This is a genomic window from Polaribacter irgensii 23-P, assembly GCF_000153225.1.
GTDB lineage: Bacteria > Bacteroidota > Bacteroidia > Flavobacteriales > Flavobacteriaceae > Polaribacter > Polaribacter irgensii.
In genome coordinates this window covers 1,299,538-1,357,208 of the sequence record NZ_CH724148.1, presented here as the reverse complement: position 1 = coordinate 1,357,208, position 57,671 = coordinate 1,299,538, and the positions used below count along the sequence as shown (strand labels likewise).

General features: G+C 33.9%; 54 protein-coding genes, 1 tRNA gene and 2 pseudogenes (1 of these 57 running past the window's edge). 32 read left to right on the top strand and 25 right to left on the bottom strand.

Annotated features, from left to right (window positions below; genetic code table 11):
- A protein-coding gene (locus PI23P_RS06075) for an Lrp/AsnC family transcriptional regulator (RefSeq protein ID WP_004569884.1) crosses the window boundary here: on the top strand, positions 1-302 show its 3' portion. Its footprint begins 127 nt before the window's first position; 302 of the gene's 429 nt are visible here — the last part of the coding sequence; the start codon falls outside the window, past its left edge; it ends in the stop codon at positions 300-302.
- 57 nt (positions 303-359) lie between these two features.
- Here the strand turns inward: PI23P_RS06075 and PI23P_RS06070 are convergent, their stop codons facing one another.
- Both PI23P_RS06070 and PI23P_RS06065 read right to left on the bottom strand, forming a co-directional pair.
- Positions 360-1,553, bottom strand: coding sequence for an AIR synthase related protein (locus tag PI23P_RS06070; RefSeq protein ID WP_004569883.1), 1,194 nt, complete (start codon positions 1,551-1,553; stop codon positions 360-362).
- Between the two features lie 73 nt (positions 1,554-1,626).
- Positions 1,627-3,810, bottom strand: coding sequence for a glutamine synthetase III family protein (locus tag PI23P_RS06065; RefSeq protein ID WP_004569882.1), 2,184 nt, complete (start codon positions 3,808-3,810; stop codon positions 1,627-1,629).
- Positions 3,811-3,979: 169 nt separating this feature from the next.
- Here PI23P_RS06065 and PI23P_RS06060 point away from each other — a divergent pair, with 169 nt between their 5' ends.
- Complete coding sequence (locus tag PI23P_RS06060) at positions 3,980-4,999, top strand: glutamine synthetase beta-grasp domain-containing protein (protein WP_018945256.1); 1,020 nt, start codon at positions 3,980-3,982, stop codon at positions 4,997-4,999.
- 50 nt (positions 5,000-5,049) lie between these two features.
- Here PI23P_RS06060 and PI23P_RS06055 read toward each other — a convergent pair whose 3' ends face one another.
- Positions 5,050-6,000 carry a calcium/sodium antiporter gene (locus PI23P_RS06055; protein ID WP_018945255.1) on the bottom strand — a complete coding sequence of 317 codons (951 nt, stop codon included), beginning with the start codon at positions 5,998-6,000 and terminating at the stop codon, positions 5,050-5,052.
- Positions 6,001-6,266: 266 nt separating this feature from the next.
- On the opposite strand from PI23P_RS06055, the gene PI23P_RS06050 reads away from it, so the two are divergent.
- From PI23P_RS06050 to PI23P_RS06030, 5 genes are all read left to right on the top strand, one after another.
- On the top strand, positions 6,267-6,428 hold the full coding sequence (locus tag PI23P_RS06050; RefSeq protein WP_004569879.1) for a hypothetical protein: 162 nt from the start codon (positions 6,267-6,269) through the stop codon (positions 6,426-6,428).
- A 13-nt stretch (positions 6,429-6,441) separates the two neighbouring features.
- A complete protein-coding gene (locus PI23P_RS06045) occupies positions 6,442-6,672 on the top strand; it encodes a putative signal transducing protein (RefSeq protein WP_004569878.1) in 231 nt (76 codons plus the stop codon).
- A gap of 60 nt (positions 6,673-6,732) precedes the next feature.
- Positions 6,733-6,806 (top strand) — tRNA-Arg (locus PI23P_RS06040).
- A 188-nt stretch (positions 6,807-6,994) separates the two neighbouring features.
- Positions 6,995-8,194 (top strand): serine hydrolase domain-containing protein, encoded by a 1,200-nt coding sequence (locus PI23P_RS06035; protein ID WP_238299987.1) that lies wholly within the window; start codon positions 6,995-6,997, stop codon positions 8,192-8,194.
- 978 nt (positions 8,195-9,172) lie between these two features.
- Positions 9,173-9,538, top strand: coding sequence for a DUF2237 family protein (locus PI23P_RS06030; RefSeq protein ID WP_004569875.1), 366 nt, complete (start codon positions 9,173-9,175; stop codon positions 9,536-9,538).
- Positions 9,539-9,594: 56 nt separating this feature from the next.
- Here PI23P_RS06030 and PI23P_RS06025 read toward each other — a convergent pair whose 3' ends face one another.
- The 5 genes from PI23P_RS06025 to PI23P_RS06005 all read right to left on the bottom strand — a co-directional run bounded on the left by PI23P_RS06025 (position 9,595) and on the right by PI23P_RS06005 (position 12,429).
- Positions 9,595-9,867, bottom strand: a complete 273-nt coding sequence (locus PI23P_RS06025; protein ID WP_004569874.1) for a hypothetical protein — start codon at positions 9,865-9,867, stop codon at positions 9,595-9,597.
- Between the two features lie 2 nt (positions 9,868-9,869).
- The gene (locus PI23P_RS06020) at positions 9,870-10,145 is read right to left on the bottom strand and encodes an ATP-dependent Clp protease adaptor ClpS (RefSeq protein WP_004569873.1); all 276 of its coding nucleotides are present in this window, start codon (positions 10,143-10,145) and stop codon (positions 9,870-9,872) included.
- Between the two features lie 22 nt (positions 10,146-10,167).
- Positions 10,168-11,001 (bottom strand): 50S ribosomal protein L11 methyltransferase, encoded by an 834-nt coding sequence (gene prmA, locus PI23P_RS06015; protein ID WP_004569872.1) that lies wholly within the window; start codon positions 10,999-11,001, stop codon positions 10,168-10,170.
- 79 nt (positions 11,002-11,080) lie between these two features.
- A complete protein-coding gene (gene tpiA / locus PI23P_RS06010) occupies positions 11,081-11,839 on the bottom strand; it encodes a triose-phosphate isomerase (protein WP_004569871.1) in 759 nt (252 codons plus the stop codon).
- A gap of 119 nt (positions 11,840-11,958) precedes the next feature.
- Positions 11,959-12,429 (bottom strand): TlpA family protein disulfide reductase, encoded by a 471-nt coding sequence (locus tag PI23P_RS06005; protein WP_238299986.1) that lies wholly within the window; start codon positions 12,427-12,429, stop codon positions 11,959-11,961.
- A 113-nt stretch (positions 12,430-12,542) separates the two neighbouring features.
- Here PI23P_RS06005 and pyrF point away from each other — a divergent pair, with 113 nt between their 5' ends.
- Positions 12,543-13,352 carry an orotidine-5'-phosphate decarboxylase gene (pyrF, locus tag PI23P_RS06000; protein WP_004569869.1) on the top strand — a complete coding sequence of 270 codons (810 nt, stop codon included), beginning with the start codon at positions 12,543-12,545 and terminating at the stop codon, positions 13,350-13,352.
- A 72-nt stretch (positions 13,353-13,424) separates the two neighbouring features.
- Here the strand turns inward: pyrF and PI23P_RS05995 are convergent, their stop codons facing one another.
- From PI23P_RS05995 to PI23P_RS05980, 5 genes are all read right to left on the bottom strand, one after another.
- Positions 13,425-15,041 (bottom strand): RagB/SusD family nutrient uptake outer membrane protein, encoded by a 1,617-nt coding sequence (locus PI23P_RS05995; RefSeq protein WP_004569868.1) that lies wholly within the window; start codon positions 15,039-15,041, stop codon positions 13,425-13,427.
- Positions 15,042-15,066: 25 nt separating this feature from the next.
- Positions 15,067-18,189, bottom strand: a complete 3,123-nt coding sequence (locus PI23P_RS05990) for a SusC/RagA family TonB-linked outer membrane protein (RefSeq protein WP_004569867.1) — start codon at positions 18,187-18,189, stop codon at positions 15,067-15,069.
- Between the two features lie 1,075 nt (positions 18,190-19,264).
- On the bottom strand, positions 19,265-20,575 hold the full coding sequence (locus PI23P_RS05985) for a glycoside hydrolase family 16 protein (RefSeq protein WP_238299985.1): 1,311 nt from the start codon (positions 20,573-20,575) through the stop codon (positions 19,265-19,267).
- A 330-nt stretch (positions 20,576-20,905) separates the two neighbouring features.
- Positions 20,906-21,070, bottom strand: coding sequence for a C1orf53 family protein (locus PI23P_RS12610; RefSeq protein WP_018945253.1), 165 nt, complete (start codon positions 21,068-21,070; stop codon positions 20,906-20,908).
- Positions 21,071-21,130: 60 nt separating this feature from the next.
- Complete coding sequence (locus tag PI23P_RS05980; RefSeq protein ID WP_004569865.1) at positions 21,131-21,679, bottom strand: DUF4136 domain-containing protein; 549 nt, start codon at positions 21,677-21,679, stop codon at positions 21,131-21,133.
- 167 nt (positions 21,680-21,846) lie between these two features.
- On the opposite strand from PI23P_RS05980, the gene PI23P_RS05975 reads away from it, so the two are divergent.
- A complete protein-coding gene (locus PI23P_RS05975) occupies positions 21,847-25,347 on the top strand; it encodes a methylmalonyl-CoA mutase family protein (RefSeq protein ID WP_004569864.1) in 3,501 nt (1,166 codons plus the stop codon).
- Between the two features lie 106 nt (positions 25,348-25,453).
- Here PI23P_RS05975 and PI23P_RS05970 read toward each other — a convergent pair whose 3' ends face one another.
- Together PI23P_RS05970 and PI23P_RS05965 are read right to left on the bottom strand one after the other, a co-directional pair.
- The gene (locus PI23P_RS05970; protein WP_004569863.1) at positions 25,454-26,602 is read right to left on the bottom strand and encodes a cystathionine gamma-synthase; all 1,149 of its coding nucleotides are present in this window, start codon (positions 26,600-26,602) and stop codon (positions 25,454-25,456) included.
- 85 nt (positions 26,603-26,687) lie between these two features.
- Positions 26,688-27,143, bottom strand: coding sequence for a DinB family protein (locus tag PI23P_RS05965; protein ID WP_004569862.1), 456 nt, complete (start codon positions 27,141-27,143; stop codon positions 26,688-26,690).
- Between the two features lie 41 nt (positions 27,144-27,184).
- Here PI23P_RS05965 and PI23P_RS05960 point away from each other — a divergent pair, with 41 nt between their 5' ends.
- The 3 genes from PI23P_RS05960 to PI23P_RS05950 all read left to right on the top strand — a co-directional run bounded on the left by PI23P_RS05960 (position 27,185) and on the right by PI23P_RS05950 (position 29,422).
- Positions 27,185-27,532: an arsenate reductase family protein gene (locus tag PI23P_RS05960; RefSeq protein WP_004569861.1), complete on the top strand. Its 348-nt coding sequence runs from the start codon at positions 27,185-27,187 to the stop codon at positions 27,530-27,532.
- 259 nt (positions 27,533-27,791) lie between these two features.
- Complete coding sequence (locus PI23P_RS05955) at positions 27,792-28,403, top strand: DUF4254 domain-containing protein (RefSeq protein ID WP_004569860.1); 612 nt, start codon at positions 27,792-27,794, stop codon at positions 28,401-28,403.
- Positions 28,404-28,450: 47 nt separating this feature from the next.
- On the top strand, positions 28,451-29,422 hold the full coding sequence (locus PI23P_RS05950; RefSeq protein WP_004569859.1) for a glycosyltransferase family 9 protein: 972 nt from the start codon (positions 28,451-28,453) through the stop codon (positions 29,420-29,422).
- Here the strand turns inward: PI23P_RS05950 and PI23P_RS05945 are convergent.
- Both PI23P_RS05945 and PI23P_RS05940 read right to left on the bottom strand, forming a co-directional pair.
- The gene (locus PI23P_RS05945; RefSeq protein ID WP_004569858.1) at positions 29,419-29,604 is read right to left on the bottom strand and encodes a DUF8457 domain-containing protein; all 186 of its coding nucleotides are present in this window, start codon (positions 29,602-29,604) and stop codon (positions 29,419-29,421) included. The genes PI23P_RS05950 and PI23P_RS05945 overlap by 4 nt on opposite strands.
- A gap of 94 nt (positions 29,605-29,698) precedes the next feature.
- A pseudogene (locus PI23P_RS05940) lies at positions 29,699-29,851 on the bottom strand (PLP-dependent transferase); the annotation flags it as partial.
- Positions 29,852-30,424: 573 nt separating this feature from the next.
- On the opposite strand from PI23P_RS05940, the gene PI23P_RS05935 reads away from it, so the two are divergent.
- Positions 30,425-30,772, top strand: a complete 348-nt coding sequence (locus tag PI23P_RS05935) for an arsenate reductase family protein (RefSeq protein ID WP_004569854.1) — start codon at positions 30,425-30,427, stop codon at positions 30,770-30,772.
- On the opposite strand, the gene PI23P_RS05930 is transcribed toward PI23P_RS05935, so the two are convergent.
- The 3 genes from PI23P_RS05930 to PI23P_RS05920 are packed head-to-tail and all read right to left on the bottom strand — an operon-like array spanning position 30,769 to position 33,595.
- Positions 30,769-31,770: a DUF3089 domain-containing protein gene (locus PI23P_RS05930; protein ID WP_004569853.1), complete on the bottom strand. Its 1,002-nt coding sequence runs from the start codon at positions 31,768-31,770 to the stop codon at positions 30,769-30,771. The two genes, PI23P_RS05935 and PI23P_RS05930, sit on opposite strands and share 4 nt — an antisense overlap.
- Positions 31,767-32,747: a glycosyltransferase family 4 protein gene (locus tag PI23P_RS05925; protein WP_004569852.1), complete on the bottom strand. Its 981-nt coding sequence runs from the start codon at positions 32,745-32,747 to the stop codon at positions 31,767-31,769. The genes PI23P_RS05930 and PI23P_RS05925 overlap by 4 nt, the downstream gene beginning before the upstream one ends.
- An 11-nt stretch (positions 32,748-32,758) precedes the next feature.
- Positions 32,759-33,595, bottom strand: a complete 837-nt coding sequence (locus PI23P_RS05920) for a DUF8457 domain-containing protein (protein ID WP_018945250.1) — start codon at positions 33,593-33,595, stop codon at positions 32,759-32,761.
- 100 nt (positions 33,596-33,695) lie between these two features.
- Between PI23P_RS05920 and PI23P_RS05915 the strand changes: the two genes are divergently transcribed.
- The gene (locus PI23P_RS05915; RefSeq protein WP_004569850.1) at positions 33,696-34,331 is read left to right on the top strand and encodes a thymidine kinase; all 636 of its coding nucleotides are present in this window, start codon (positions 33,696-33,698) and stop codon (positions 34,329-34,331) included.
- 13 nt (positions 34,332-34,344) lie between these two features.
- Positions 34,345-35,445, top strand: coding sequence for an alanine racemase (gene alr / locus PI23P_RS05910; RefSeq protein ID WP_004569849.1), 1,101 nt, complete (start codon positions 34,345-34,347; stop codon positions 35,443-35,445).
- Positions 35,446-35,509: 64 nt separating this feature from the next.
- On the opposite strand, the gene PI23P_RS05905 is transcribed toward alr, so the two are convergent.
- The 3 genes from PI23P_RS05905 to PI23P_RS05895 form a co-directional block, all read right to left on the bottom strand.
- Positions 35,510-35,875: a DUF952 domain-containing protein gene (locus PI23P_RS05905; protein ID WP_004569848.1), complete on the bottom strand. Its 366-nt coding sequence runs from the start codon at positions 35,873-35,875 to the stop codon at positions 35,510-35,512.
- 493 nt (positions 35,876-36,368) lie between these two features.
- Entirely contained in the window at positions 36,369-36,839 is a 471-nt protein-coding gene (locus tag PI23P_RS05900; protein WP_004569847.1) for a winged helix-turn-helix transcriptional regulator, read from the bottom strand.
- 606 nt (positions 36,840-37,445) lie between these two features.
- Complete coding sequence (locus PI23P_RS05895) at positions 37,446-38,219, bottom strand: XRE family transcriptional regulator (protein ID WP_004569846.1); 774 nt, start codon at positions 38,217-38,219, stop codon at positions 37,446-37,448.
- Between the two features lie 52 nt (positions 38,220-38,271).
- On the opposite strand from PI23P_RS05895, the gene dinB reads away from it, so the two are divergent.
- The 12 genes from dinB to PI23P_RS05830 all read left to right on the top strand — a co-directional run bounded on the left by dinB (position 38,272) and on the right by PI23P_RS05830 (position 53,302).
- Positions 38,272-39,486, top strand: coding sequence for a DNA polymerase IV (gene dinB / locus PI23P_RS05890; RefSeq protein WP_004569845.1), 1,215 nt, complete (start codon positions 38,272-38,274; stop codon positions 39,484-39,486).
- A 4-nt stretch (positions 39,487-39,490) separates the two neighbouring features.
- Positions 39,491-42,448, top strand: coding sequence for a DNA polymerase III subunit alpha (locus PI23P_RS05885; RefSeq protein ID WP_004569844.1), 2,958 nt, complete (start codon positions 39,491-39,493; stop codon positions 42,446-42,448).
- A gap of 38 nt (positions 42,449-42,486) precedes the next feature.
- On the top strand, positions 42,487-43,611 hold the full coding sequence (locus PI23P_RS05880) for a tyrosine-type recombinase/integrase (protein WP_004569843.1): 1,125 nt from the start codon (positions 42,487-42,489) through the stop codon (positions 43,609-43,611).
- 696 nt (positions 43,612-44,307) lie between these two features.
- Positions 44,308-45,072, top strand: a complete 765-nt coding sequence (locus PI23P_RS05875) for a hypothetical protein (RefSeq protein WP_004569842.1) — start codon at positions 44,308-44,310, stop codon at positions 45,070-45,072.
- 160 nt (positions 45,073-45,232) lie between these two features.
- Positions 45,233-45,466 carry a hypothetical protein gene (locus PI23P_RS05870; protein ID WP_004569841.1) on the top strand — a complete coding sequence of 78 codons (234 nt, stop codon included), beginning with the start codon at positions 45,233-45,235 and terminating at the stop codon, positions 45,464-45,466.
- 162 nt (positions 45,467-45,628) lie between these two features.
- Positions 45,629-45,895, top strand: coding sequence for a hypothetical protein (locus PI23P_RS05865; protein WP_018945249.1), 267 nt, complete (start codon positions 45,629-45,631; stop codon positions 45,893-45,895).
- A gap of 166 nt (positions 45,896-46,061) precedes the next feature.
- Complete coding sequence (locus PI23P_RS05860; protein WP_004569839.1) at positions 46,062-46,991, top strand: DUF5677 domain-containing protein; 930 nt, start codon at positions 46,062-46,064, stop codon at positions 46,989-46,991.
- A gap of 214 nt (positions 46,992-47,205) precedes the next feature.
- Positions 47,206-48,036: a helix-turn-helix transcriptional regulator gene (locus PI23P_RS05855; protein WP_004569838.1), complete on the top strand. Its 831-nt coding sequence runs from the start codon at positions 47,206-47,208 to the stop codon at positions 48,034-48,036.
- A 290-nt stretch (positions 48,037-48,326) separates the two neighbouring features.
- On the top strand, positions 48,327-48,683 hold the full coding sequence (locus PI23P_RS05850) for a carboxymuconolactone decarboxylase family protein (protein WP_004569836.1): 357 nt from the start codon (positions 48,327-48,329) through the stop codon (positions 48,681-48,683).
- A gap of 67 nt (positions 48,684-48,750) precedes the next feature.
- Positions 48,751-49,485, top strand: coding sequence for a cysteine hydrolase family protein (locus tag PI23P_RS05845; protein ID WP_004569835.1), 735 nt, complete (start codon positions 48,751-48,753; stop codon positions 49,483-49,485).
- A 1,821-nt stretch (positions 49,486-51,306) separates the two neighbouring features.
- Entirely contained in the window at positions 51,307-51,996 is a 690-nt protein-coding gene (locus tag PI23P_RS05835) for a DUF6090 family protein (protein WP_004569832.1), read from the top strand.
- A gap of 151 nt (positions 51,997-52,147) precedes the next feature.
- On the top strand, positions 52,148-53,302 hold the full coding sequence (locus PI23P_RS05830; RefSeq protein ID WP_004569831.1) for a peptidase associated/transthyretin-like domain-containing protein: 1,155 nt from the start codon (positions 52,148-52,150) through the stop codon (positions 53,300-53,302).
- Positions 53,303-53,462: 160 nt separating this feature from the next.
- Here the strand turns inward: PI23P_RS05830 and PI23P_RS05825 are convergent, their stop codons facing one another.
- Positions 53,463-53,666 carry a helix-turn-helix domain-containing protein gene (locus tag PI23P_RS05825; RefSeq protein WP_004569830.1) on the bottom strand — a complete coding sequence of 68 codons (204 nt, stop codon included), beginning with the start codon at positions 53,664-53,666 and terminating at the stop codon, positions 53,463-53,465.
- Positions 53,667-53,678: 12 nt separating this feature from the next.
- The gene (locus tag PI23P_RS05820; protein ID WP_004569829.1) at positions 53,679-54,185 is read right to left on the bottom strand and encodes a hypothetical protein; all 507 of its coding nucleotides are present in this window, start codon (positions 54,183-54,185) and stop codon (positions 53,679-53,681) included.
- 315 nt (positions 54,186-54,500) lie between these two features.
- On the opposite strand from PI23P_RS05820, the gene PI23P_RS05815 reads away from it, so the two are divergent.
- The 5 genes and pseudogenes from PI23P_RS05815 to PI23P_RS12600 form a co-directional block, all read left to right on the top strand.
- A complete protein-coding gene (locus tag PI23P_RS05815; protein WP_004569828.1) occupies positions 54,501-54,917 on the top strand; it encodes a hypothetical protein in 417 nt (138 codons plus the stop codon).
- Between the two features lie 207 nt (positions 54,918-55,124).
- Positions 55,125-55,304, top strand: coding sequence for a GldL-related protein (locus PI23P_RS05810; RefSeq protein ID WP_004569827.1), 180 nt, complete (start codon positions 55,125-55,127; stop codon positions 55,302-55,304).
- Positions 55,305-55,740: 436 nt separating this feature from the next.
- Complete coding sequence (locus PI23P_RS05805; RefSeq protein ID WP_004569826.1) at positions 55,741-56,493, top strand: CPBP family intramembrane glutamic endopeptidase; 753 nt, start codon at positions 55,741-55,743, stop codon at positions 56,491-56,493.
- Between the two features lie 122 nt (positions 56,494-56,615).
- Positions 56,616-57,131, top strand: a complete 516-nt coding sequence (locus tag PI23P_RS05800; protein WP_004569825.1) for a hypothetical protein — start codon at positions 56,616-56,618, stop codon at positions 57,129-57,131.
- A 159-nt stretch (positions 57,132-57,290) separates the two neighbouring features.
- Positions 57,291-57,671 (top strand): annotated as a pseudogene (locus PI23P_RS12600) (amidohydrolase family protein); the annotation flags it as partial.

Sequence of the window (57,671 nt, the reverse complement as noted above, 5' to 3'; positions counted from 1 at the left end):
AAGACGCTGAAATTATCAAAGCCTATTCCTTGCACGTAGATTACTCGAAACTCGGTTTTGGATTAGAAGTTATTATTATCCTAAAGTTGTTTAGTGGAAAAATTAAGTTATTTATCAACGATGTCAATCAGTTTTCAGAAATAAAAGAAGCGTATCGCATTACGGGCTCGCAAAATATACATATTCGCGCTGTTTTAAGAGATCAACTTCATTTACAACAGTTTATAGACGCCTTGATCAATTATGGAGATACCATGACCCATCTTATTTTGTCTGAAATAAAAAAAGACAAGAGCTTGTAAATCTATTTTTGAAGTAACGCATATTTGTATAGCAAGTAAGATGCTCGTATTCGCAGCTTAATACTCAAAAACCCCAAACGCACTCTTAATTGTCAATCTCTTTTCCTGTTGCCCATTGCCATCGAGCGCTTCTACCCTTCCTACAATTTTAGCGGCTACATTAAAAGACGCTGAGATTGCAATAATGTCATCTGCAATTTCTGGAGAAACGTATATTTCCATGCGATGCCCACAATTAAAAACTTGATACATCTCTTTCCAATCTGTATTTGATTGCTCTTGTATCAATTTAAATAAAGGAGGAATTGGAAACATATTGTCTTTCACAATATGGAGATTCTCTATAAAGTGTAATATTTTTGTTTGCGCACCGCCAGAGCAATGAATCATTCCATGCACTGTATCTGAATTGAACTTTGATAAAATTTCCTTAATAATAGGGGCATATGTTCTCGTTGGAGACAGTACTAATTTACCCGCATCAATTGGCACATTTTGAACTGTATCCGTCAGTTTTATATTTCCAGAATACACCAAGTCTTCTGGCACCGCAGCATCGAAGCTTTCTGGATATTTTTCTGCCAAGTACTTGTGAAAAACATCATGTCTTGCAGACGTTAATCCGTTCGATCCCATACCGCCATTGTACTCGGTTTCATAACTTGCCTGTCCAAAAGATTCCAATCCAACAATTACATCTCCCGCTTTTATATTTGCGTTGTCAATAACGTCTGTTCTTTTCATGCGGGCGGTTACGGTAGAATCTACAATAATAGTGCGCACCAAATCACCTACATCTGCCGTTTCACCTCCTGTTGAATGGATGGTTACTCCAAAACCTTTTAAATCCTCAATTAATTCCTCTGTTCCATTTATAATTGCTGATAAAACTTCCCCTGGTATCTTGCTCTTATTTCGACCTATTGTTGAAGACAACATGATATTATCCGTAGCTCCCACACATAATAAATCGTCAATATTCATAATTAACGCATCTTGTGCAATGCCTTTCCATACCGAAATATCACCCGTTTCTTTCCAATACATATACGCTAAAGAAGACTTTGTTCCCGCACCATCCGCGTGCATTATCAAGCAATAATCCGCATCATTTGTTAAATAATCTGGAACAATTTTACAAAATGCCTTTGGAAACAAACCTTTGTCTATATTCTTAATAGCATTGTGCACATCTTCTTTGGATGCAGAAACACCTCTTTGTGCGTATCTTTTAGAAACTTCTTGACTCATATGGTTGCGTTGTATGGTGCGAATTTAGTCTTTTAGATAAAAAATTCTATCCAAAAACAGAATGTTTTTATGATTACTTTGTGAACAATAATTCTCTGTATTTTGTGAGCGGCCACAAATTGTCATCTACCATCGTTTCTAATTTGTCGCAATGGTATCTAATTTGCTCAAAAAACGGTTTCACGCTGCCGCAATATTGTTCTGCAGATTTTAAGCCAATCTGCTTATTTGCTTCTGAGCGTGCAGCTTCCATTTGAATGACCTTGGCATTAATTTCTGTTATGTGTTTCGAAATTGTCATGATCAATTCTATTTGTTCTTTGGCAATATTTTTATACTCCCCACCAAATATTTCTTTCAAGTTCTTTGTATTTTCCAACAAGGTATTCTGATAAATAATTGCTGTTGGTACCACATGATTTCTAGAAATATCTCCTAGTACTCTACTTTCAATTTGCAGACGCTTGGTATATTCTGCTAACTTAATTTCGTAGCGTGCTTCAATTTCTATCTTGCTCATCACGTTCATCTCCTCATACAAATCAATGACATTTTTAGAAATCATTACTTTCAATGCGGCGGGCGTTGTCCCATTATTACTCAATCCTCGCTTTTTAGCTTCTTTTTCCCAAGCTTGCCCATATCCATCACCATCGAATCGAATCTTCTTAGATGCTTTAATATATTCTCTCAACACATTAAAAATAGCTTCGTCTTTTTTTAGATTCTTTGACTCTATCAATTGATCTACATCCTGCTTAAATTCTTTCAATTGCTTTGCAATAATGGTATTTAAAACGGTCATTGGACCCGCACAATTTGCAGAAGAACCCACCGCTCTAAACTCAAATTTATTTCCAGTAAATGCAAAAGGAGAGGTTCTGTTAATGTCTGTATTGTCTAATAATATCTCTGGTATTTTTCCAATAATATTTAGTTTTAGATCTGTTTTTTCTTTTGGAGATAATTTTCCTTTAGTTACATTTTCTAACTCGTCTAAAACTGCAGAAAGCTGTGCACCAATAAAAACAGATATGATTGCTGGAGGCGCTTCATTTGCTCCCAACCGGTGGTCATTACTCGCCGATACTACCGATGCTCTTAAAAGTTCTTCATTTTCAAACACTGCCTTTATCGTGTTTACAAAAAATGTTAAAAATTGCAAATTCTTCATGGGTGTTTTCCCTGGACTCAATAGGTTAGTGCCATTTTCTAGCGCCAAAGACCAATTGTTGTGTTTTGCAGAGCCATTGATACCTGCAAATGGTTTTTCGTGAAATAAGACTTTAAATTGGTGCCTGTCTGCTACCTTCTGCATTACATCCATGAGCAGACAATTGTGATCTACTGCCAGATTTACTTCTTCGAAAATAGGTGCCACTTCAAATTGATTTGGTGCTACTTCGTTGTGCCTCGTTTTTACAGGAATTCCTAAAAGCATACACTCCTCTTCTAAGTCTTGCATAAAACTCATAGCCCGTGCGGGAATTATTCCAAAATAATGATCGTCTAATTGTTGTCCTTTTGCGGATGAATGTCCTATTAAAGTTCTGCCTGTCAATTGAATGTCTGGCCGAGAGACTGCCAAGGCCGTATCGATTAAAAAAAACTCTTGTTCCCAACCAAGGGTTGCATTTACTTTATTAATATTTTTATCGAAATAGCGACAAACAGCAGTTGCATGGGTGTCTATTGCTTGCAAAGACTTTAATAAGGGCGTTTTATTATCTAGAGCTTCTCCGGTATATGCTACAAATATTGTTGGAATGCAAAGTGTTCTTTCATAAATAAATGCGGGTGATGTTGGATCCCAAGCAGTAAATCCACGTGCCTCAAAAGTATTTCTGATTCCTCCACTAGGAAAACTTGAGGCATCTGGTTCTTGCTGTACCAGTTGTTCTCCGTCAAATTTCTCCATTGCCAAGCTGCCATTTATGGACTCGAAAAAAGCATCGTGCTTTTCTGCTGTAGCTCCTGTCAGAGGCTGAAACCAATGCGTGTAATGTGTTGCTCCTTTAGACATTGCCCAATCTTTCATGCTAACCGCAACCTGATCTGCAATTTTACGATCGATGCGCGTACCATGCTCAATTGCATTCATAACACTTTCATAAGCGGCTCGCGTCAAGTATTGTTGCATGGCATATTTATTAAATACATTTTGCCCAAAAAGTGTCGATCTTTTTTCACTCTGATTCACCTGTACAGGCTTTCTATGCAATGTTTCTTTTAAAGCATTGAATCTGATAATTGACATATTACTATTTTTTTAAGATATTTTTATACTTATAAATAAACCACCCCTACTTATATTAGGGATAAAATTATTTTTATACAAATTTAAACATTTTACCCCTATATTTTTTGATATGTACGGAAAATATTTCATTTTTGTGGAATTAACAATATGCACTCAATTATTTATTATGGCAAGAATTAAATTAGAATATATTTGGTTAGATGGTTACACACCAACTCAAAACTTAAGAAGTAAAACCAAGGTTGAAGAGCACGAAAACTTTCAAGGGACCATAGAAGAGTTGAGCCTTTGGTCTTTTGATGGTTCTTCTACAAAACAAGCTTCAGGAGGAGCATCTGACTGTATTTTAAAGCCTGTTGCTATTTATCCAGATCCTAAAAGAATCAATGGTTATTTAGTAATGAATGAAGTAATGAATGCTGATGGCACTCCACATATTTCTAATGCACGCGCTACAATTGAAGATGATGACGAAGATTTTTGGTTTGGATTTGAGCAGGAGTATTTCATTATGAACACTGAAACTGACTTGCCGTTAGGATTTCCAAGAGGTGGTTACCCCGCTCCACAAGGCATGTATTATTGTTCTGTTGGTGGTAAAAACACCCACGGACGTTCTTTTGTTGAAGAGCATGCTGATTTGTGTATTGATGCTGGATTGAATTTTGAAGGAATCAATCAAGAAGTTGCCTCTGGACAATGGGAATATCAATTATTTGCAAAAGGAGCTAAAAAAGCAGGAGACGAAATTTGGGTGTCTCGATACTTATTAGATCGTTTAACAGAAGGCAAAGGAATGTATATTGAGTACCATCCAAAACCTTTAGGAAAAGATATGGATTGGAATGGATCTGGAATGCACGCAAACTTTTCTAATAGCATTCTAAGAACCTGTGGTTCAAAAGAGAAATATATTGAGATATGTGAAGCTTTCCGCCCAGTGGTAAAAGAGCACATTGCGGTGTATGGAGAACACAACGATCAACGTTTAACTGGTGATCACGAAACTGCATCTATCCACGATTTTTCATGGGGAGTTTCAGACAGAGGAGCATCCATTCGCATTCCAATTATCGTTGTAGAAAAAGGATATAAAGGTTGGCTAGAAGACCGTCGTCCATCTTCAAATGGAGATCCTTACAAAATTGCTTCAAGAATTATTAAAACAGTAAAGCCGGTTAAATAAGGGCGATATTTAAATACAAAAGCGCTTACCTTTTTTGGTAAGCGCTTTTATTATGCAGTCGTTTGAAAAACTAAATAGATAAAAAAAGCGTAGCCTAAGAATAAAAAAGCGCCTTTAAACCTTCCGATCATCAACTTTCTAGGAAAAAAAACTAAGGGTAATAATACTAGTGAGAAACCTAACATCCAAAAAATATCTCGTGATAAAATCTGAGCTTCTGTTACAGGAATCTCTTTAATCAGTGCCGTAAGCCCTAAAACGGAGGCAATGTTAAAGATATTGGATCCAATCAAGTTCCCCAAAGAAATTGCCTTCTCACCTTTTAGCGCTGCAATTACAGATGCAGCTAGTTCCGGTACACTCGTGCCAATAGCGATCATTGTAATCGAAATTACTCCCTCGCTCACACCACTCTTTGTAGCGATCTCTTTTGCACCATCCACTAAAAAATCAGAGCCAAAATAAAGCGCAAGTCCCCCAATACAGAACCAAAGCCCTATTTTAGCGAAGCCAGCCTCTGCAAGCGCTCCATCCACCACCTCTGAAGATACCAGCTCTTTTCTAGCATCCCGAATCAATATAAAAAGAAAAAGAACCAACCCTAACAACAAGAGCACTCCTTCCAGTTGGCTCAAAACGGAATCGTTGCTTAAAAAATAATACAACAGTACTGAGAAAAACATCATCCCAGGCCAATTTAGCTTGTAAAAACCTTTGTCTACTGCTATTGGACCGATCATCGCTGTAATGCCTAAAACAAGCGCAATGTTCGCGATGTTTGAGCCAATTACATTGTTTAATGCGATCGCAGGAGAGCCATCTAGTGCAGCTTGCAAACTCACTAATAATTCTGGTAATGAGGTTGCAAAAGACACCACGGTCATTCCAATGACCATTTTGGATATTTGCAGTTTCAGGGACAAGCTAATGGATGCTCTTACCAAAAACTCACCCCCTAAGACTAAAAGTAGTAGCCCTACAATTACATAAAAAATGCTCATATTCCTTGTTTTCGACAAAGATACATTTTATGCCTTTGTGCCGAAAGGAAAAAATATTCGCATCGGTTCGTATTCTTAGATAGGCCTTAAACAATTCCACTTTTAAAATAAAATTTAAACACTATAAACCAAAACTTTAAGCGCTTCGTTATTGCCTATCAACTAATCATCCTTGCAAACGAATAAGACGGTTCCTCTACTGTTTGTGTTTTTCACGAAAAACATAGCTCACTCCTTCATTTATTTTCATTAAATTTGAGTCAGAAATGAAACCAATGAAACTGCGATTTTTCAAACTGATTGCCAAAGTGAACAAAACTGTGCTGCCTTCTTTTACAAAAAAAGGACTTGATATTTCAAAAGCATCAAAAGCACAACTTGCGCTTATAGGATGGAGAGCATTTGTTACTCAAAACTCATTAGACTAAAAAAAGAAAAAACATGAATGAAACCTACACCAAAGTTTTTACAGACAATGCCATTTTAGTAAATAGATTATATAGCCTGCTAAGTGAAGCGGGAATTGATGCTAGAATATCTGATCGAGTAGAGTCCGCAAGACTCGGTGGTTTTGGTGTGCCCGTAAATTCTGTGGAACTATTTATCTTCAAAAAAGACGTAGAAAAAGCCGAACCGATCATTGCTGCCTATAAATTAGAAATTAATTCATAAAAAAATGCAATCCCCTTTCTATATTGGGAAAACTCTGCTATATTTGCACTCTTAAAAATCGGCCCTGTGGCGCAACTGGATAGCGCATCTGACTACGAATCAGAAGGTTACAAGTTCGAATCTTGTCTGGGTCACATTCAAAAAACGCAACTACTTAGTAAATAAGGGGTTGCGTTTTTTTGTACCACTACTTTTAAGAGATATTTCACCAAAAAGAAAAAAAAGGATCAAAATCTGCGATTTTTAATCATGTAACAGCATTTAAAAAAAGTTCATTGGTTGTTTCAAAATGATTGTTAACTTGCAAGTTAAAATTAGCACATTGCATTTACCTAAAAAAAGTAAAATTCTATTCTCAATATGCTTCCTTTTTTTAGCTGTATTGTTATTTATTTCAAACACATCGCACTCTAAGAATACGGAAGTGCATGTTAAAATTCCTCTAAAGGAAGATCCTAAAATAGCACCTCTAGAAATTCTCGCACGGTATCCAGAAAAAGAGACACAAAGAGTACATTTTAAATTAGATTCCTTGTTGAAGCGCATTCATAAAAGACACGATTTTAATGGAGCTATACTCGTTGCAAAAAATGATAAGATTGTCTACCAAAGTCAGGTAGGAACCGCAGACTTTAAAAAGAAGACACTGTTAAAAAAAGAATCTACCTTTCAATTAGCCTCTGTTAGTAAGCAATTTACAGCAGCGGCAATCATGCTGCTAAAAGAAAGAAACCTAATTAAACTTACAGACACCGTAAATACCTATTTTCCAAACTTCCCTTATGAAGGAGTAACGATTCAAAATCTATTAAACCACACCGCTGGCTTGCCCAAATACTTTTGGATTGCTGAGCACAAATGGCATCAAAAAAAAGCACCTACAAATACAGAAATGATCGCACTGCTAGCAAAAAGTAATGTGCAGCGATTTTTTAAGTCAGGCCGTAATTTTGATTATTCCAATACGGGCTATTTTGTATTGGCTTCAATTGTAGAAAAAGTCTCTGGCAGCTCTTTTAGTTCTTTTTTAGAAACAAATATTTTTGAACCACTACAAATGAAGAATTCATATGTGTACAGTTTTGAAAAAGACCCCCTGAAGAAAGGGCAACTAGCGGGGTATCGCTTATACAGAGGGTGGCGACATTTAAAAATACCAAGCACCGTGAACGATGCCATTGTGGGTGACAAAAATGTGTACACCAATACAGAGGATTTGTATAAATGGACTCTTGGGTTGAATACAGGAAAACTGCTTTCCAAAGAATCATTGGATCTAATGTACTCAAAAGGAAAGACAGTATACGGAAGAGAGGTTCCGTATGGATTTGGTTTTAGAATTGATACCAAGGTACAAAACAGTATTTATCATTACGGAAAATGGAATGGATTTAGCACGGCACTTATAAAGTACTTAGATGATGACCTCGTAGTCATTATATTAGAACATACCAGCTATACTGCCATAAAAGCACTCAACAAAAAAATAAAAAACATCGTGGCTGAAAGTTTTGGTATTTAACCTTACTAAGAACTACTTCAAAAACAAAAAGCCCCAGCTCTAAACGAATTGAAAACTTAGTATCTCAAAGCGAAATCGGAATATTTTTCAATGGCAACAATGCTGCAAATACTATTTTTAATGATACTTTGAAACAGTTCCCACAACTTTCGTGTGCATTCTTAATATCCATATCTTGCCCTGAAAAGCTACATTTACCACTGTATTTAATGCTTGACATATTCGAAGTAATGTTTGTGTAAAGAAACTCTTAAAGCCTGTTCATTTTAAGTTTTTTACGATCTTGCTGCTTATTGTCACCAATTAATTTTTTAATCATCTCTTAGAACTGTTGCTAAAATAAATTTTTAGCAGTCATTATTTTTCTAATCTTAATGCGCGCCCTTTTTTTAGATGCATTTGAAATTTCTAAAGGCACTGCTAAAAATAAAATAAATATTTTTGCTAGCTGCAAAATTATTTTTATCCTTTTCTCGATTGTTGTGATATGACTTTATGAATATTCTTTACAAAATGGCTTAGATAATTATAGAAATCGACTTCAGCAGTCCAAATATAGCCCATAAAAAGCGCGCTATTAACTTTACTGATGACAGCGCAATCCTTTCCTCTTTATTACGATCTCAATTTTCTAAAAAATCAGAAGTAAACACCTCTAAAACGCCAAAATATTTGATGGTTCAATACATATAGTCACCTTTTGAAAATGTCTTAAAAGGTGCTCCATTCTACTTCAATATTAAATTTACATCTCGTATCTAATTGGCCGAATCTTTGTTCACTTTAATTTTCTTTAGATTCATCTTCCCTATTCGCAGGATCTGAAATTATAAAAGCATTCCCAGCCTTGGGCTAACCTATAGACATCTCCCGTAATTTTCAATACATAGGATCCTACAGATATTTTTAAAAGCATGCATCTTTAGCGTTATAACTGCAACTATTTTGCATAACTTTACACTTAAGAATTTTTAAGCTATGGAATTAAATGTATTTGGAGACCCACTAATTTCTTGTTGCACAGCCCCAGCAACTGGTTACTTTAGAGATGGTCTGTGTAGAACAATTTCTCAGGATTCTGGTACACATACTGTTTGTGCGATTGTTACTCGAGAATTTTTAGAGTACTCAGCATCTCAAGGAAATGACTTGATGACACCCGTACCCTATTGGAAATTTCCTGGATTGGAACCAGGAGACCGCTGGTGCTTGTGTATCTCTAGATGGCTACAGGCAGAGAAAGCAGGAAAAGCACCCCCTATCATTTTGACAGCCACACACGAAAAATCTTTAAAATATACTACACTGGAAGTCTTACAGCGCTATGAGATCAAAGCGCCCTAATCTATTGTGTTTGGTTCTTCGAGCAATTTCAATAATCACTTTGAAACATCAGAAATTTAATCTAAATATTGCTTAATCGCAATTCGGTGGGCTGGATTACCTTTGTCATAATCGGTTACTAGCAATTCTAAGATAATCGCAGGATGTACACCAATCTCTTTATTATTATTATACTTTGAAACGTAGAGATTATACGTTGCCTCTTTTTTTTCAAAAATTAAAAAATGCGTGTCATTCAATGAAGAATAACTTATTTCGTTGTTGAAAAACATCCCCGAAGTATCCATAAAAAAATCTGAAAACTCATAATATTTAAATACATTATCCATGCTTATATCAATTCTGCAGACAAACCTAATTGCAACAACTTAGAGCACCTTGGCTCTAAATCTTTAAACTCTCCGGATTTTACGCTACATTTTCCTTTGTAATGGACCAGCATTGCACACTGTTCCGCCTGTTCTAATGTATGCTCACAAACATCCATAAGAGAATTTATCACATGATCAAACGTATTTACATCATCATTGTGCAATACAATCTCGTGTTGAAAAATCTCTTTTTCTAAAACATCAACTTCTTCCTGAATTTTTTCTTTTGTGCTCATGTATAAAAATAAAAAATATTTTTTAATTATTATATTTTAAGGCAACCCAATTGTTTCTTTCAATCGTTGTTTCTAGTTTCAAACCATACTTCGCAACAACTGCATCGATTGTAGGAATATCTTCTTTATAAAAACCACTTAAAAGCAACACCCCGTTTTCGTTCATACAATTGGCATATACCTCCATGTCCATCAATAAAATATTTCTATTGATATTGGCAATAATCACATCATACTTTTTATCTAATAGCAGTGCGGCATCTCCTTCGTATACTGTAATATTTTTACACTCATTGCGCTCCACGTTTTCAATTGCATTCTCGTAACACCAATTGTCAATATCAATGGCATCCAAAGGATTTGCTCCTTTCATTTCCGCAAAAATTGCTAAAATACCTGTTCCGCACCCCATGTCTAACACTTTTTTACCTTCCAGCTCTAATTGCAACAAATGTTGCACCATCATATGTGTTGTTTCATGATGTCCCGTTCCAAAACTCATTTTTGGCTCGATAACAATGTCATATTTTAAATTTGGATTTTCATGAAATGGAGCACGAATACTTACAAGATCATCTACTTGAATTGGATTAAAATTCTTCTCCCATTCTGAATTCCAGTTGGTCTGAGCAACCTCACTTTGGGTATATTTGATAGAAAACTCTCCAGAATCCAATACAAAAATAGCATCTAAAATATCAGTATTCCATGCATCTTTTTGAATATATGCAGTGACGCCATCTTCGTTTTCTACAAAACTCTCAAACCCCACACTTCCCAACTCTGCAATTAAAATTTCAGTAGTTGGCTCTTTTGGAGAAAGTATAAAATTGTACTCTATATAAATATTATCCATAATTAACAAATCAAAAAAAATGCATCAAGATGTTTAAATCCCAATGCAAATTTATTATAATTAAATCTAAATGTACTGTTTAAATGGCATTAATAATTCCAACAAAATCAGCGACACTTAAAGCTGCTCCTCCAATTAAACCACCGTCTACGTCTGGCTTCGAAAAAATCTCCTCCGCATTTGATGGCTTTACACTTCCTCCGTATAAAATTGATACAGCCTCTGCCACTGCTGTACTGTATTGCTTCTCAATAATACTTCTAATAAACGCATGCATTTCTTGCGCTTGGTCTGCACTTGCCGTTTCTCCTGTACCAATTGCCCATACCGGTTCGTATGCCAAAATGATACTTGACCAATCTTTTCCTTCTAAATGGAATAAAGCATTTTTTAATTGACTTTCTACCACTGCAAAATGATTGCCTGACTTACGATCTTCTAATACCTCTCCAAAACAAAAGATTGCCTCCATTTCTTTTTCTAGAACGGTATTCATCTTTTCTGCAAGTGCCGCATCTGTTTCATTAAAATACGTTCTTCTTTCTGAATGTCCCAGAATTACGGTTGCTACCCCAATTGCTTTTAACATGTCTGCAGAAACCTCGCCTGTATACGCGCCATTTATAGCTTGATGCATGTTTTGAGCAACGACTTCTATTTTCGATTTTTTCGCAGCTTTTACGGACGCTGATAAATTAACAAATGTGGGTGCAACGATTACACGCGTATCCTGTAATGGATTCTCTTGAATCGCTTTTTTTAATTCTTTAATTAAGCTTTTGCTTCCCTCTTTGTCTTTATTTAACTTCCAGTTCCCTGCAACAATCTTTGTTCTCATGTTTATAAATTTAAAGCCTTTCAAGCTGTTTTTAATGATAGTATGTATCGTAAAATTAAGGAATGCAGTGCTATTTTATCCTTAGAAATAGAAATAGTTACTAAAACGATTTATATGCACTATTTCAAAGCATTTCCAACAGCACTCTCTGAGGCACTTGTCGCATTAAAAAGTGTAATTTTTCCAAGTTCATCAATTACCAAATATCTCGGAATCCAACTTAAGCCAATAAAATCGACAAAAGCACCCGATTTCATTCCCTTAGGAAGCTGGTAATGCGCTCCTTTTATTTGAAATCGCTGAATTCCATTTTTCCAAGCATTTTTACTCTTGTCTACAGATAGAAACAAAAAAATCACGTTAGGGAAACTATTTTGAAGGTTTTTAACGGCAGGCAATCCTTTCACGCAATCTTTACACCAAGAAGCCCAAACGTCTATAAGTACTTTCTTTCCGCGATACTTTTTAAGTAGCTCTTTCAAAGAAACCGTACGGTTGTCAATAGTGTAAACCTTTGATTTTAGGACGATTTTAGAAAATTGAGTCGGCTCCTCTGCACTGCAACCTACCAGGAAAATTATAAAAATCAAAGCTATTTTTCTTAACATTCTGTTGGTATTGTCTTATGGTTCTTTCTTCTTTCCTTCAAAAACTTTCAAAGTAAAGTCAAATTTAAGTATTTTTGTCAAACTTTAAATAAATTATGACGACACAAACGCTTGTAGCAGAAATAAAAAAGAAAAAATCCTTTTTATGTATCGGATTGGATATAGATTTAGAAAAAATTCCGCCACATTTATTATCTGTGGAAGACCCTATTTTTGAGTTTAACAAGTCGATTATAGATGCTACCCATCATTTGTGTGTTGCTTATAAGCCCAACACTGCTTTCTACGAGGCTTACGGTTTAAAGGGGTGGAGCTCTTTAGAAAAAACCATCCGATATCTCAATAAAAATTATCCTGATATTTTCACGATTGCTGATGCGAAAAGGGGGGACATTGGCAACACTTCATCCATGTATGCCAAAGCATTTTTTGAAGATTTAAAGTTTGATGCGATTACGGTTGCCCCATACATGGGAAAAGATTCTGTAGAACCTTTTTTAGCATTTCAAAATAAACACACCATACTTCTTGCCTTAACTTCGAATGCAGGTGCTTTTGATTTTCAAACAAAAAAAATCAATGAAAAAGAGGTGTACAAACATGTTTTAGAGACGTCAAAATCCTGGAAAAACTCTGACAAATTAATGTATGTTGTAGGTGCTACAAAAGCTGAATACTTTAAGGAAATCAGAAAAATAGTTCCACATTCCTTTTTATTGGTTCCTGGAGTTGGCGCACAAGGCGGAAGTTTACAAGAAGTTTGTAAATATGGTTTGAATGAAAATATTGGTTTGCTCATAAATTCTTCGAGAGGAATTATTTACGCTTCTAAAAATAAAGATTTTGCAGAAAAAGCTGCATTCGCAGCAGGAGTATTGCAGCATGAAATGGAACCATTCATATAAAGAGACCAATTTATTGTTCATTAAAAAACCACCTTAAAAAGGTGGTTTTTTAATGAACAATAGGGACTTTTTCTAATTTTGATCTGCTTGAGTCAAATTGGGATTTGCATTTATTTCCGCTTGAGGAATTTTCCAAATCCAATCATTATTAATAGATGGTTTCGCTTGTATAAATCCGTCTTGATACAGCTCTAAAGAAGCCCCAGAATTTGTTAAGTCAATACCTTCATCCCAACGAATGTGGTCGTGCCAACTAAAACCTTCTCCATATAACTCGAGACGTCTTTGAAATTTAATATGCCCCATTAGTAATTCTTTGGTATTATAAATGGTAACGTCATATGCATTATCTCTTTCCTCTCCTAACGGTTTTAATGCATTTTGTGCACCTGCTATATCCTCCATCATTGCTTCAGCTTCCGCTTCTATTAAATACATTTCCGAGGCTCTCATATAAATAACATCATCAGGATCGATTGTTCCTGGATTTTTATTTCTAAACTTTACATGCATAAACGGGTGTGTATTATGTCTGCTCGTTACGCCCCATTCACTTATTATTGCTGCTTTAGCAGCATCGAAAGATGCCTCATCATCGTAATTAGGATCGGTTAAATAACTACCACCTTTACCATTAGATGCCGATCCATTTGTGTTCGGTGCCAAAGATAAAAACAAATCAGCTCTGTAATCTGAATTGGGAATTAAATTGTAAACTTCTGAACTTATCAATTTTGGATTGCCTCTATTTTGACTTCCTTGAAAAGTAGGAGAAATATAATAGAAATAAGAACGGAAGAAAGTAGTTTCAGATGGAATTACTCTTCCGCCCCAAATAACTTCAGATAGGTCAGTTGTATTGAAGCCAGATTTCCATGCTGCTTCGTTTATAAGCTCATACCCTGCGCGGGCCTTTACAGCTGCGTCTGCGGCAGCTGCCCAATTCCCTTCAGACAGCGCTACTCTTGCTTTAATTCCGTAAGCAGCATTCAAATTTAATTGTGATTTATCTTCTCTTGACGAAGCATTTTTAAAATATTCAATTGACTGCGCAAGATCCGCATTTACTTGATCATAAATTACTTGAACTGTAGATCTCGGCGCACTTGTATAAGGCGCTTCTGTTTCATACAATAATGGAACTCCAGCATCTGTAATAGGATTTCCAATAAGGTATCCTTTTGCATATGTTGAAACCAATGAATGGTATGCCCAAGCTCTATACGCATGTGCTTGTCCCAAGATATTATTCATATCTGCATCTTTTGTTAAGCCTTCATCCTCAACTTTATTAATAATAGCATTACAGCTTGCAATGAAATGATATCTCTGATACCATAACTGTTCAACGGTAGTGCTTGTCTCTAAAGTATGAGTATTCCATTGTAATTCAGCGGTCATCCATCCATTTGCTGGCGCAGAATGAATTAAATCACCGGATAATACATCGAACATCGGAATCCAATACTGCATTCCTGCTCTACTACTACTACCTCCTGGAATGATACTCGTCTGGGCATACATTAATCTGTGAAGACCATTTAAAACTAAAGCCATATTCGCTGGAGTTGACAAAGCATCAGCAGCAGCAATCGCATCGGTTGGTTTCGTTTCTAAAAAATCCTCGTTACAGGATGTCATCGTGATTGTCAAAACCACAAAGAGCAATAAACTTATTTTTTTTAACATGATTGTTATATTTTATTTTTATTAATTAAAAAGACACATTTAAACCAAAAGTTATAATTCTTGATGGATTATAATCATTCCCAGATCCAGTACCTGCTAAATTATATTGAGGATCTAAACCTGTTCTTTTACTTTTCAAGAATAAGTTTTCTCCTGCAACATAAAGTTTAAGCGTCTTTACGCCAAGTTTATCAGACACGGTTTCGTCAAACGTATACCCAATATTTGCATTTTTAAGAGCTAAAAAAGAAGCATCTGTTAAAAACCTTGTAGATTGTGTTTGCACTTGTTCCGTATTTCCAACCTCTAATCGAGGAACATCTGTGATGTCTCCTGGTTGTTTCCATGCATTTAATGCATTTGGATGATAAGAGTCACCGAAAGATCCTGAGTGCATCATTGCAGAATATCCATTATCTAAAAAGTCACCTCCAATACCGTAGGTAAACAATAAATCTAGCGTAAAGCCTTTATAACTAAAATTATTAGAAACAGAACCTAAAATATCAGGAATTGTACTTGCATCCGCATAAGCTCTCTCCGCATCCTGCCAGTCGTTCGTTGTTTCATGAACTCCTTCTGCATCTAAAACGGGCACTCTTTTACCATCTTCATTATCTTTATATTTGAAATATAAAGCATCACCGTTCGCTGGGTCTACACCGGCAGACTGAAAAATAAAGAAGTCATATCTAGATCTTCCTTCTTCCCATCTTTTTGAACCGCTAACAAAAGGATCTGGTAAATCTGTAATTTCATTTTTAAAAGTAGATCCCTGCAAAGTCAAGTCCCATTTAAAATCCTTATTATTAATTAAGTGACCTGTTAAACCAAGCTCCACTCCAGAGTTAAAAATATCCCCTGTATTAAATGGTGCTGTATTAATTCCGTTACTTAACGGAATAGGCAAATTATAGAGTAAATCCGTTGAATTTTTTTTGTAGTATTCTACAGAACCTTCTAAGAAATTATTAAATAAAGAAAACTCTAAAGCGACATCATAACTTCCTACAGTTTCCCAAGTTAATTCATTATTTCCAAGATTAGACAAGGCTAATGCTGGCGCTCCTGCATTCGAAGTTATTGTATATACTGGCTGAGAAATAAAGAAGTTGCCTAAGTTATCATTCCCAACTTGACCGTAAGAAGCTCTTAATTTAAGACGATTTACGAAAGGAACATTCTTTATGAAATCTTCTTGATCTAACCTCCAAGAAGCACCTACTGAATAAAAAGTACCCCACCTTGCGTCTGTACTAAAAACAGATGAAGCATCCCTTCTTGCAGAACCACTGATATAATATTTATTATCAAAATTATAATTTAACCTTCCAAAATACCCTTCTACTGTTTTTTTAGTACTGGAACCACCTACTCTTACTGGAATTGCAAAATTATCGAATTCGTAAATACCTGACGCTGTTTCTGTTGTTGACAAACCGTTATTGCTCGAAAAAGCTCTGTCATAGCTTTCATGTCCTAGGGTAAGATCAAAATTATGAACATCATTGAAAGACTTTGAATACGTTAAAACTTGAGAAATATTTTGTACGTCTCTTCTAAACCTTGTTTCTCCGTATCTTGCGGTTGGCTGTCCGTCTCCTACAATCGGGTTTTCATAGCTTTTATTAATTCCTTCATTAATATCTCTACCATAGTTCAATCTAAGATTCAAACCTTCCATAATTTCAAAAGCTGCGTAATATCTAAAACCGTACGTATTATCTCTATTCAATTCATCATTTAAAATAGCTTCCGCTATTGCATGACGTCCTGGGTTGTTAGGTCTTGAACCTTGGTTTAAGGAAAAATCCCCTTCACCTACATCATAAATAGGGTTTCCAGAAGCGTCTAGAATTAAGTTACCTTCCAAATCGTTCATGTAAACAGGATATATAGAACCCATATTCTTCGCAAATCCAAAAGGATTGGCAATACTTCCTCCTCTTGACGGTGGTCCTTTAGATTCTGAAATAGAGATGTTTGCACTTCCTCCCAGAGACAACCATTTATTCACATCAAAATCAGCATTTATACGAGTTGTAAGACGGTCAAATTTAGAGGTTATTACATATCCTTCCTCTTCTAAATAAGAGGTTGAAAAAAATACTTTATGATTATCTCCTCCAGAAGCAATACTCACCGAATGATTCGATCTTGCACCAACTTGATCCAAAGCATCATACCAGTCTAGGCTTTTATAAATAACTTTAGCATTCGGATTCAATTGACCATCTGTGCCTACAATTTGATCATTTGGTACATTGAACGGATTGTATCCTAAACGACTGTATATTCCTGCCGAAGCTTGCGCTGCCGTATCTGAGCCAGATAAAGAGTTCTTATAACCTTCCCACATTAATTCATAGTACTCCCCTGGGTTTACATAATCATATGCTGAAACCCCTCTAGTAACCATACCAAATTGACTGGAGATATTTACTCTTGTTTTCCCTTTTACTCCAGACTTAGTTGTAATAAGCACTACACCATTTGCTGCACGCGCACCATATAGTGAAGTAGAAGCACCTCCTTTTAAAATTGTTAAAGAAGCGATATCATTTTGATTTATTGTATTTAGTGCGCCCTCATATTGCATTCCATCAACAATGTACAAGGGATCAGATGAACCATTTAACGTACCCACACCTCTAATTATAATTCCTGGAGATGAACCTGGTTGACCCGAAGCGGACGTAAACTGCACTCCTGTTGCCTTTCCTTCAATTGCCGCAATAGGAGAAGTAACATTTCTTAACGCTAAATCTGCCGTGGTAATGACACTTGCTGAACCTGTAAAAGCTTCTTTAGTAGTTGTACCGTAGGCAATTACAATAACCTCGTCTAACGAATCAATCTTTTGTTCTAAAAGAACGTTCACAAGATTAGAATTACCTATTACCTTTTCAACCACTTTATATCCTAGATAACGAAAAATCAAAACATCTCCTTTTTTTGCAGATATTGAGTATTTTCCACTAAAATCAGTTTCTGAACCGACCTTGGTTCCCTTCACCAAAACACTCACACCAGGCAAAGATCCTGACGAATCTGAAATAGTACCGGTAACCGTTTTTTCTTGAGCAATCGCAAGCTGCACAATAAACGCTAAAAAGAGCGTTAACATTCCTTTCAATATTTTCCTCATTTTTAATTTATTTGAATTAGTTTTAACAAAAATGGTGATTAAACTTTAAAAGAAATAAAAAATTAACATTAAATTGTATTTCGAAAGTGATTTTATTGTTCGCTCACATACTAATAATATTTTATTAGTAAAGTATTTCTTTAAAAACATCAAAAAGCAAACTACAAAATAGTGGAAAGTATCCTTTAATTTTATAAATTGAAGAAACTAAAAACCAAATGAAAATCATCAATCACCTTGCATAAAAAAATGATTGTATTTTGTAAGAGCGATCATTTAAGCATCAATTTGTTTCTCTTTTAAAGCTTGCCCTTCGAGAACTAATAAAATAAAATTAAAGTCCTACCTCTTCAAATATAATCTTCGTATTTTTTTTTTAAAAGTGTGTGGTACTATAATTATAAAATTAGCATCGTACTTATTTGAAAGAGAAATTGGGTGGAAGGCAAAAAATTAAATTATTCTAACCTTCGTCTACACTCTTTTTAGCTTGAAAATTCTACATTACAAGTGATTAACCCAATGTGTGTTTTTTAAAGTGAAAAATATAAATAGTAGTAGTAGTAGTAGTAGTAGTAGTAGTGCCTAAAAGAATTTGCTCTTTACTGTTAAAATAAATTTATTTCATTGCCTTGAGAAAATTAACATTGCTGTTTTACTTTAGCTTCTGTAGCCCTCCTTAAAACCAATACGCCTCAACTTACTTAAATACCATTTCCTAATGTACATCTACCTTTTTCTACTCCTTGTAATTCTTCTTAAAGCAAAATTTACGCTTCTAAAAATAAAGATTTTGCAGAAAAAGCTGCATTTGCAGCAGGAAATGGCGTGTATTTTAGAGGAAATTTAGAATACTTTATATTATAAATTACAGCAAAGAATTACGATTCCTTTCTACTTTTAAAAGAGCATACTGTTAGATAAAATTAATACATCCTAAAAAATGCATATTTTACGATACACAGCTGATTTCCAATAACATCATCATGACGATAATAGTTCTGTTTTCCACCTAATCAATGCTTTTAAGCATATCTGTAGATTGTTTTATTTAAGAACCGGGATATACTTGCATTTAATTTAAACCAACTTTAAAAACTGGTAGCGTTGCTTTCTGGTATACTCGCACGTAATCTATCTCCATTGCACTTTCTGTAAATTCTGGAGTTATATTTGGAAGAATCGCAAGATTAAGTAACAGGTATTGGGGTGCATCATAGGGCCAATTTTCAATGTCTTTATTTTCAGGATTGTAGGTGTAATGCACAATTCCGTCAACACTAAAGATCATTTTATCCGCACTCCATTCCAAACTATACATATGAAATTCTGAAGATGCATTGCGAATCCCTCTACCTCCTTTATTCACAGTACTTCCAAAACTAGAACGGTTGTGCATGGCACTTTGTACAAAATCTTGGTTGTCTCCCCAGTGCTCAATCAGATCAATTTCTCCGCAGTCTGGCCACGCTGTGGTTCCGAAATCAGTATGCCAATACCCGCCAATTTCAGTAATATTTTGACCTAACAACCAGAGTGCAGGAAACGTTCCTACGCCAAAAGGCATTTTTGCTCGAATATCCACTTTACCGTACGTAAAAGCAAATTTTGAATTTAGTCTCGCCGAAGTGTATTCTTTTGTTACCTTATTGTCATCCGTATACCTTTCCTTCTTCGCTAAAATTTTTAAACTTCCATCACTTACATAAGAATTTGCTTGTCTTGCAGTATAGTGTTGAATCTCATCATTTGCCCAAATTTGCCCGTCTATTATAGGCCGTGTTTGCTGAAACCATTTCTCTGATGCAATGGCTCCATTCTCATTAAATTCATCTGACCAGACCAAAGTATCAAACACAGAACCGCTTATTAAGAACCCGCCATATAAAAAATCGTCGATATAAGCCAGCACCGCACTCTTATTATTTTCTCCATTAATCTGAAGCACGATTCTATTGAAATCTTTTCTTAAAATTGGATTTATTGAATGTGAATCTAAATTGACGTGCGTGTCGTTCTCAAAATCAAAGTGTATCGTTTGCCATTCGTCTAAAGTCACCGTTTTTATAATTTCACTTTGTTTACGCCAGGGAGCTGCATCGGTAGCATCTTGCAATTTCAAAGAAATCTGATTCGCTTCTTTCCCTGAAAGACCGTTTGAAGGGATGTACAGTTTCAATGTGAATATATGTTTCTCTGATAAATCAAAATTTACAGGAACATCAAATCTTATATTCGCATAATCACCTCCCGTATCTGCGTATTTTAATACGGTTTCAGAAGTATTAACAGCTGTTTTAAATTCGTTTGAAAAAGAAGTGTCTATACCACAATTGTCGCCAAACCAACTTGAAATGGTAGCGCTTCCCGTGGAGTTGTCGTCCATTGTTTGTGCGGCACAAAGCAAATTAATAAATAAAAAAAACGAACCTAAAAAAAATCTCATAATATTTAGCAATTTTATCCCTCAAATAAAGGCCCTTCAAGTTTAGCAAACAAAATAAACACCCATACTAAAGCTCTACAAAGGAAAAAAAACAATGCCATCAAATTTTCATAACTCGCTGTAAACCTGAATTTACCACTATAACCAAGCTAAGTCTGTTCGTCAATTATAAAAAGAACAAGCTCACAGGGCACTTTTCTCAAGATTACAAAAAATAAAAGGAGCATATTGCATACTTCTTCTTGAAGTTTTCATTTTAACAAATTTTCTTTATTTAAAAGTATCTGTCTTTTTATCGTAACCATAAGGACAGTGCTTGCATCCATTTTTACAACAATACCCTCTTCTTAAATGAAACTGGGCTGTAAAAACTCTGTACCCTTCTACAGTTTCGTAATAATCGCCTTCTAATAATGGTATTCTTTTATTGTGCATTGAACAAAAATAATATATTCGAGCATAAAAAAAGCGCTCAATAGAGCGCTTTTTAAAAATTTATTTATTTCTTCCCGGCGGAAATCTCGCAATAATTTCCTTTACAAATTCTTTGATTCGAACTTCTTTCTTTTCTCTATTTTGAACTTTCAAAGCCCCAGTTCCAACACCTTGCCAAACCAACTCTTTTTTCTCTTTGTCGATAAAGTCTATGAACAGTGTACCCTCTGTATATTGAGAAATATTTACATTGTTATTGTTTAGACCATTGAACATCCAAGGATTCCAGCCCCAACCATATCCGTAACCGAAATTATTATTTTGATTGACGTTTACTTTTTCTCTAGACTTTGTGAAAATACTGACCAATATGTCTGGATTCTCAGATTTCATAAACCCAAGAAGAAGAAGCTCTGACTCAATAGCTTTTAAAATTCTTTTTTTATCTAAGTCAGAAATTACTGCCTTATCAATTCCTGTTTTATAAAAAGCAAAGGTTTTGTATACTGTAAAGTCGACTTTATTGTCATAATCTGTGGACACTTTGATCGCACTGCAAGAAGAAAGAGTAATGGACAGTAGTAATAAAACTAGTTTTATATTTTTCATTATAATGGATTTAGTAATATATATTAAAGATACCAACAATTATGCCGTCCTCAAAACAGAATAAAACAAAACGGGTGATTTTCTTCTAATTTTTAAAATGACAAATAATTGGATATATTTTTATGATTTTCGTAAGTTGCAGTTCTAAAATCAAACTTTTATTACGAATGGAACAAGTAAAATCTTATAAACCCACCTATAAAGTGCGCATTGTAACTGCCGCAGCACTATTTGACGGCCACGATGCTGCTATCAATATTATGCGTAGAATCATTCAGTCTACCGGTGTGGAAGTTATTCATTTGGGACATGATAGAAGTGTAGAAGCGGTGGTCAATTGCGCCATTCAGGAGGATGTAAATGCGATTGCCATTACCTCTTACCAAGGAGGACACCTTGAATACTTTAAATATATGTACGATTTACTGCAAGAAAAAGGTGCTGGACACATAAAGATTTTTGGTGGTGGCGGTGGCGTTATTCTTCCAGAAGAGATAAAAGAGCTGATGACCTACGGCGTTACCAGAATCTATGCCCCTGACGACGGCCGAGAATTGGGCTTGCAAGGAATGATCAACGATTTGGTTCAGATCTCAGACTTTCCTCTAGGAGACACTTTAAATGTTTCTATGAAGCAATTAGCAAATCAAGATGCTGGGAGCATTGCCAGAGTTATTTCCTCAGCAGAAAATTTTCCCGAAGTTGCCAAAGCCACTTTGGCTAAAATTCATAAAAAAAATAAAAACTCTAAAACACCAGTTTTGGGAATTACGGGCACTGGTGGTTCTGGAAAATCTTCATTGGTAGATGAATTGGTGCGTCGGTTTCTAAGTGACTTCCCTAACAAAACCGTGGGTTTAATTTCTGTAGACCCTTCAAAAAGAAAAACTGGAGGTGCCCTATTAGGAGATCGAATTCGCATGAACGCTATTAATAATTCTCGTGTGTACATGCGCTCTCTAGCTACCCGCCAATCAAACTTGGCCCTGTCTAAATATGTAAATGAAGCCGTGCAGGTATTAAAGGCCGCCGAATTTGATTTGATTATTTTAGAAACTTCCGGAATCGGACAGTCGGATACAGAAATTATCGAGCACTCTGACACTTCTTTGTATGTGATGACACCTGAATTTGGAGCCGCCACCCAATTAGAGAAAATTGACATGCTCGATTTTGCAGATTTGGTAGCCGTAAATAAATTTGACAAAAGAGGTGCTTTAGATGCGGTTCGAGATGTTAAAAAACAATACATGCGCAATAATAATTTGTGGCACATTCATCAAGACGATTTGCCAGTTTTTGGCACGATTGCCTCCCAATTTAATGATCCTGGAATGAATACTTTGTACAAAAGTATCATGGATACATTAGTAGAAAAAACAGGAGCTGCTTTAATTTCTACCTTGGAAATAACGCAAGAAATGTCTGAAAAAATATTTGTAATTCCACCTGCAAGAGTGCGATATCTTTCTGAAATTGCAGAGAGCAACAGGGCCTATGACAAAACTGTTGAAGCCCAAGTTGTGGTTGCACAAACCTTGTACGGCATTCAGCAAACCATTTTATCCTTGGGAGATCCTGCATGGTCTAATACTGTCGAAAACTCCTTATTAACAAAAACTGGCCTAGATGAAAAAGAGATTCTTCACCATGCCATAAAAGACACGTTGCCTTTAAATCCTGCAGCAGGAGCGGAAGATGACGCAGCATCTCAGCTCTTCTTCGTCAAATTATTGCTCGCACAATTTGAAAAAGTAAAATTAAATTTAGACCCCTATAATTGGGCACTTATTTTAAACTGGAAAGAAAAGGCACAACGATACAAAGATCCAACATATACCTTTAAAGTTCGAGATAAAGAGATTCATATTGAAACACATAGCACCTCCTTATCACAATCTCAAATACCCAAAATCAGTTTACCAAAGTATACCGCTTGGGGCGATTTGTTACGTTGGAATTTACAGGAAAATGTTCCAGGAGAGTTTCCATATGCAGCTGGACTCTATCCCTTTAAAAGAACCGGAGAAGATCCCACAAGAATGTTTGCTGGAGAAGGCGGACCAGAAAGAACAAATCGCAGGTTTCACTATGTAAGTCTCGGAATGGATGCAAAACGTCTTTCAACAGCCTTTGACTCGGTGACTTTGTATGGAAATGATCCTGGACGCCGACCTGACGTTTATGGTAAAATAGGAAATGCAGGAGTTTCTATTTGCTGTTTAGACGATGCTAAAAAATTATACTCGGGTTTTGACTTAAGTCATCATATGACCTCTGTCTCTATGACAATTAACGGGCCTGCACCGATGTTGTTAGGATTCTTCATGAATGCTGCCATTGATCAGAACTGCGAAAAATACATTTTAAAAAATAAATTAGAAAAACAAGTTGAAGCAAAGTTTAAAGAAATCTATGATTCAAAAGGACTCGAAAGACCCGTATATCAGGGAGACCTACCAGAGGGAAACAATGGCTTGGGATTGCTATTACTAGGTCTTACAGGAGATTTAATTTTACCTTTTGAAATCTATCAACAAATAAAAAAAGATACGTTGGCACAAGTGAGGGGAACGGTACAAGCAGACATCTTAAAAGAAGACCAGGCACAAAATACCTGTATTTTCTCCACTGAATTTGCCTTGCGATTGATGGGAGATGTGCAAGAGTATTTTATTGAAAAGCAGGTACGAAACTTTTATTCTGTTTCCATTTCTGGATATCATATTGCAGAGGCGGGTGCAAATCCAATTACACAACTGGCCTTGACACTCTCTAATGGATTTACTTATGTAGAATACTATTTAAGTCGTGGAATGGATATTAATAAATTTGGGCCCAACTTATCATTCTTCTTTTCAAACGGAATTGACCCAGAATACGCTGTAATTGGGCGTGTTGCACGTAAGATTTGGGCAAAAGCAATGAAGCATAAATACGGTGCCAATGCGAGAGCACAAATGTTAAAATATCACATCCAAACTTCTGGACGTTCACTGCATGCACAAGAAATTGATTTTAATGATATCCGAACAACCTTGCAAGCCTTATATGCTATTAATGACAATTGTAATTCTCTGCATACAAATGCCTACGACGAAGCAATTACAACTCCTACCGAAGAATCTGTAAGAAGGGCTATGGCCATTCAATTAATTATCAACAAAGAGTTGGGATTGACAAAAAACGAAAACCCAATTCAGGGTGCTTTTATTATCGAAGAATTGACAGATCTCGTTGAAGAAGCTGTCTTGTTAGAATTCGATCGAATTACAGAACGTGGCGGGGTTTTAGGCGCCATGGAAACCATGTATCAGCGTTCTAAAATTCAGGAAGAAAGTTTGTATTACGAAACTCTCAAACACAACGGTGAATTTCCCATTATTGGGGTAAATACGTTTTTAAGTTCTAAAGGATCCCCAACGGTGCAACCTGCAGAGGTTATTCGCGCAACGGAAAAAGAAAAACAATTCCAGATTCAAACAAAAGAGAACCTCAACAAGGCAGACCCTGAAAAAGTAGCACAGCAAATTGCAATTTTACAAGAAGCTGCAGTGCAAAATGAAAACTTATTTGACAAACTAATGGAAGCTACTAAGGTGTGTTCTTTGGGACAAATTACCGAAGGGTTGTTTAAAGTTGGCGGACAATATCGCAGAAATATGTAAGCTAAAAACTGCTCGTATCTTTGATCGCAGTCTCTAAAAATCCGCATGAATAGTGCGGATTTTTTATCTTAAATTAAGCCATTATAATTGCGAGTGTAATTTTATTCTATGTGTGTAGTGCATTCTCCAAGTCTGTCAATAGATCGGCAATGTCCTCAATACCAACACTCAAGCGAATTAAAGAAGCTGTAATTCCTATTTTTAGGCGCGCTGCTTCTGGAATGGAAGCATGCGACATGGTTACCGGGTGATTTACCAGACTTTCGACACCTCCCAAGGACTCTGCTAATGTAAAGAGTTTGGTTCCTTTTAGAAATTTAAAAGTAGCTTCTTCAGACGCGTCTTTTAGACGAAAAGAGACCATTCCACCAAAATCTTTCATTTGCTTTTTTGCAATACCATGACTTGGATGGTCTTCTAATCCCGGATAAAAGACAGCCTCCACTTTGGAATGATTTTTCAAAAAAGCAGCAACGGCCCTTCCGTTCTCACAGTGACGTTGCATTCTAATATGTAATGTTTTTATGCCTCTTAATGCTAAAAAAGAATCCATAGGTCCCGCAATAGCGCCCGCAGCGAACTGGATAAAATGCAGTTCCTTTGCTAATTTTGCATCCTTGACCATGAGAGCACCCATGACAATATCTGAATGTCCCCCCAAATATTTAGTAGCAGAATGCATTACAATATCAGCCCCCAAAGTTAAAGGTTGTTGTAGATAAGGTGTTGCAAAAGTATTGTCTACAGCAATTAAGATGGCTGGATTAACCTCTTTTACCGCGGTACAAATAACTTCAATATCTGCAATTTTCATCAGAGGATTGGTTGGTGTTTCCAACCAAACTAATTTTGTTCTTTTCGTAATTGCTGCTGCAACACGCACTTCTTTGCTCACATCTACAAAAATAAATTCCAGCCCATATTTCTGAAATAATTTTGTAAACATTCTATGAGTACCTCCATACAAGTCGTCTCCTGCGATAATCTCGTCCCCTGGACTCAATGTTCTCAAAACACAATCAATTGCCGCCATCCCAGAAGAAAACGCAAAACCATGAGTTCCGTTTTCTATCGCTGCAAAACTATTTTCCAAAGCGGTCCTTGTTGGATTGCCTCCGCGAGAATACTCGAATTCTTGTGGCTCACCAGGCGCTGTATGCGCATACGTAGAAGTCATAAACACAGGAGGCATTACTGCCCCTGTTATCGGTTCTGGCTTTTGGCCTCCGTGAATTGTTTTTGTGTTGAATTTCATTTATTACACCTTTTATTTAAGGCAATCGTACAACATAAAACGCCTTAAAATTAAAACACCACTCTCCTTATATTTGCGATAATCGTTAAAGAAACTTCTTAATCGATCGTATGATTCCGTAATGCATGCCTTCGTGCAAATTATTAAATACAATGGCAGTTTCGATGCTGTCTAAAACCAAACCTGTACTTGTTTGATATGTGGTATAATTTTGAAAGATTCCTGCTTCAAAATCTTCTTGTAAAGTATCTGGTAAACCCATAAACAAATCTTTCACCTCTTCAAATTCTTCGGCAGTAAAAGTTTTTTTAGGAGCCGTTCCTTTTCTGTATTCTTCGATTAACTCGTCGGGACATAAACAATCTAAACCTGTCGCTTTGTAATGCAGTAATTGTTGTGTTACCACTAAATGCGCCATATTCCAAGCAATATTATTTTTAAAACCTTTCGGTATTTTATGAATCTGGTCTAAAGTTAGCCCTTCTAATTCTTTTAAAATGATATTTCGAGCGATTCTTAAAACTTCGAACTGTGTCTTCATATTTATGTTTATTTTTGTTGAAACAAATATAATTGATTAAAATGAGGAAAGTCTATTTTTTAAAAACTTGTGATACCTGCCAACGAATTTTAAAAGAAGTACCAATTGCTTCTTTTGAGCTACAAGAAATAAAATCTACACCTGTAAACACGGCACAATTGGAAGAAATGCACCAACTTTCTGGAAGTTATGAGGCGCTGTTTAATAAGCGTGCGAGACTGTGTAAAACATTAGATTTAAAAAATAGACACGTCTCTGAAAATGAGTACAAACAGTATCTTTTAGACGAGTATACCTTTTTAAAACGCCCAGTTTTTATTGTAAACGAGGAAATTTTTATTGGAAATAGTAAAGATATTTTGGAAAAACTACAGATCAAAATTGGATGATTTTTCACTAGTTTATAAATAAAAGTTCATTGGACTTAAGTTCAATTTTCAATCATTCTTAAACAAATAGCTGACAAAACTATTCTTAAAACTGAGCAAAATAAATACCCTTTGTTGCCTTCGCCACCTCTTCTTTTAGTGCCCTAGTTTTCACGAATTCTTTTCTTTAATGACGCACTACAATAAATGTTGTTTTTTGTTTTTAAAACAAAACATCTAAAATTTATTTTTGTAATTTTACACCACAAATGTATATTAGATGTTTTCTAAAAAAGCCAACGCCATCTTCAAAGATGCAATTAACACTTACAAAAGCAAAGAAGAAGTTGAACAAAAATGCAGCAATCCTTTTAATAAAAAAGAAGATTTAATCAGTTTTATTTTGTTTGAAAAATGTTGGATAGATGCTACCCAATGGGCGTATGAAGACATTATTAGAAATCCTACTATTAATGCTGAAGATGCTTTGGTTTTAAAAAGAAAAATTGATACTTCAAACCAAGTTAGAACAAATACTGTAGAACATGTAGATCGCTATTTTTTAAATAAATACAAGGATATTTCTGTCTCGAAAGAAGCAAAAATAAACTCAGAAAGTCCTGCTTGGGCAATTGACAGATTGTCTATTTTAGCTTTAAAAATTTATCATATGCACTTAGAAACGGTGCGAGAAGATGCTTCTAAAACGCACAAAGAAAATTGTTCCCAAAAATTAACTATATTACTAGATCAACGCACAGACTTATCTGCTGCAATTGATGATTTACTGCAAGACATAGCATTAGGAAAAAAATACATGAAGGTATACAAACAAATGAAAATGTATAATGACGCTGAATTAAACCCTGTTTTAAGAGCGTCTAAGCAATAATTTTGTCTCATTTAAAAAGTCACATACTCGTGATACGTCTTTCTGCAATGGGAGATGTTGCTATTTTAATTCCTGTATTAAAAGCTCTGTTGACCCAAAATAAAGACCTTAAAATCACGGTCTTAACACAAAAGTTTTTAGCACCTTTATTTAAAGATTTAAAAAATGTTTCTGTCTATTTTATTGATACTAAAATAAAACACAAAGGTTTTTTAGGATTATTTAAATTATATAAAGAGCTTAAAAAGAAAAAAATTACGGCCGTTGCCGACGTACATAATGTACTTAGAAGTAATATATTAAAAGCTTTATTTTTAGGAAAAAATGTTGTCCAAATTAATAAGGGCAGGGCAGAGAAGAGGAAATTAGTTTTAAAGAAAAACTTTATTCAACTCAAAACGTCTCATGAAAGATATGCAGATGTTTTTAGAAAATTAGGCTTTACAATACATTTATCAAGCGATAGTATTCTAGAAAAAGGAAAAGTACCATCTAAAATTGAAACCTTCTTTAGTACTGCAGAAAACAAGAAGGTTATTGGTATTGCTCCTTTTGCAGCTCACAAAAGCAAAATGTATCCGCTAGAAAAAATGAAAATTGTAATTGCACAACTTTCTGAAGACTATCTTATTTTATTATTTGGCAGCATAAATGACAGCATTGCTCTAAGTTCTTTTGAGGTAAATTCCAATACAATGTCCATTGCTGGCAAACTGAATTTTTCTGAAGAATTAGACACCATTTCTAATTTAGACTGTATGATTTCTATGGATTCTGGGAATGCACATTTGGCTGCTATTTATGGAATAAAAGTAGTCACTATTTGGGGAGTTACGCATCCTTTTGCAGGTTTTGCTCCATTCAACCAACCAAAAGAATATGCGATCCTTCCAGATTTAGAAAAATTCCCAAAAATACCTACATCGGTTTATGGAAATAAATATCCTAAAACTTATTTGAATGCAGCTGCCAGTATTTCTCCAGAAGAAATTGTAACTAAAATCAAAGATATTCTTTAGGCGAACTTGCGTTCAACAATAGCTACAAAATGATTTTCTAAGGCTTCATGATTTGCCCAATTACAGTCTGGTTTTATCATTTTATTAATAAATTTTTTAGCCTCTTTCTCCGTTTTAAAACTATTTAACAGTGAGACCACTCTGTTAAAATCTTCTTGACTGCCGTCAAATAAATTCTTCACAAAAACAATTCTATCATTTAAAGACTTCGAATTTAAAGGTTAAAAAGGTCTGTAATTAAGTTTCCAGAAATAAGATCTTCTAACCCCTCTTCTAGGTTGGATTGCCTCCACGAGAATACTCGAATTCTTTTGGCTCACCAGGCGCTGTGCACGAATACATAGCGTTCATAAACACAGGAGGCATTACAGCCCCTGTTATCGGTTCTAGCTTTTGGCCTCCGTGAATTGTTTTTGTATTGAATTTCAATTATTACACCTTTTATTTAAGGCAATCGTACAACATAAAACCCCTTAAAATTAAAACACCACTCTCTTTATATTTGCGATAATCGTTAAAGAAACTTCTTAATCGATCGTATGATTCCGCAATGCATGCCTTCATGCAAATTGTTAAATACAATGGCAGTTTCGATGCTGTCTAAAACCAAACCTGTACTTGTTTGATATGTGGTATCATTTTGAAAGATTCCTGCTTCAAAATCTTCTTGTAAAGTATCTAGTGAACCCGTGAATAAATCTTTTACCTCTTCAAATTCTTAGGCAGTAAAAGTTTTTTTAGGAACTGTTCCTTTTCTATATTCTTCGATTAACTCGTAGGGGCATAGACAATCTAAACCTGCCGTTTTGTAATGCGGCAATTGTTGTGTTACCACTAAATGCAACATATTTCAAGCAATATTATTTTTAAAACCTTTCGGTATTTCATGAATCTGGTCTAAAGTTAGCCCTTCTAATTCTTTTAAAATGATATTCCGGACGATTCTTAAAACTTCGAACTGTGTCTTCATGTTTATGTTCAAACAAAATATAATTAATTAAAATGAGGAAAGTCTATTTTTTAAAAACTTGTGATATCTGCCAACGAATTTTAAAAGAAGTCCCTATTGCTTCTTTTGAGCTACAAGAAATAAAATATACACCTATAAACACGGCACAATTGGAAGAAATGCACCCACTTTATGGAAGTTATGAAGCGCTGTTTAATAAGCGTGCAAGACAATATAAAACATTAGATTTAAAAAATAGACACGTCTCTGAAAATGAATACAAACAGTATCATTTAGACGAGTATACCTTTTTAAAACGCCCAGTGTTTATTGTAGATGAGGAAATTTTTATTGGAAACAGCGCAAAAGTAATTGAAGCCTTAAAAATTGCACTTTCCTAATTATTTTGTGACCATGTATTTGTTCTCAATTCCGCATTTTCTCTAATATCTTGCCAAAATAAATTGATGTCACCTACGTGATAATTCCTGATAAAAGACATAAAAATACGCAAGGGGAACCGTGGGTTTGTGCTCCATACCAACCCATCCGTAATTTCTATTTTTAACGCCTTTTTGTATAAATTCTTATTGGTATATAAAAAACCTTTGTGCTGGGATAGCGTCGTTGTTTTTGCAGCATCCCAAGTAATCGGGTTTGTAGTTACACTCCCTTTAAAAGCGTCCTTTTTATCTGGATAATGTCCTTTTTTGTAAGTATTCCAACCCACAAACCCACCAGTTTCTTTTGGACTTGTCATTGGCTGTATCGTCTTAAATAAATCAGGTTTCATAACGGTACCTACAATATAGGCAGCAATTAACTTGTCCTGTAAAGGTTGGTCATCAAAAAAATCTCTTAATAAAAACTTCGCATGTGTAGCACCTTGGCTGTGACTTGCAATGATAATTGGCCTTCCTTTATTGTACTTTCTTAGGTATACTTCAAACGCTTTTTTAACGTCTGAATACGCGATTAACAGTGCTTTTTCACCACCTTGGTCAAGCCTACTGTAAGATCTTAAATGTGCCTGTCTGTAATAGGGAACGTATAATTTACCCGCAGTAGTAAAAGCGGAGGCTTGAAATAAAACTACTTTATTCAACACTTTATTCTGTTGTATTCTATCTGCTATAGGCACATTCCAACGAATATCCTCCGTTTCTATGTTTAGTGTGGGATAGATATAAAAAACATCTGCCTTTAAGGTATCCATTTCCTGAGAAGCAAACTCCTTTAAACCTTCTGAATAGGTATTTGGTAAAACAGCCCAGTTTCTTTCGCTCTCATAATTTGGCGCAACAGGAATGTCTTTTTTTTGAAATGTGGATACTGTATGTACCGATTTACAACTGGCTAGAACCATTAAAAAAACACAACAGCTTATTTTTCTGATCATGAAGTGTATACTTTTATTAAATTTTGAGCCTCAATTTCTGCACTCCAATTTTCAATAACTTCCGTTCTTGCCTGCTCTCCTAAATGTGGTAATTCATTTTTGATAGTGGCTAAAAGTAGTTTTTTCAACTCCTCAATATTACCTGCCGCTACTAAATATCCATTTTTAGTGTGGGAAATTAAAGAAGAATGAACCCCTACATTTTTTGTAGCAATTACTTGGCAACCACAAGACATGGCCTCTGCTGTAACCAAAGAAAAGCCTTCAGAAAAACTAGGCACCACGACAATACCAGATGCCTGGTAATAGGAAATAATATTTAGGGTTTCGTTCACAAAGTAAACCTGATCTTTTATCTCGTGCTTTTCCACAATCGCTTTTAATTCTGCTAAAAATGCAGGTTTGTCTATTTTACCAACGATTACTAAGGCCCAATTTTTGTATTTTCTTAAGACTTGCGCAGCCTCTAATAACACTGCTTGTCCTTTCGCCTTTCGCACTCTTCCTGCGCATAAAATAATATGCTCTTGGGTGCAATCTTTTAACCTTATTTTTTCTTTTGGAGCAAATACATCAATGTCCACTCCATGACCAACAATCGTATTTGCTATTCCTAATTTTTCACTCATACTTTTGATCAACGTCACAACCTTGTCTGTCCTTTTTAGAAGACTCATCGTCAATGCAGAGGGAACAGTCTCTGCATGTCTTGTTGCAATCAATTTAAATTTCGCACCTAGAAAACGAAAAAATAACAAGCGTATGATTTCATTATTCCGATGACAATGCACCACCACTGCTCTCTTAGAAAATAAAATTTTCAATAGTTTTATTGTAGCAATATACCTTCCTTTTGCACCGTAACCGTAGAGGTAAGTATCGTATTTTAGCTCAAAAAAAGGCAAGACATTTTCTATACTTCTAGTAACACCAGTGCTGCGTTTGTGAAAATGTGTGTGAATTAAAACAGGTTTCAAAAGAATTTATTTTAAGCGAATCGGCGTTCAACAATAGCTAGAAAACGATTTTCTAAGGCTTCATGATTCACCCAATTATAGTCTGGTTTTACCATTTTATTAATAAATTTTTTAGCCTCTTTTTCCGTTTTAAAACTATTTAACTGTGAGACCACTCTGTTAAAATCTTCTTGACTGCCGTCAAATAAATTCTTCACAAAAACAATTCTATCATTTAAATCAATCTGGATATTTGCTTGTAATTTATCATTTAAAGACTTCGGTTTTAAAGGTTCAAAAAGGTCGGCAATTAAGTCTACAGAAATAACATCCTCTAATTCCTCCTCTAAAGTTAAAGCAGGTGCTTTCAAAACTTCAGGAACCTCCGCTTCAACATCTGTTGCCGTGGTGTCTTCAAAGATAAGATTTTCTAAAGCATCAAATGGCTGCTCCATGACGGTCTCTGTCTCTTCTGCTTTAGACTCGTTCAATGCTACCTCCTTCTCTTGCTCGTGTATTTCTTCTTGTGAGTAGACTGCTTCCACCTCAGCATCTAGAACTGTTATTTTGTCTGGCTCGGGAGCTACTGGCACCTGTGCAATGGTAGTTTCGATCTCCTCCGTTGCGGTGTGTCCATCTAAAATCCGGTTTTTATTTTCATATCCTGCTTCCACAACCGCAGTTAACCCTTTCTTTGTTTCTTTTAAATTTGGGGTCCCATTTACATATTCCTCAACGAAAGCTAAAACTGACAGTTTTTCATAAATCTCTTGTGCCTTTTGCTTTAACAAGAACACATTTTCCCTATTTTTCATCTGTAAAATGCTGTGTGCTAAACTCATTAAATCAGTTTCCAATTTTTTGTGCATAAGTTGTAAGTTGAAGTTATTTTTTACCCGTAAATTGTAATAAATTTGTATGTCAGCAAAGTAAAACAAAATTTAAAATTTTAAAGCCTAAAACTACAAAATGTTTCTTGAAAATACAGTAAATCACACAGAACAATTTGGTTGGATTGAAGTAATCTGTGGCTCGATGTTTTCTGGTAAAACAGAAGAGTTAATTAGGCGTTTAAAGCGCGCGCAGTTTGCAAAACAGCGTGTAGAAATTTTTAAACCATCTTTAGATACTCGGTACGATGCGGATGCTGTTGTCTCTCACAATGACAATAAAATTCGTTCTACACCCGTTCCCGTTTCCTCTAATATTCGCCTGTTGGTAAATGATGTCGATGTTGTTGGAATTGATGAGGCACAGTTTTTTGACGATGAAATTGTTGCCGTTTGCAATGATTTGGCAAACAGCGGAATTCGCGTTATTGTTGCTGGTTTAGACATGGACTTCAAAGGCAATCCTTTTGGCCCGATGCCCGCTTTAATGGCCACTGCAGAATACGTAACCAAGGTACATGCGGTTTGCACACATACTGGAAATTTAGCCCATTACAGTTTTAGAAAGGCTCAAAACGACAAAATCGTCATGCTAGGAGAAACAGAAGAATATGAGCCTTTGAGCCGGGCGGCCTATTACAAAGCCCTACAAAAGCAAAAAAAAGTGATACTGCCCATTGAAGGCTTAGATAATGATATAAACGATCCCGAATAACTGCTCGCTACAAATGAATACGCACGTTACTATTTTAGAAATTGATGGAAAAGCTTTGGTACACAACCTCGACTATTTCAAAGAAAAGTTACAAACAACAACCAAGATACTGGCGGTTGTAAAAGCTTTTGGATATGGGAGCGACGGCGCTCAGGTTGCTAAATTTTTAGAGCACAAGGTGGATTATTTTGCCGTTGCCTATACCCATGAGGGAGTCGCTTTGCGTGAAGCAGGAGTTCAAACTCCCATTTTAGTATTGCACCCGCATCTTCAAAATTTAGAGGTAATTATTGATTTTAAGCTAGAGCCTGGCTTGTATAATTTTAAGATTTTTAATGCTTTTTTAAAAGTAGCCAAAGAAAAAGGAAGTGCTCAGTACCCCATTCATTTAAAATTTAACACGGGATTAAATCGATTGGGCTTTTCAGCCACCGAAATTCCAACAATTCTGACACAGTTACACGCAAGTACTGCGGTGAAGGTACAATCGCTATTTTCACATTTGGCTGCCAGTGAAGACTTAGAAGAAAAAGCGTTTACTACCGGTCAAATTGAGCAGTTCACAGCAATCAAAGAAGAACTTTTTGCCGGTTTAAAATACACACCAATGCTCCACCTTTTAAACACCTCTGGCGTTGTAAATTACCCGAAAGCACAGTTCGATATGGTTCGCATTGGGATTGGCTTGTATGGATTTGGAAACGATGCAAAAGAAACAGTGCACTTAAAAAATACGCACAATTTAAAGTCAATTATTTCGCAAATCCATACGATTGCAGCAGGCGAAACAGTTGGTTACAACAGAGCTTTTGCTGCAAAAGCAACTACAAAAACAGCTACCATTCCTATTGGACACGCAGATGGTTTGTCGCGACGCTTGGGAAATACAAAAGGGTTTGTTCGCATCAACCAACAAAATGCACCCATTATTGGAAATGTCTGTATGGATATGATCATGGTAGACGTTACCCATATTGATTGCTCTGAAGGGGATGAGGTAATTGTTTTCAATACCCAAGAAATGATCCAACACATTGCAACTACTTCTGGAACCATTGTGTACGAAACACTAACGGCGATTTCACCACGGGTGCATAAAACATTAACTCCTTAATTTTTTAAATTTCTAGCTCTATTTTTTAACTTACATACTAGCAATTCTGCAAAGAGCAAGATATTTATGAATGTTCAGCTTTCAAAAGAATTTCTTTTGGCAAGAGAAAGGCACCGCGTTCTATTTCCCAGACTTTAGAAACCTGAGCGATATTCAATGGAGCATATAAGTGTGGAAACGGACTGTTGCGAGTGTCTTTTGGAGATGGTGCTTCAAAGATTAAAGTCTCTTTAAATTCCTGCTGTTTTAGCTCTAGCAAAATAAGTGTTTCACAGTCCTCGAAAAAGAAAGACAAGGTAGCCGCTAACTGCGTTGCTGTTGAAAGATGAATAAAACCATCCTTTTCATCTAGAGGAACTTTGACCTGCCCGGTTTCTTGCGCCTTTTCCCATTGTTCTATTGTCAGTATTTTATAAATATCTAAAAGCATCTTATCTCTATGTTTGTTCGCGTAAAAATAAGGCTAAAAATAAAGACAAGAACAAGTTGTTCCTTCTATATCGTTTCTTGTTCCAAATAAAGAATCAGAAGACCGCTAACAACAGTAAATATAAAGGACAATAATAACAGTACACAGGATTTACGGTTGCTTAATTGAATACTGCTACATGTATTTTTTTAAAGAACAGCAGCTGAAAGTGACAAATAACGTACTCGAGATCAAAGGACACAGGCTAAAACAGCAAATACATTCTGTATTCTTTTAATAGTTTTTTGATAGCAATTTTATAAAGACTACTAATAGCAAGAAGAACTGTTGTTACAAAAGCCAAGATTGGGTTAAAGCCAAAGGCTACAAAAGATACTCTTTCTAATGCTAGGAAAACTGTATCATTAATTGTAGCTGATGTCTGGCAAAATAAAAGCACCTACCAAATTTTGTAAGTGCTTTTATCTATAATTCTAAGATGGCTTTAGCGCCTTTATGTTAATATTAGTTCAGACAACTCCTCGACGAAATCAAGGTAGGCTGCTTTTCTATTTTCTTCAAATAAGTGGCGGTCAACTGAAAACTTTTCTCTCACCAGTGTTTGTGCCGTATCCAAAGCCGTTTTATCCACGGTATTGATAGAGAACATGTACATTTCCATTATGATAGGTAAAACTAAAAGACCTGCACTTGTTGCTATGTAGCGTGTGCTTTTTTTAGTTCCTGTTGGATCTAATTTTCTCAGCAGACCTTCCTCAAGGAGGAACTTCAATCTACTTGCTAAAATATTGGTTGCTATTTTCTCTCTAGAGCCTTTAAACTCTTTAAATCTACATTTTTTATAGAGAATAACATCTCTCATAATTAACAAAGACCACTTGTCACCCAAGACCCGTATAGACTCGGCTATCGCACACGAACGATGCGGTTTTACACTTTTTGTTTGTAAACTATTAGGATCCATAATTTCTGGGGATTTTTGGTTATTCCATAAATATATACGAATAAAATAACAAGTTGCAGTGTTGAAGTAAAATCTTCTTACTGATTCGCGCAAAAGAGTCTACTTTTGAAAAAAAAAGCTCATAAATACATAAATATGCATATTTTAAGTTAAAAATCACAAATAAGTATATTTATACAACTAATTTATGATTTTATTTGCATAAAACTCATTTCTAATAATTTACAACGAAAAAAACTTTTGTTAAGTAAATCACAAATAAATATGCTATTACAAGTAATTTGTGATTTTATTTGCGCAAAGTTCATTTTTAATAATTTGTAACAAAAAAAGACGATTGTTCAGAACACCTTAAATAAATACATTTTTACAACTAATTTAAGATTTTATTTACATAAAATGCATTTCAATAATGTGCATAAAAAAAGTTTTGTAAAAACAATTTTTTTCGATTTTTTCACTGCAACCTAAACTGTTGTAAAAAACCTTTTTTTTAGCCGAACGAGATATTGTAGTTCCAAGTTGCTCAAAATCACGTTTGAGGTAGGCAATACAATTTAAAAAACAATGATAAAAAATCTACTTCTCTCTGAATGCAAAAGGTGCTTATACGAGTGCTTTTTTAAGGGCCTCTAATTCTACCCCTAACTCTGTGAACATATTGATAATACTACTTAACTTCAATTCGTGCTCTTCATATTCTTGCGTATTGATGCTGCAAGTAAATTTCCATAATTCTAATACCTCTACCACAGGAACCTCATAAGATTGATAGCTAGTATTGTCTGGCTTTAATAAAAAAGACTGCTTCTCTTCTACCTGGTTTTCTAATCTTTTATAAGTCATTCCATCGTCTTTTGTAACCACAATATAAGAACAGCCACTTTTTGCTGCTTTGATGTCCTCCACAAATTCTGCGACCACATAAGAACCATCTTTCATGGGCAGCATCGAATCTCCTTTTATAGGAAAAGCCCGATGTTTTCCTTTTGGTAAAAAAGGCAATTTGATTTTCTCTAATTGCTCGATGTATTCGGGATCATCATATCCTAACAAATACCCTGCAGATGCTTTTGCAGGAATCACCTCGATAAGGTTCTCATTGTCCTGATCTACAGCAATCGGAAACAAGACTCTTTTGTTCCCAACATCAATAAAAGAGACGTCTTTTGCTTTTGACAAATCGTTTTTAATGATAATGTCTATAGGAATTCTGAAGTAGGCAGAAAAATCAATTAAAAAATCGATGGTAGGCGAAGACCGGTTCTCTTCATAAGAACTAATTCTAGACCTTGTTACCGAAAGCTCCTCTGCCAAAGACTCCTGTGTTAACTTCTTTAAAGTTCTTAAGTGTTTTATATTTTTTGATAAATTATTCATAATGCTACAATATTGAGCAACAAATGTACGAATTTGTAGCTAATTTTACAAAGTGAAAAAAAATATAATACACCTCGATTTAGATACTTTTTTTGTTTCCTGTGAGCGACTGATTGACAGTAGATTACAAAATAAACCCCTGTTAGTTGGCGGTACTGGAGACCGCGGTGTCGTAGCTGCCTGTAGTTATGAAACCCGAAGATTTGGCGTACATTCTGGCATGTCTATGAAGATTGCCAAAAGACTGTGTCCAGAAGCAATTACCATCCGAGGAGACACTGGCACCTATTCTAAATATTCGAATTTAGTTACAGACATCATCAAAGAGAAGGTGCCTGTTTTTGAGAAGGCAAGTATTGACGAGTTCTATGCAGATCTCTCTGGCATGGATGCTTTTTTTGGCAGCTATAAATATGCATCTGAACTGCGGCAACAAATTATCAAAGAAACTGGACTCCCTATTTCTTTTGGCATGTCACAAAATAAAATAGTTTCTAAAGTTGCCACAGGAGAAGCAAAGCCAAACAATCAATTGTTAATTGATCCCGGTTTTGAAAAATCGTTCTTGGCACCTTTGTCGATTCGGAAAATTCCTTCCGTAGGAAATAAAACCTATCAAATTCTTCGGAATCTTGGTGTAGATACTGTCAAAGTAATACAAGAAATGCCTTTAGAAATGATGGTGAGTGTTTTGGGCGCCAATGGAAAAACAATTTGGAAACGCGCGAACGGTATTGACAACCCTCCGATTGTTGCTTTTCACGAACGCAAATCGTTATCCACAGAAAGAACTTACAACAAAGACACCACAGACATGGTAAAGTTGAAAGCCACCATTTTTGCCATGGCAGAAAACCTGGCGTACCAACTTCGAAAGGGAGATAAGTTGGCAGCGACTATTAGCGTAAAAATTAGATATTCTGATTTTAACACCTACAGCAAGCAAGTAAAAATTCCATACACCAGTGCAGACCACATTATTATTCCTGCCGTTTTAGAATTGTTTAAAAAACTATACCAACGGCGCTTACTCATCCGCTTGGTAGGCGTTAAAGTATCTGACATTGTAAGTGGCAATTATCAGATAAATCTTTTTGACGATACGGAGCAATTATTAGATCTCTACAGTGCAATGGACACCGTTCGAAATAAATATGGTGAGCTGAGTATTATGAGAGCTGCTGCCATGGGTGCAAAATCTATTGGACGGTTTAGCAACCCTTTTAATGGAGAACCGCCGCTGGTTTTAGCACATAGAAAACAATAACATTATGTACCTCAACTGTCACTCTTACTACTCCTTGCGCTATGGCACCTTCTCTGAAGTTGCACTGTTAGAGCTTGCTGTTGCCAACAATATTAATGCGCTAGCACTTACAGACATCAACAACACTTCTGCCTGTATGAACTTTATACAGCAGGCAAAAAAATATGACATCCATCCTGTTGTGGGCGTAGATTTTAGGAATGGTACTTCCCAGCAGTTTGTGGCACTTGCAGAAAACAATACTGGATTTCAGAATATTAACCGGTATCTATCTTCCTTTTTAACTTCAAAGACTGCCATTCCGAGCACTCCGACTCCTTTGGAAAACGTGTTTATTGTCTATCCTTTTGAAAAGGTTTTGGAGCTGCATCTTACCTCTTTTGCTGAAAATGAATTTATCGGTATTTCAATTGCTGAAATTAACAAATTGCGTTTCTCCTATTTAAAAAAGTACGAAGACAAAATTGTCATACAGCAACAGGTAACCATCCGCAGTAAAAACGATTTTAATGCACACCGATTGCTGCGTGCCATAGACAACAATACACTTTTGAGCAAGCTGCCCACCACAGAAGAATGTTTGGAAACTGAGCGCATGCACACTGCTACTGCATTGGAGGATTCTTTTAAAGAATTTCCGTTTATTCTCGATAATACCAAGGCATTGTTAAAAAAGTGCCGTGTCCATTTTGGCTATGACACGGCACGTACAAATCAGAATTTAAATGTGTACCGCGGGAGTTTTGAAGAGGATTGTACCCTACTATTGCAATTGTGTGCAGACAAGCTTCACAAGCGCTATCCTGCTCCGAGTCTAAAAGTACATGCGCGGCTTAAAAAAGAGCTAAAGGTGATTGTAGAGCTAAAATTTGTTTCCTTTTTTTTAATCAATTATGACATTATCTGTTATGCGAAAAAAAACAATTTTTTCCATGTAGGTCGAGGAAGTGGTGCCAATAGCATTGTTGCCTATATCCTTGGCATTACAGATGTAGATCCTGTAGAACTGGATTTGTATTTCGAGCGATTTATCAATCCGTTTAGAGCCTCACCACCAGACTTTGACATTGATTTTTCTTGGAAGGACAGAGCGACCATGACGCAGTATATTTTTGACCGTTTTGATCATGTGGCGTTGCTGGCTACTTACAACACCTTTAAATACAGGGCTGTTATTCGAGAGTTGGGCAAGGTCTTTGGTCTGCCAAAAGAAGAAATTGACAAATTGAGTCGTGGAGCACGCGAACCTAAAGTAGACGGCATTGCTAACTTGGTTTTAAAGTACGGAAAACTCATTGAGGGATTTCCAAATTATGTAAGTGTACATTCTGCAGGCGTTTTAATTTTGAACAAACCCATTCATTATTATTCGGCCACCAGCATGCCCCCAAAAGGGTTTCCTACCGTACAATTTGACATGTATATTGCCGACGATGTAGGTGTTTTTAAGTTTGATATTTTAGGGCAACGAGGATTGGCAAAAATTAAAGATGCGCTGCAAATTATCAAAGAGAATCACCCTGGTGCCCCTGAAATAGACATTACAGCTATTGAGGCCTTTAAGAAAGATAAAAACATCAATATGCTTTTAAAGAATGGCGGTGCCATTGGTGCCTATTATGTAGAATCTCCTGCCATGCGCGGTCTCATGCAGAAACTACAAACCCAAGACTATTTGGGGTTGGTTGCTGCCAGTTCTATTATAAGGCCTGGTGTTTCTGGTTCTGGCATGAAGGAAGAATATATAAAAAGACATCGGTTCCCTGAGAAAAGAAAAGAGGCGCATCCTATTTTATTACAGATTATGCCAGAGACCTATGGCGTGATGGTATATCAAGAAGATGTGATGAAAGTTGCCAATCAGTTTGCAGACCTCAGCTTGGGAGAGGCAGACGTTTTACGAAGAGGAATGAGCGGCAAATACCGTTCTATTGAAGAGTTTAAGGCTGTAGAAGCTAAATTTATCTCGAATTGCAGGAAAAAAGGACATGCAGACCCCTTAATTTTTGAAGTTTGGAATCAGATAAAAAGCTTTGCTGGATACGCTTTTGCCAAAGGACATTCTGCTTCCTATGCCGTAGAAAGCTACCAAAGTTTATTTCTAAAGTGCTATTACCCGATTGAGTTTATGACAGCTGTTTTAAATAACGGTGGTGGCTTTTATACTGCCGCACACTATATTCATGAGGCTAAAATGTGTGGTGCTACCATTGCGCTGCCCTGCATTAATACTAGCGATCATGCAAATATTGTAAGAGGCAAAACAATCTATTTGGGCTTTGGATATCTTAAAAACCTAGAACATTTACTGATACAGCGTTTTTTAACGGAACGGCAATTGCATGGCTGCTTTCTTTCTATGGAAGATTTTATTGCACGCATTGCCGTCTCTATAGAACAACTTACAGTTTTAATTCGCATTGATGCTTTCCGATTTACCAACAAACCAAAAACGACCCTGTTATGGGAAGCTACTTTTAAATTGAACGCACGCACCTCGAAAGAAGTACAAACACAAGAAAAGTTATTCCGAACACCCCATCAGAATTTTGAAATTCCGAAACTTCACACGCATTGGTTGGAGGATGTATATGACGAGATGGAACTGCTAGGATTTACTATTCACGATTATTTTTCACTGGTTACAGATCAATTTCATCCACATATAAAAGCAAAACAAATGGCGGAATTTGCGGACAAAAAAGTGGTCTTGTACGGCCAGTTGGTTGCCACTCGCTTTAACAAGACCTCCCAGGGAAAGCTGATGCGTTTGACTACTTTTATTGACGCAGACGGAAACTATTTTGATGCGGTACACTTTACCGATGTTGTACAGCAGTATCCCATCAATGGCATGGGCATTTACGGCTGCTATGGCAAAATTACCAACCGCTTTGGTTTCTGCAGCATGAATGTTCTGAAATCTAAGAAAATGAGTATTTATGGAGACCCTAGGCACTGATTATCAATTAAAAAGCTTAAATTTATATCATACACTGTATGAAAAAAATAACTTTAAGTACCGCTAAACATCGGACTAAAAACGTGCTTTCTATTCGGTTTTCGTATGATGATGAGATCAAAAACCATCTTCAAAACCTTGACAACGTTTCTTGGAGTCGCACCTTGCGTTGTTTTTATATGGAGCTCTCTTTAGAAAATATCGCCCTTATTTTTACCCATTTTAAAAAACCGAACTGGACTGTTGTCTCTTTAGAGTTGCAACCTTTTATTAATAAAAGCAGCATCGCAGAAAAAAGAAATTCGCATTTAATAGCTGAAATACCAGAATTATATATGACTGATGTACGCAAATTTAAAAAATGGCTGTTTCAAAAAAGATTGAGTAAAAACACAGTGCATACCTATGTTACTGTCACGGCTACCTATATTCGGTATGCTCTCTTAAAAAAAGCGGATTTGTTCTCGATGAAAACAGTAGCAGCTTTTAACTATGATTCTATTTTCGTACCCAACAAGTCTATTTCCTATCAAAATCAGTTTATCGGTGGCATACAAAAGTTTTTTGCCTATAAAGGATATGCCTACGAAGAAATCCCGATTGAAAGACCTCGAAAAGAAAAGAAATTACCCATTATATTAAGTGGTGCTGAAATAAAAGCCATTTTTAGTACAATTACCAACTTAAAACACAAAGCTCTTTTAAGCCTGTTGTATTCTGCTGGCTTGCGGATTGGTGAGGCGATTACTTTAGAAGTAACTGATATTGACTGTCAGAGAATGCTCATTTATGGTCGGCAAGCGAAAGGAAAAAAAGACAGATATACCCTTTTGTCTCCAGTTTTTCTAAAAATTTTAAGGGATTATTACGTTGCTTACAGACCGAAGAACTCTCTATTTGAAGGAGCAAACGGAAGCACCTATAGCGATGCAAGTGCACAAAAAGTATTAAAAAACGCTTTGTTTAAAGCAGGTATTCGCAAGAAAGCAACGTTGCATTCTTTACGGCACAGTTTTGCCACTCATCTGTTAGAAAAGGGGACCGACATTCGATATATTCAAGAGCTCTTGGGCCACAGTAGCCCCAAAACCACGATGATCTATACCCATGTTACACAAACAAGTTTAAAAAAAATTAAAAATCCGTTTAATGATTTGTTTTAATCCCCTATTTTTATGCAAAAACAAAAGCATACTATAAACACTAAACTTCCGCATATCCCCCCAATATGGAGTCTTATGCGGATAAAAGGTAAGCCTATATACAAGTTGGCAATAATATAACAGACAAACAGAAAACATGAACAAATTGAATAAAACCGAAGTTCTAGCGAATCTATTATGGACAGTATTTGGAATATTTGGCGGAATAAGTTATTACTCAAAAGCGGAATATTGGTTTTGCGGAGCTATGTTTTTACTCGGAATTTTATATTGTTATAAATTGATTAAATCAATTATGAGAAACCGAACTGACTCTTGAAAAAAGTGTTGCGGAATTCCCAATAATGAGAAATGAATCAAATTACAAAAAACTGAATTGAACTCCAAAAATTATGGCGAAATTATCATTCAATCGGAATTGAACAAGTTTATGAAAATAAGTAAATTACGAAAAAATTAAAGTTGAATAAAAGTTTTTAAATTTTAAAAAGTCACGCAAAATTAGAGTTTTAGAAAAGAAAGGGAAATCGGAAAATAAAAATACTGTTGCCAACAATGTATAAAATTAATTGCTGGTTTTAGCTTATTTACGAAAGTCCTTGCGGTCTTTCTTGGTTTGTGTTTTATTTACTAACTATAGTGCTTGAAACACGCAAATAACCTTATAGAAAGACGTTATGTGCAACCTAACAAAAAATGAGAAAAAGAACAAAAGTTGGAAAATGTAAACTATGCCTAGAAACAAAAGAATTGAATTTCGAGCATATTCCACCACGTTCAGCATTTAATAAAGAAACAAAATACTACATTTTAGAACAGACTGAATATTATAAAAAAGCGAAAGAATATACTTTTGAAAATCTTAAACCTAAAACAAGAAAAGAACAGGGTGGAATTGGAGAATATAGTTTTTGTATTGATTGTAATGGATATCTCGGCTCAAAGTATGTTAGGACTTACAAAGATTTCGCACATATAGCAATGAATATAATTCAATCAAATGATAAAAATATTAAAGCCTTTCAATTCGATATTTCTGACATAAATCTTCTTAAATTTCTGAAACAAATAACGGCAATTTTCATTGCTTCAAATAATTTTGTTTTTACCGAATGTTATCCTGAACTTTTGGAATTTGTTAAGAATGAAAAATTAATGGAGTTATCTGAAAAATATAGATTTTATATGTATTTGAATAATGAGGGTCAAAACAGAAACGGAACCATTCATTATACGAACTTACATGGAGCAATATGCGAATTTACTTTCAGCCCTTTTGGTTTTGTCTTGAGTTTAGATAATCCTAATCAATTAATGAAATTAACGGAAATAACTAGTTTTAAAGATTATGACAAAAATAAAGAAATGAAAAATTCGATGATTATTTTGAATAAATACCCAACATATTATCCTTTTCCAATGGACTATAGAAGTGAAAAAGAGTTAAAAGGCAGCACATAACACCTTACAAAATTAATTGCTTTATATTGGCTTATTTAGGAAAGTCCTCGCGGACTTTCTATTCAGTTATTATTTATTAACTTAAGTGCTTAAACACAGCAACTAATCTTGTACAAACACGTTGCCATTCATTGACGGAACGCACTCAAATATTTGAAACATGAACAAAAAAACTAAAGTTATTATTTTAAGATATTTAATATCATTTATTATTTTTCTAATCGTTTGGATAATTTTACACTTTTCTTTCGAAAATTTAGAAAATCCTTATAAAGCAATGATTAGTGCTGGAATTATGGCAATTTTATCACCAAGAATAAAAGAATATGAAACTCAATCAGAAAAAAAAATGCAAGTGATGTGGATTTTTTTAAGAAAACCCATTTCCATATAAAAACTGAAGTTTTAGTTTGTTGTCAGAATCTAAATTGAAAAACTAAAAACCAATTTGTATGCGGAATTTAGAAAGTCTCGGAACTTTTCACTCAATCGGAATTAAAAAAGTTTGAGAAAGAATACGCTGAATACATTTACTCTAACGATTAAAATAAAAAAAATGAAAAATTTATTTATCTACTATTTAACAATCTTATTGCCACTTGGAATATTAAACTGGCTAAGTAAAACAGACTTGATGAACCCAACATTGTTCGTTTTGCTTTTATTTTTTTATGCTTTAATATTCAGAACTTATGTGGACGGGAAAAGACTTGCAGATAAAAACATAATCCAAAAACAAGATATTTGGAAAATGATAATCCCTGGCAAACGTTTTAAGTATTTCAGTGAATTATATTTAAAAAAAAAATTAAAAAGGAAATAAAAACGGAATTGAAACAACGAAATGGCAACACCGTGTAAATTTAATTGCTCGATCCTAGCCTACTTACGAAAGTCCTCGCAGACCCTCTGTTTGTCGTTTATGTACTAATTTCACTTCTCAAAGCCGCAACTAAACTTACACAAACACGTTGGCAGTAAGCCGAAAAATGAAAACTAACCCAATTGACGACATACTCCCATTGAATCGAGATGAATATTTGATTAAAATTCAAAATCATTTCTCGAAACTAGTTGCTGAAATTGTGAATTTCGGAACACATATTTTAAAATGGGATGTTGAAGTAAAAAGGGAAGGAAAAGATAATAATATCCCGACCTTGTTTTTCAGAAATATATTAGAACTTAGTGATTCCATTTCAATCTTAATTAAAGAATCATCAATTGACCCTTCAAAAATAATCTTAAGAACTTTAATAGAAAATATCCTTCAGTTAATTTATATGTTGGAGGAAAAGGAAAGACAAAGGGTATTATCTTATATGGTTGCAAAAGCCAATAAAGACATCAAATATTATAATAAATTTATCAAGACAGAAAATAGTTCATCACAATTTAAAATTCAAATTGAAAAAGATGAATTGAATTTGAATTTTGACAAATTTATGGATCATCCCGAAATTATTAAAACTAAAGAATCCAAAAAGAGTTTGTTGGAGAAGCCCGAATTTTCAGAAGTTCAAAAAGAATATTTAAGAACATCTAAAAAGAGGAAAAATCCAAATTGGTATTCTTTATATAATGGTCCTGACAATTTGGAGCAATTAGCACAAAAGTTAAAGAAGAATATACGTTACGAATTTTTCTACAGAAAATATTCCGAAAATGTTCACGGACTTAATTTGACAAAGGGAATGGTTTATGTCGGTAACGACAGCGCTCAAATTATTCAAATTCGAGATTTCGAGCATACTCAAAATGTGACTTTTAATACCGCATCTTTACTACTTGAAATTTATAATATATTTATTAGAAAAAGAGTGCCAGAAAAACTTGATGAATACCGAAAATGGTATTTGACAATTAGAAACGACTATTTAGATTTAAATAAAAGAAATTATATTAACTATAAAAAATAAGGCCAACTGCCAACAATGGCTATAATTAATACGGGTTTTGGTGCTTAACCTAAAGTTTTGGTACATTTACTAAGTCCGCCAAATCTTTTGATTTGGCTTTAAAATGAAAAGATAAAACAAAATAAAAAGTTTTGGCTAAGTTCCAGTTCGAAAGTTCACTACTCTCCTACTCCCGCACTAACCATAGCCGAGACGTTGGCTGTCATTAAAAAAAATGAAAATAAAAGGAAAAACAGACAATTTTATAGAACTGAAAGAACTTGGAATTCTGGATTGTGGTATTTTCGATAATCCAGAAGCAAAAATTTTAACAGTACTATGGTTTCAAACAGGTAACAATGAGTTTATAATTGATGGCAAAAACTATCACTTTGCTAAAAATCAAATTATTTTTCTTACCGAATTTCATAAAGTAAAAGTGATTAAAAAGGGTGAGATTAAGTTTTTAAGATTTAACAGACCTTTTTTTTGTATCATAGATCACGATATTGAAGTAAGTTGTAAAGGAATTTTATTTTTTGGTGCATCTCAAGTACCAATTATTACTATTCCAAATAAAGGAATAGAACATTTTCAAATTCTCTGGAAAATGTTTTCAATAGAAATGCAATCTAAAGACAACTTACAAATAGGTATGTTGCAAATGATGTTAAAACGATACCTGATATTATGTACACAATTATATAAGGAGCAACACCAATTTTCGAAAATTAAAAAGGAAAGCGATATTATTAGAGAATTTAATTTTTTAGTAGAGCAGCATTTTAACACAAAACATACTGTAGCCGAATATGCAGATTTATTGTATAAATCCCCTAAAACAATTTCCAATATTTTTTCAAAAAAAGGAACAAAAACACCATTAAGTTATATCCAAGACCGTAAAATGCTTGAAGCAAAACGGTTGCTATTTTATTCTGACATACAAATTCAAGAAATCGCTTTTAAAATTGGCTATGATGACATTCAGTCATTTAGTCGATTTTTTAAGAAACAAGAAGGTCTTTCTCCTTCAAAATATCGAGAAAAATCTCTTTTGGGATAAATTGCCAACATTAAGGGAAAACCTACCTAATAAAACATTGTATTCTGTTCGCATCTTTGCACTATAAATAATGATAAACAAATTTAAAAACAGAATATTATGACAAATTTTAATGTACCAACAAGAGAAGAGGTCTCTTCAAAAAATCAAGAAATTTTTGAAGACTTAAAAAAGCAGTAGGTTTTGTACCTAACCTTTATGCAACGATTGCATATTCTGATACTGCTTTAGGAAATTATTTACAATTTCAAAATGCTAAAACGTCTCTTTCTAAAAAAGAAAAGGAAGTTGTGAACTTAATAGTTAGCCAAGTAAACGGGTGTAACTATTGCTTATCTGCCCATACCGTATTTGGTAAAATTAATGGTTTTACAGATGAACAAATTTTAGAATTAAGACAAGGTTATTTTTCCACTAACGAAAAATTTGATGCCCTTGTTAAAGTAGCAAAAGCTATTACCATCAACAAAGGAAAATTTGATGACACAATACTAGAAGACTTTTTTAACGTTGGCTATTCAAAAGAAACTTTAGTTGATGTTATTTTAGCAGTAGGTGACAAAGTTGTAATGAACTACCTACACAAATTAACTCAAATCGATATTGATTTTCCAGTAGCTCAAGAATTAGAATTAATCAAATCATAAAAAAAGTGATGAGGTATTCAAAGATATAATACATCACTAAATAATTAATTTTTAAAATGAAACTAAAATGAAAAAATTATCAGTAACATTAGTATTAGTAGTAGCATGTGTAACAAGTATGTTTGCTCAATTACCAGATCCAGGATTTACAGTAGATGAAAATACTGCAATTGTAATTACAGATCCTCAAAACGATTTTTTAAGTCCAGATGGAGTAACTTGGGGAGTTGTGGGACAAAGCGTAACAGACAACAATACCGTAGACAATATCGAAGCACTTTTTAAAGTAGCAAAAGAAAAAGGTATCACTGTATTTGTATCACCACATTATTATTACAAACACGACCATTCTTGGCAAATTGAAGGTGCATTAGAAGTATTAATGCACAAGATTGGAATGTTTGACAGAACAGATGCTTTATCGACAGAAGGTTTTGAGGGGTCTGGAGCAGATTGGTTAGATAAATACAAGAAATATATTGATGGAGATAATGTAATTGTTACAAGCCCTCATAAAGTGTATGGTCCAGAGTCTAACGATTTAGCCTTGCAATTACGTAAACACGGATTTAGTAAAGTAGTTTTAGCAGGAATGTCGGCTAATCTTTGTACAGAATCACATATGAGAGACTTAGTAGAATCTGGTTTTGATGTTTCTGTTGTAAAAGATGCAACCGCAGCAGCAATTTTACCAGGACTAAACGGTTATGAAGCAGCTCTTGTAAATTTCAGAATGATTGCTAGCCACGTTTTTACCACTAAAGAAGCAGTAAAAGAATTGAAAAAATACAATAAAAAATAAAATTGAATAAAGTTTATTTTAATGAAAGTGAGGGTTTATAACTCTCACTTTTGTTTTTGTTTTTGTTTTTGTTTTTATCTATCACAATCGCTAGGAAAATATAACGAACAGCCAACAATGGCTATAATTAATACGGGTTTTGGTGCTCATCTAAAAGGTCAGTGCATTTTACAAAAACCGCAAAATCTTTGGATTTGGCTTTAAAATTGAAAAGATAAAACAAAATAAAAAAGTTTTGGCTAAGTGCTTAATCGAAAGTTTATTACTTTTAATTCCCTTACTAACCACAGCCTAGACGTTAGCTTTAATGCGTGAGAAAGTTTGTGAAAACTGAATTTAAATAGAAAAAATGTATAAAAAAGATAAAAAAACATCTATTATCCTTCTTCTTTCGAATATTGGTTTAATAGTTTTAGGTTTGAATCAAATATTTGAATTTTTTGAATTTTCAAACCCAAAAATTTCCTCAATATTGACTATTATTTTCTCTTTATTGAATTTGATTTTTATTTTCAAGTTGATAAAACCAAAAGAAGTTTAATAATAAAATTCAAACTCTGAATTATATTACCTCTGTCTTTTAATTAGTTTTTGGAATTGAAAAATGAATTTAAAACTCGAAATCTCGCACAATCGGAATTTAAAAATTCACGGAATTAATTACGCAAACCTGAATTAAAAACTAAACGGAAATTAGCAGGTTTGCGGAATGAAAAACAAGTAAAAAAAAATGTTAGGTTAAATGCCATGGAATTATAAGAACCTAACAAAGTTGGCTTAAAGCTAAACAAAAAAAAAGTTACTGAATGGTAAATTATGAATAAAAAGAAGCACTAAAAGCTAACACCGTATAAAATTAATTGTTGGTTTTAGCTTATTTACGAAAGTCCAAACGGACTTTCTATCTGTGATTTATTTATTAACTTTCGTGCTTAAAATACGCAACTAACATTATACAAACACGTTGGCTACAATTTAAAGAATGAGTGCAAAAATCACATTAGGAAAATAATTGAGACAAAAAAAATTGTTCATATTTCAAAAGTTGAAAATGGACTGAAATGTAATTGCAAATGTATTGAATGTGGAGAAAAGTTAATTGCTATTAATAATAAAAATAACAAAAGGGAAATACATTTTAGACACGAAATTGAATCTGATTGTAAGGGCGGAATTGAAACGGCTCTTCACCTTTTAGCAAAACAAATAGTAGCAGAAAACAATTCAATAAAATTATCTGAAAATAAATATTTTGACTACACAAAATCGGAAATTGAAGTTTCTCTTTCTGACTTTAGTCCCGATGTAATAATTGAAAATTCTGACTCAAATCAAAAATGGTTAATAGAATTAGCAGTTACAAGTTTCGTTGGAGCTGAAAAATTAGAAAAAATAAAAAGAGACAATTTAAACTGTTTAGAAATTGACTTAAAAAAAGTTGACAGAAAAATTAATCCGAGTGAATTGAAAGAATTAGTTATAAATAATCTTGAGGTTAGAACTATTTTAAATCAAGAAAAAACCGAAACTGAAAAAGAAGAAAGTGACAGAAATTATTTGATGTATATAATAGGAATTGTAATTTTGTTTTTTGGATTCAGAAGATTATTTAAAAGAAAAAAACTGTAGCCAACACCGTGTTTAATTAATTGCTGGTTTTAGCTTATTTACGAAAGTCTAAACGGACTTTCTTGGTTTATGTTTTATTTACTAAATTAGTCTCTTAAAACGCGCAAAAAACCATACACAAACACGTTGTGCTTCATTATAACAAACGGATAATCAATGATAAAATTTTTTAGAAAAATACGATATAACCTCATGGAGAAAAATAAAACTGGAAAGTATTTTAAATATGCAATCGGAGAAATTGTACTTGTGGTTATTGGTATTTTGATCGCTTTATCTATTAATAATTGGAATGAGAATCGAAAACTTCATAATGTAGAGTTAAGTCTTTTACTTGAAGTAAAATCAAATTTAGAAGACACATTAAATAGTTTTAAAAATGATACCCTTATAAATCGAAATTCAATCCTTCAGTTTAGAAAAATAGAACATTACATTGATGAAGATTTACCATATAATACTGAATTAAATACCGCATTTGGATGGATTGGAGATTGGCAAAGCCCATATCCTATTACAACGGCTTATACCACATTAAAAACTAAAGGTTTGGACATCATATCAAATTTACCTTTAAGAAACAAAATTGTAAGTATGTATGAGTTTGAACTTATTATACTAATCAATGATTATGACAAAGGAGAATGGTCAAATTTACAGGCGTTTAACCCTTTTATATATAAACATATAAGTAGTAGAAACTCTAAACAAGCTGCTGCTCCAAATGATTTCGAAAGCTTGAAGATTAACAAACAGTTTAGTAATATATTAGGAAGGATTATTTCTCAAAGAGAAGCAGGTTTATTTTTTTACAAAGAGGCTATGATATCTATTGAAGAATTAATTAAACATTTAGATAAAGAATTGATTTTTAGAAAATAGAAATAACGAAAGCACAACACCGTGTATAATTAATTGCTGGCTTTTAGCTTATTTATGAAAGTCCAAACGGACTTTCTTGGTTCTCGTTTTATTTAGTAAATTAGTCTCTTAAAACACGCAACTAACCATACACAAACACGTTGCCCACAATATGAGAAAAACCCTACTAATATTAATAATCTTAGTGATTAACAAGTCCTTTAGTCAAAATAGACTTAATGGAATTATAGTTGATTCAGACACTAAAAACCCTATTGAATATGTGGATATATACAATAGTACTAATTTCACTTCGACAAACTCTGAAGGTAAATTCTTATTTGTTTCAGAAAAAGATTCTGTTAAAATTAGACTAATTGGTTATAAGTCTATTTATTCAACTTTTGAAAAAATAAGAAAAGACACAATCTTTTTAGAAAGTAAGTTTGAAGCATTAGACGAAATTATTTTAGGAAATTCAAACTCAATAACAAATGTTTACAAAGAGTTACATAACAACTACCCTTTTAAGCCTTATTCTGAGTCATTCTTTTTAAGATGCTTTTTAAGAAAAGACGGAGTCATAATAAAATTACAAGATTTGAACGGTTCGGTTAATAGAAAAACACTTTTTTCTACTTCAAAAAAGCCAATGCCTAAAAGAAATTACGAAATAGAAGTTTTGAATATGCGTAAAGCTGGAATTAAAGAAAAAGCTGTTTATTTCTCAATGTTCAGTTTTAAGCAAATACTTGATTTTACTGCTTCCATAGGAATTAATACTAAATTATATGATTTCAATGAGTCAAAATCTGAAAATGATGAATATACCAAACATCATTTTTCACCAAAATCAGAAGAAAAATCAAAAAATGAAGGTTATTATTTAATTAACAATAAAGATAAAGCTATTGTAGAGTTTAAATCAAAAAACATTATCACAAAAGAAATATTTCAGGAAAAACGAGGAGTTAAATTTAGAACAACTTCTTTTGAATATTTGGTATACTTTAAAAAAAATATTGAAGAAAATATATACTTTTTAGATAAAGCTAAAATAATAGCTCAAGTCGAAGTTATCGCAGAAGAAGAAAAAACAATATACGATGTAGAATATTCTTGGATAGCATTAGGTAAAACAAAAAAAGAACTTAATAAAAACATATCTGTTAAGAAAGATCTTTTTGAGCTAAAAAAGTCTTTCAATCCAGAATTTTGGAACAAACAAGAATATTTATTATTAACTAATGAAATGTCGGAATTTCTAAAAAAACTGGAAAACTCTCAAAAGGAATTTAAAACCCTTACGAATATAAAAAAGAAATAAATACTGTGGGCAACACCCTATAAAATTAATTGCTAAGTTCTCGCCTACTTACGAAAGTCCAAACGGACTTTCTTGGTCGGTAATTATTTACTAAATTAGTTGCTTGAAACACGCAACAAACCATATACATCAACGTTGTGCTTAATGCCGAAGATACACTCTATTCAACGTATTCTAAAATATCGCCAGGTTGACAGTCTAATGCCAAGCAAATTGCATCTAAGGTGGTGAAACGAATTGCTTTAACTTTTCCTTGCTTTAAAATTGATAAATTTACTGTTGACACACCAACTTTTTCAGAAAGTTCTTTTAACTTTAATTTACGTTTAGCTAACATCACATCTAAATTTACTATTATAGGCATACACTTATAAATTTAAACTATTAATGAACTTTCGATTTCATTTAATAAATTATCATAATTTTTTTCATTTTTCCCCCAAGAATACATTTGGAATAGTGTTGACGAACAAAATTTCATTATTGTTTCATTTCCTTTAGTTTCAAAATTAATGTATAAATTTTCGCCCCAAGATTTAAATGTAATTTTTGAAATCGCTAGAATTTCAAATTTATTTTCATCTGTTTCAACCAATTTAAAATCTGAATGATTAATTACCTCTATGATTTTTTCAAACATCAATTCCTTTGGTATATCATATGACTTTTCCGTCCGAACCTTTGTTGTAAATAGATTATACCGACTTGTAAAGTAACTCTTGAATGAAAGTGATTTTCTAAGAATCAAATTGAAGAAAAAAAACCCTACTATTAAAAATAAAAAAGTCATCATTATAGGGTTATTAGGTTTTAAATAGTAAGAACTTAAACCTGAAATAAGCATAATTAAGAATGCTACTGAAATATGTTTTAATGTTTTCATTAAATTAAAAGTTTTAATATTAATGCAAATTAAAGGTAAAAAAAAATGACAAACAAATATTTATTAATGTTTATCATTAATTTTATTATGCTATACATTGCCATTTAAAAATACTAAGCACAACAATGTATAAAAAACATAGGGCTTTTGTGTTAACTCCAAAGTTCTGTGTTCATTTATAAAGTCCGCTAAATATAAAATTTGGCATTTAAGACAAAAATAAAAGCAAAATATTTATATTTAGCTCAGTAATAAACTGAAACAATAGTGCTTATTTATTGCCCTACGTTTCTTATACTAAACGTTGTAATGCATATGAAAAAAATTACGATAAGTAGACCAAAAGAGAGTTTTAATAAAAACTGTTCATATGAAATATTCCTTGGAAAAAAATATCTGACTGAATTAAAAAACGGAGAGAAAAAAACTATTGAAATTCCTAATGATTTAAAGAATGAATCTTTGAAAGCCAAAATTCAATGGTGTGGAAGTAAAAAAATGGAATTGCGGAATACAGACGACCATGAAAAAATAATTGTTAACGGAAATAAATTCATGAATAAAAAAATGCCTTTATTTGGAGCAATGTTTCCACTAATTGGACTTATGTTTTTTAATCTGAAAATGGTGCCAAAAAATATTGGAATTGGCATTTTTATAATTTTTTTAATTGGAATTGTTGGAACAATAACTATTTGGAGAAATAAATGGCTGAATATTAAAACGGAATAAAAATACGCATTACAACACCGTACAAAATTAATTGCTTTGTTTCTGTTTAGCTTACGAAAGTCCTCGCGGACTTTCTATCTGTGTTTATTTACTAACTATAGTGCTTAAAATACGCAACTAATCTTATACAAATACGTTGTAAGCAATAGCGAAAAATCACTCAAACCTAATAACATTTAAATTAAAGGTTCTCTTAATTATAGCTTTATGACAAAAAAAAGAACTAAAAGAATAACCCAAAGAAATCAAAAAATTGGTGCTGCATTAATATTAATTGGTACTGTATTTAAACTTCAACATTGGCCTTACAGTAAAATTATTTTGATTTTTGGGATTATTTTAGGAGGAATCTCTCTGCTTTATGAGAAGTTTATAATGAAAGATTAAACATAAAATTTAAATTTGAATTTCTAAAATTTGAAAAAATAGAAAAAGACTAAATCCGGAGTTAACTCTCAAAATCAAAAGAGGAAAACAGGAAACTTCCAAAATTGTAGAATTTAATAAAATGTAAACTATTGGTATTAAATTTATGAAAAATACTAAAGAAAAATAATATGAAAATATAAACAGTAAAAAAACTACTACTTACAACACCGTACAAAATTAATTGCTTTGTTTCCGTTTAGCTTACGAAAGTCCTCGCGGACTTTCTAGTCAGTTATTATTTATTAACTTTATTGCTTAACCACAGCAACTAATCTTGTACAAACACGTTAGGAATAATACAGTTCAGAACTAACGAACTACAATTGGGTAGATCATATTATTCTATAAAGAATTATTATTGGATGTTTGACCCTAATTAATAATACCTTGATAAATGAGTAGACCAATAAGTTGGAAAAGAATAATAATATTTCTATTAATTTCAATATTAATATCAAACATTTTCAGATTTGATATTTTCGAAATTAAACCTGAATTGGAAAAATTACCAACTTGGATTTTTATTTTAACTTCTGTTCTTTTAGAAGGTAGTGGAGTTATAATTGGTGCTTTAATAATTCTTCCATTATTAAAAAAACAACGAAAAACAGAAATTTCCCTGTTTGGTACTTCAAAGACAAAAAGTCTCATAATGATGTTTATTCCAATAGCACTTCTAATAATAATTGGAGTGAAAAATGACTTTGAAATGAACTATCATATTTATGGATTCATTGCTTCTATTGGCACTTTTCTTTATTGTATAATGGAGGAATATGGATGGAGAGGATACTTGCAGGAGGAATTGAAACGATTAAAGTCTTGGGAAAAGTATTTAATAATTGGATTTCTTTGGTATTTATGGCATTTGACATTTTTAACAAAGGCAAGTCTTGGCGACAATCTTTTCTTTTTAGGAATGATGATTCTTGGAAGTTGGGGAATTGGACAAGTGGCTGAATCGACAAAATCTATTATTGCAAGTGCTTGTTTTCATATGATTATCCAAATTATGATGTTTAATGCCCTAATCAAAGACGGAATTAACGGAACTGAAAAAATCATAATTTTAGGTATTTCAGTTGTAATTTGGTTTCTGATTATAAAGAAATGGGAAAAAGAAAGTACTATTACTAACACCGTATAAAATTAATTGCTGGCAAATCGCTTACTTACGAAAGTCCAAACGGACTTTCTTGGTTCTTGTTTTATTTAGTAAATTAGTCTCTTAAAACACGCAACTAACCATACACAAACACGTTGTAGGTAATGAAAAAAATGATTGAATATTTTAACATATCTTCCGGAAATTGGTATTTCCAATTAGTAATTGTAATCTTATTATATTTAATAATTAATTGGATAGTTGGAAAATTTATTAGAAAAGGAATTTCGAAAACTATCGTAACTATTGCTTCTTCAGTCATTTTAACACCAATAGTTTATTCAATATTTGTTGCAATTTTCTTTTCATTTATATTTTATGAATATCATCCTGAATTAAAATTTAACTCAATAGAATGGAGTGAAAACAAAAAAGACCGCCATCATATGAGAAAAGACCTAATTGAAAGTAAATTATTAATTGGAAAAACCAAAAATGAGATTGTTGGAATTCTTGGAAAACCCGAGAATAATTTCAAGATAGAAATGGACACTTTAAAAAGCTGGAATTATTCTATGGGAAGCGAAGGTCATGGAATGGGTTGGAAGTTTCACAATCTCGACCTTTATTTTAAGAATGGAAAAATAGATTCAATTAATAAAACAGAATTTATTGACTAAAAAAACACAACCTACAACACCGTGTATAATTAATAGCTAGTTCTACTCTACTTACGAAAATCCTCGCGAATTTTCTAGTTGGTTTTGTATTTACTAAATTAGTATCTTAAAATGCGCAATTAAACTCATACCAAAACGTTAGCGATAATTAACCTAAATATGAAAATAGTAAAACGAATTTTTAAATTCATCGTTATAATTATTGGAGTTTTACTACTATCTGTTGCGGTATTGCTTTTAGTAGACAACCAAAACACCAACTACTTGAAAATTAATAATATTAACTCTGCTGATAATAATTCTTTTCTTATTACCAATGTCAATATAATTCCAATGAATAAAGACACTATTTTAGTTGACAAAATGGTGCACATAAAAGATGGAATAATTCAAAAAGTTGCAGATAGGATTGAAATTAACGGGATTGAAACTCTTGATGCAAAAAACAAGTATTTAACACCAGGTCTTATAGATATGCATGTTCATGTATGGGATAGATATGAACTTGGGCTATATCTATCTAATGGTGTTACAGCAGTT

Coding starts and splice junctions, on each gene's coding strand:
- PI23P_RS05805 (WP_004569826.1), top strand. CDS start 55,741: ATGAGTAGACCAATAAGTTGGAAAAGAATAATAATATTTCTATTAATT.
- PI23P_RS05855 (WP_004569838.1), top strand. CDS start 47,206: ATGAAAATAAAAGGAAAAACAGACAATTTTATAGAACTGAAAGAACTT.
- PI23P_RS05965 (WP_004569862.1), bottom strand. CDS start 27,143: ATGAAGACACAGTTCGAAGTTTTAAGAATCGCTCGAAATATCATTTTA.
- PI23P_RS05920 (WP_018945250.1), bottom strand. CDS start 33,595: ATGCACAAAAAATTGGAAACTGATTTAATGAGTTTAGCACACAGCATT.
- PI23P_RS05980 (WP_004569865.1), bottom strand. CDS start 21,679: ATGAAAAATATAAAACTAGTTTTATTACTACTGTCCATTACTCTTTCT.
- PI23P_RS05825 (WP_004569830.1), bottom strand. CDS start 53,666: ATGCCTATAATAGTAAATTTAGATGTGATGTTAGCTAAACGTAAATTA.
- PI23P_RS05870 (WP_004569841.1), top strand. CDS start 45,233: ATGAACAAAAAAACTAAAGTTATTATTTTAAGATATTTAATATCATTT.
- PI23P_RS06055 (WP_018945255.1), bottom strand. CDS start 6,000: ATGAGCATTTTTTATGTAATTGTAGGGCTACTACTTTTAGTCTTAGGG.
- PI23P_RS05865 (WP_018945249.1), top strand. CDS start 45,629: ATGAAAAATTTATTTATCTACTATTTAACAATCTTATTGCCACTTGGA.
- PI23P_RS06030 (WP_004569875.1), top strand. CDS start 9,173: ATGGAATTAAATGTATTTGGAGACCCACTAATTTCTTGTTGCACAGCC.
- pyrF (WP_004569869.1), top strand. CDS start 12,543: ATGACGACACAAACGCTTGTAGCAGAAATAAAAAAGAAAAAATCCTTT.
- prmA (WP_004569872.1), bottom strand. CDS start 11,001: ATGGATAATATTTATATAGAGTACAATTTTATACTTTCTCCAAAAGAG.
- PI23P_RS05830 (WP_004569831.1), top strand. CDS start 52,148: ATGAGAAAAACCCTACTAATATTAATAATCTTAGTGATTAACAAGTCC.
- PI23P_RS05905 (WP_004569848.1), bottom strand. CDS start 35,875: ATGCTTTTAGATATTTATAAAATACTGACAATAGAACAATGGGAAAAG.
- PI23P_RS05950 (WP_004569859.1), top strand. CDS start 28,451: ATGGGAGATGTTGCTATTTTAATTCCTGTATTAAAAGCTCTGTTGACC.
- alr (WP_004569849.1), top strand. CDS start 34,345: ATGAATACGCACGTTACTATTTTAGAAATTGATGGAAAAGCTTTGGTA.
- PI23P_RS06070 (WP_004569883.1), bottom strand. CDS start 1,553: ATGAGTCAAGAAGTTTCTAAAAGATACGCACAAAGAGGTGTTTCTGCA.
- PI23P_RS05875 (WP_004569842.1), top strand. CDS start 44,308: ATGAGAAAAAGAACAAAAGTTGGAAAATGTAAACTATGCCTAGAAACA.
- PI23P_RS05990 (WP_004569867.1), bottom strand. CDS start 18,189: ATGAGGAAAATATTGAAAGGAATGTTAACGCTCTTTTTAGCGTTTATT.
- PI23P_RS05975 (WP_004569864.1), top strand. CDS start 21,847: ATGGAACAAGTAAAATCTTATAAACCCACCTATAAAGTGCGCATTGTA.
- PI23P_RS06045 (WP_004569878.1), top strand. CDS start 6,442: ATGAATGAAACCTACACCAAAGTTTTTACAGACAATGCCATTTTAGTA.
- PI23P_RS05985 (WP_238299985.1), bottom strand. CDS start 20,575: ATGGACGACAACTCCACGGGAAGCGCTACCATTTCAAGTTGGTTTGGC.
- PI23P_RS05880 (WP_004569843.1), top strand. CDS start 42,487: ATGAAAAAAATAACTTTAAGTACCGCTAAACATCGGACTAAAAACGTG.
- PI23P_RS05935 (WP_004569854.1), top strand. CDS start 30,425: ATGAGGAAAGTCTATTTTTTAAAAACTTGTGATATCTGCCAACGAATT.
- PI23P_RS05915 (WP_004569850.1), top strand. CDS start 33,696: ATGTTTCTTGAAAATACAGTAAATCACACAGAACAATTTGGTTGGATT.
- PI23P_RS06060 (WP_018945256.1), top strand. CDS start 3,980: ATGGCAAGAATTAAATTAGAATATATTTGGTTAGATGGTTACACACCA.
- PI23P_RS05845 (WP_004569835.1), top strand. CDS start 48,751: ATGAAAAAATTATCAGTAACATTAGTATTAGTAGTAGCATGTGTAACA.
- PI23P_RS06025 (WP_004569874.1), bottom strand. CDS start 9,867: ATGGATAATGTATTTAAATATTATGAGTTTTCAGATTTTTTTATGGAT.
- PI23P_RS05820 (WP_004569829.1), bottom strand. CDS start 54,185: ATGAAAACATTAAAACATATTTCAGTAGCATTCTTAATTATGCTTATT.
- PI23P_RS05885 (WP_004569844.1), top strand. CDS start 39,491: ATGTACCTCAACTGTCACTCTTACTACTCCTTGCGCTATGGCACCTTC.
- PI23P_RS05995 (WP_004569868.1), bottom strand. CDS start 15,041: ATGTTAAAAAAAATAAGTTTATTGCTCTTTGTGGTTTTGACAATCACG.
- PI23P_RS05860 (WP_004569839.1), top strand. CDS start 46,062: ATGAAAACTAACCCAATTGACGACATACTCCCATTGAATCGAGATGAA.
- PI23P_RS05810 (WP_004569827.1), top strand. CDS start 55,125: ATGACAAAAAAAAGAACTAAAAGAATAACCCAAAGAAATCAAAAAATT.
- PI23P_RS05835 (WP_004569832.1), top strand. CDS start 51,307: ATGGAGAAAAATAAAACTGGAAAGTATTTTAAATATGCAATCGGAGAA.
- PI23P_RS06020 (WP_004569873.1), bottom strand. CDS start 10,145: ATGAGCACAAAAGAAAAAATTCAGGAAGAAGTTGATGTTTTAGAAAAA.
- PI23P_RS05895 (WP_004569846.1), bottom strand. CDS start 38,219: ATGAATAATTTATCAAAAAATATAAAACACTTAAGAACTTTAAAGAAG.
- PI23P_RS05960 (WP_004569861.1), top strand. CDS start 27,185: ATGAGGAAAGTCTATTTTTTAAAAACTTGTGATACCTGCCAACGAATT.
- PI23P_RS05800 (WP_004569825.1), top strand. CDS start 56,616: ATGAAAAAAATGATTGAATATTTTAACATATCTTCCGGAAATTGGTAT.
- PI23P_RS05815 (WP_004569828.1), top strand. CDS start 54,501: ATGAAAAAAATTACGATAAGTAGACCAAAAGAGAGTTTTAATAAAAAC.
- PI23P_RS05970 (WP_004569863.1), bottom strand. CDS start 26,602: ATGAAATTCAACACAAAAACAATTCACGGAGGCCAAAAGCCAGAACCG.
- tpiA (WP_004569871.1), bottom strand. CDS start 11,839: ATGAGAACAAAGATTGTTGCAGGGAACTGGAAGTTAAATAAAGACAAA.
- PI23P_RS06050 (WP_004569879.1), top strand. CDS start 6,267: ATGAAACCAATGAAACTGCGATTTTTCAAACTGATTGCCAAAGTGAAC.
- PI23P_RS05900 (WP_004569847.1), bottom strand. CDS start 36,839: ATGGATCCTAATAGTTTACAAACAAAAAGTGTAAAACCGCATCGTTCG.
- PI23P_RS06065 (WP_004569882.1), bottom strand. CDS start 3,810: ATGTCAATTATCAGATTCAATGCTTTAAAAGAAACATTGCATAGAAAG.
- PI23P_RS05955 (WP_004569860.1), top strand. CDS start 27,792: ATGTTTTCTAAAAAAGCCAACGCCATCTTCAAAGATGCAATTAACACT.
- PI23P_RS12610 (WP_018945253.1), bottom strand. CDS start 21,070: ATGCACAATAAAAGAATACCATTATTAGAAGGCGATTATTACGAAACT.
- PI23P_RS05930 (WP_004569853.1), bottom strand. CDS start 31,770: ATGATCAGAAAAATAAGCTGTTGTGTTTTTTTAATGGTTCTAGCCAGT.